General features: G+C 35.9%; 40 protein-coding genes and 2 pseudogenes. 34 read left to right on the top strand and 8 right to left on the bottom strand.

Annotated elements, in window-relative coordinates:
- The 4 genes from I7822_RS27875 to I7822_RS27860 all read left to right on the top strand — a co-directional run.
- The coding region (locus I7822_RS27875; RefSeq protein ID WP_207981230.1) for an IS3 family transposase at nt 1–85 on the top strand (85 nt) is incomplete at its 5' end.
- A 405-nt stretch (nt 86–490) separates the two neighbouring features.
- A complete protein-coding gene (locus I7822_RS27870; RefSeq protein ID WP_307847912.1) occupies nt 491–1,099 on the top strand; it encodes a YczE/YyaS/YitT family protein in 609 nt (202 codons plus the stop codon).
- A gap of 67 nt (nt 1,100–1,166) precedes the next feature.
- Complete coding sequence (locus I7822_RS27865) at nt 1,167–1,961, top strand: YfkD famly protein (protein WP_207982292.1); 795 nt, start codon at nt 1,167–1,169, stop codon at nt 1,959–1,961.
- Nucleotides 1,962–2,327: 366 nt separating this feature from the next.
- Nucleotides 2,328–3,575, top strand: coding sequence for a TolB family protein (locus I7822_RS27860; RefSeq protein WP_207982291.1), 1,248 nt, complete (start codon nt 2,328–2,330; stop codon nt 3,573–3,575).
- A gap of 57 nt (nt 3,576–3,632) precedes the next feature.
- On the opposite strand, the gene I7822_RS27855 is transcribed toward I7822_RS27860, so the two are convergent.
- Together I7822_RS27855 and yfkAB are read right to left on the bottom strand one after the other, a co-directional pair.
- The gene (locus tag I7822_RS27855) at nt 3,633–4,484 is read right to left on the bottom strand and encodes a mechanosensitive ion channel family protein (RefSeq protein ID WP_207982290.1); all 852 of its coding nucleotides are present in this window, start codon (nt 4,482–4,484) and stop codon (nt 3,633–3,635) included.
- A 9-nt stretch (nt 4,485–4,493) separates the two neighbouring features.
- Entirely contained in the window at nt 4,494–5,615 is a 1,122-nt protein-coding gene (gene yfkAB, locus I7822_RS27850; RefSeq protein WP_207982289.1) for a radical SAM/CxCxxxxC motif protein YfkAB, read from the bottom strand.
- Between the two features lie 299 nt (nt 5,616–5,914).
- Between yfkAB and I7822_RS27845 the strand changes: the two genes are divergently transcribed.
- The 7 genes and pseudogenes from I7822_RS27845 to I7822_RS27815 all read left to right on the top strand — a co-directional run.
- On the top strand, nt 5,915–6,103 hold the full coding sequence (locus I7822_RS27845; RefSeq protein ID WP_066328242.1) for an SE1561 family protein: 189 nt from the start codon (nt 5,915–5,917) through the stop codon (nt 6,101–6,103).
- A gap of 401 nt (nt 6,104–6,504) precedes the next feature.
- Nucleotides 6,505–8,043, top strand: a complete 1,539-nt coding sequence (locus I7822_RS27840) for a fumarate hydratase (protein WP_207982288.1) — start codon at nt 6,505–6,507, stop codon at nt 8,041–8,043.
- A gap of 416 nt (nt 8,044–8,459) precedes the next feature.
- Nucleotides 8,460–9,266: a delta-lactam-biosynthetic de-N-acetylase gene (gene pdaA, locus I7822_RS27835; RefSeq protein ID WP_207982287.1), complete on the top strand. Its 807-nt coding sequence runs from the start codon at nt 8,460–8,462 to the stop codon at nt 9,264–9,266.
- 94 nt (nt 9,267–9,360) lie between these two features.
- Complete coding sequence (locus I7822_RS27830) at nt 9,361–10,227, top strand: DNA-3-methyladenine glycosylase family protein (protein ID WP_207982286.1); 867 nt, start codon at nt 9,361–9,363, stop codon at nt 10,225–10,227.
- Between the two features lie 18 nt (nt 10,228–10,245).
- Nucleotides 10,246–11,655, top strand: a complete 1,410-nt coding sequence (gene rlmD, locus I7822_RS27825) for a 23S rRNA (uracil(1939)-C(5))-methyltransferase RlmD (protein WP_207982285.1) — start codon at nt 10,246–10,248, stop codon at nt 11,653–11,655.
- 302 nt (nt 11,656–11,957) lie between these two features.
- Nucleotides 11,958–12,260 (top strand): nucleotide pyrophosphohydrolase, encoded by a 303-nt coding sequence (locus I7822_RS27820; RefSeq protein ID WP_207982284.1) that lies wholly within the window; start codon nt 11,958–11,960, stop codon nt 12,258–12,260.
- A 110-nt stretch (nt 12,261–12,370) separates the two neighbouring features.
- Nucleotides 12,371–12,733 (top strand): annotated as a pseudogene (locus I7822_RS27815) (DNA/RNA helicase domain-containing protein); the annotation flags it as partial.
- A gap of 126 nt (nt 12,734–12,859) precedes the next feature.
- Here I7822_RS27815 and I7822_RS27810 read toward each other — a convergent pair.
- Together I7822_RS27810 and I7822_RS27805 are read right to left on the bottom strand one after the other, a co-directional pair.
- Nucleotides 12,860–13,444, bottom strand: a complete 585-nt coding sequence (locus tag I7822_RS27810; RefSeq protein ID WP_207982282.1) for a cysteine dioxygenase — start codon at nt 13,442–13,444, stop codon at nt 12,860–12,862.
- A gap of 12 nt (nt 13,445–13,456) precedes the next feature.
- A complete protein-coding gene (locus I7822_RS27805; RefSeq protein ID WP_207982281.1) occupies nt 13,457–14,383 on the bottom strand; it encodes a DMT family transporter in 927 nt (308 codons plus the stop codon).
- A 734-nt stretch (nt 14,384–15,117) separates the two neighbouring features.
- On the opposite strand from I7822_RS27805, the gene sstT reads away from it, so the two are divergent.
- From sstT to I7822_RS30525, 15 genes are all read left to right on the top strand, one after another.
- Nucleotides 15,118–16,356, top strand: coding sequence for a serine/threonine transporter SstT (sstT, locus tag I7822_RS27800; RefSeq protein ID WP_207982280.1), 1,239 nt, complete (start codon nt 15,118–15,120; stop codon nt 16,354–16,356).
- Between the two features lie 283 nt (nt 16,357–16,639).
- Nucleotides 16,640–17,341, top strand: coding sequence for a hypothetical protein (locus tag I7822_RS27795; RefSeq protein WP_207982279.1), 702 nt, complete (start codon nt 16,640–16,642; stop codon nt 17,339–17,341).
- Nucleotides 17,342–17,624: 283 nt separating this feature from the next.
- A complete protein-coding gene (locus tag I7822_RS27790) occupies nt 17,625–18,056 on the top strand; it encodes a DUF1257 domain-containing protein (RefSeq protein ID WP_207982278.1) in 432 nt (143 codons plus the stop codon).
- A gap of 15 nt (nt 18,057–18,071) precedes the next feature.
- Nucleotides 18,072–18,284, top strand: coding sequence for a DUF2997 domain-containing protein (locus tag I7822_RS27785; RefSeq protein WP_207982277.1), 213 nt, complete (start codon nt 18,072–18,074; stop codon nt 18,282–18,284).
- The gene (locus tag I7822_RS27780) at nt 18,285–19,019 is read left to right on the top strand and encodes a ComEA family DNA-binding protein (protein ID WP_207982276.1); all 735 of its coding nucleotides are present in this window, start codon (nt 18,285–18,287) and stop codon (nt 19,017–19,019) included.
- Nucleotides 19,019–19,642, top strand: coding sequence for a 4Fe-4S single cluster domain-containing protein (locus I7822_RS27775; RefSeq protein WP_207982275.1), 624 nt, complete (start codon nt 19,019–19,021; stop codon nt 19,640–19,642). The genes I7822_RS27780 and I7822_RS27775 overlap by 1 nt, the downstream gene beginning before the upstream one ends.
- Before the next feature lie 273 nt (nt 19,643–19,915).
- Complete coding sequence (locus tag I7822_RS27770) at nt 19,916–21,598, top strand: Ycf46 family AAA ATPase (RefSeq protein ID WP_207982274.1); 1,683 nt, start codon at nt 19,916–19,918, stop codon at nt 21,596–21,598.
- 318 nt (nt 21,599–21,916) lie between these two features.
- Nucleotides 21,917–23,248 (top strand): CoA-disulfide reductase, encoded by a 1,332-nt coding sequence (locus I7822_RS27765; protein WP_207982273.1) that lies wholly within the window; start codon nt 21,917–21,919, stop codon nt 23,246–23,248.
- A gap of 417 nt (nt 23,249–23,665) precedes the next feature.
- Nucleotides 23,666–26,425 carry a response regulator gene (locus I7822_RS27760; protein WP_207982272.1) on the top strand — a complete coding sequence of 920 codons (2,760 nt, stop codon included), beginning with the start codon at nt 23,666–23,668 and terminating at the stop codon, nt 26,423–26,425.
- Between the two features lie 21 nt (nt 26,426–26,446).
- Nucleotides 26,447–27,289, top strand: a complete 843-nt coding sequence (locus I7822_RS27755) for a CheR family methyltransferase (RefSeq protein ID WP_372442253.1) — start codon at nt 26,447–26,449, stop codon at nt 27,287–27,289.
- Nucleotides 27,255–29,285 carry a PAS domain S-box protein gene (locus tag I7822_RS27750; RefSeq protein WP_207982271.1) on the top strand — a complete coding sequence of 677 codons (2,031 nt, stop codon included), beginning with the start codon at nt 27,255–27,257 and terminating at the stop codon, nt 29,283–29,285. Before I7822_RS27755 ends, I7822_RS27750 begins: the two co-directional genes overlap by 35 nt.
- Nucleotides 29,286–29,391: 106 nt before the next feature.
- Nucleotides 29,392–30,342 carry a sugar ABC transporter substrate-binding protein gene (locus I7822_RS27745; protein ID WP_207982270.1) on the top strand — a complete coding sequence of 317 codons (951 nt, stop codon included), beginning with the start codon at nt 29,392–29,394 and terminating at the stop codon, nt 30,340–30,342.
- A 289-nt stretch (nt 30,343–30,631) separates the two neighbouring features.
- A complete protein-coding gene (locus I7822_RS27740) occupies nt 30,632–31,750 on the top strand; it encodes an NAD(P)/FAD-dependent oxidoreductase (protein WP_207982269.1) in 1,119 nt (372 codons plus the stop codon).
- Between the two features lie 111 nt (nt 31,751–31,861).
- Complete coding sequence (locus I7822_RS30530) at nt 31,862–32,773, top strand: DMT family transporter (RefSeq protein WP_307847910.1); 912 nt, start codon at nt 31,862–31,864, stop codon at nt 32,771–32,773.
- A gap of 303 nt (nt 32,774–33,076) precedes the next feature.
- A complete protein-coding gene (locus I7822_RS30525; protein WP_207982268.1) occupies nt 33,077–33,379 on the top strand; it encodes a zinc finger domain-containing protein in 303 nt (100 codons plus the stop codon).
- Nucleotides 33,380–34,082: 703 nt separating this feature from the next.
- Here the strand turns inward: I7822_RS30525 and I7822_RS27725 are convergent.
- Nucleotides 34,083–34,277: a YwbE family protein gene (locus I7822_RS27725; RefSeq protein WP_207982267.1), complete on the bottom strand. Its 195-nt coding sequence runs from the start codon at nt 34,275–34,277 to the stop codon at nt 34,083–34,085.
- Between the two features lie 188 nt (nt 34,278–34,465).
- On the opposite strand from I7822_RS27725, the gene I7822_RS27720 reads away from it, so the two are divergent.
- From I7822_RS27720 to I7822_RS27685, 8 genes are all read left to right on the top strand, one after another.
- Nucleotides 34,466–35,491, top strand: coding sequence for a LacI family DNA-binding transcriptional regulator (locus I7822_RS27720; RefSeq protein WP_207982266.1), 1,026 nt, complete (start codon nt 34,466–34,468; stop codon nt 35,489–35,491).
- A 103-nt stretch (nt 35,492–35,594) separates the two neighbouring features.
- On the top strand, nt 35,595–36,317 hold the full coding sequence (locus I7822_RS27715) for a ThuA domain-containing protein (protein WP_207982265.1): 723 nt from the start codon (nt 35,595–35,597) through the stop codon (nt 36,315–36,317).
- 99 nt (nt 36,318–36,416) lie between these two features.
- Nucleotides 36,417–37,448: a Gfo/Idh/MocA family protein gene (locus I7822_RS27710; RefSeq protein ID WP_207982264.1), complete on the top strand. Its 1,032-nt coding sequence runs from the start codon at nt 36,417–36,419 to the stop codon at nt 37,446–37,448.
- A gap of 5 nt (nt 37,449–37,453) precedes the next feature.
- A complete protein-coding gene (locus I7822_RS27705; protein WP_207982263.1) occupies nt 37,454–38,473 on the top strand; it encodes a Gfo/Idh/MocA family protein in 1,020 nt (339 codons plus the stop codon).
- Nucleotides 38,474–38,486: 13 nt separating this feature from the next.
- Complete coding sequence (locus I7822_RS27700) at nt 38,487–39,455, top strand: sugar phosphate isomerase/epimerase family protein (RefSeq protein WP_207982262.1); 969 nt, start codon at nt 38,487–38,489, stop codon at nt 39,453–39,455.
- A 116-nt stretch (nt 39,456–39,571) separates the two neighbouring features.
- Nucleotides 39,572–40,768, top strand: a complete 1,197-nt coding sequence (locus I7822_RS27695) for a class I SAM-dependent rRNA methyltransferase (RefSeq protein ID WP_207982261.1) — start codon at nt 39,572–39,574, stop codon at nt 40,766–40,768.
- Between the two features lie 644 nt (nt 40,769–41,412).
- Nucleotides 41,413–41,952 carry a histidine phosphatase family protein gene (locus I7822_RS27690; protein ID WP_207982260.1) on the top strand — a complete coding sequence of 180 codons (540 nt, stop codon included), beginning with the start codon at nt 41,413–41,415 and terminating at the stop codon, nt 41,950–41,952.
- A 271-nt stretch (nt 41,953–42,223) separates the two neighbouring features.
- A complete protein-coding gene (locus I7822_RS27685; RefSeq protein ID WP_207982259.1) occupies nt 42,224–43,357 on the top strand; it encodes a DEAD/DEAH box helicase in 1,134 nt (377 codons plus the stop codon).
- Nucleotides 43,358–43,795: 438 nt separating this feature from the next.
- Here the strand turns inward: I7822_RS27685 and I7822_RS30085 are convergent, their stop codons facing one another.
- From I7822_RS30085 to I7822_RS27675, 3 genes and pseudogenes are all read right to left on the bottom strand, one after another.
- The gene (locus I7822_RS30085) at nt 43,796–44,398 is read right to left on the bottom strand and encodes a peptidoglycan-binding domain-containing protein (RefSeq protein ID WP_243459726.1); all 603 of its coding nucleotides are present in this window, start codon (nt 44,396–44,398) and stop codon (nt 43,796–43,798) included.
- Nucleotides 44,381–44,881 (bottom strand): annotated as a pseudogene (locus I7822_RS30080) (peptidoglycan recognition protein family protein); the annotation flags it as partial. The gene I7822_RS30085 and the pseudogene I7822_RS30080, both read right to left, overlap by 18 nt.
- A gap of 320 nt (nt 44,882–45,201) precedes the next feature.
- Nucleotides 45,202–45,285, bottom strand: an 84-nt coding sequence (locus I7822_RS27675) for an IS3 family transposase (RefSeq protein WP_207981230.1), incomplete at its 5' end; no start/stop codon positions are given.

The raw sequence follows: 45,285 nt of genomic DNA, 5'->3' as shown, positions 1-45,285 counted from the left end.
GGTTTACTATAACAATTACCGTTATCAATGGAATTTAAAAAAGATGACCCCTAACCAATATAGGAATCATCTTCTAGTTGCGTGACTCTTTTTTTCTTGTGTCCTTGACACGGGTGCCAGTTTAAAAGATTCTCACTTCTTTTTATTTGTATATCTGACAAATGCGCGCGCACTTTTGTTTACACACCACTGAGAGATTTAGTTAATAAGCAATATTTACTGGGGAACAGCAGAAGTTTATGATAGTATTAGAAGATAAAAAAAGACTCTGTGCAAATGCACAGAGTTTAACAATGTGTAGGACGAAACAGATAGCTAGAGATATTGGTAACGCTTGCAAAAAACATTATCAAATTTCTAGGTGACAATCTTTCGTATGATATTATCATACATCATTTAAAAAGGTTTGTAAATATTCTGTTTATTTAAATAACATGTCTTAAAGTAAAATGCTACGCATAATGTATAGCATTTGCAAGAAAGGAAACTGATGATGAAAATAAGAATTTTATTTTACTTAATTGGCCTCTTTTTAATGGGGTTTGGTGTAACGTTAACAATTAAAGCTGATCTAGGCGCAGGAGCATGGGATGCATTGAACGTTGGACTTTCTAATAAAATAGGGCTAACAGTAGGTAGTTGGGTCATTATAATCGGAATTATCTTAATGTTTTTAAATGCATTTATTGTGAATGGGAAGCCTAAGCTACTTGCGTTAGTAACAATTTTACTAATTGGATTTTCAGTTGATTTTTGGCTTTTGGTTGTACTGGGGAATATTCAATATGAGTTACTTATACATAAAGTTTTTTCACTCATAGGCGGTATTGTCTTTATTTCAATTGGTGTCGCGATGTATCTTCAAACAAAATTCCCTGCAAATCCTATTGATCAATTAATGATTTCATTACATGAAAGGTTTCATTTAAACTTCATGTTGTCTAAAACAATAGGGGAGGTATGTGCGTTAATTCTAGCATTTTTCTTCCAAGGCCCTATTGGATTAGGGACGATTATTATTACATTCCTCATCGGACCTATTATTCAATATATTAACATTCCAGTATCAAAAAGATATGAAATGTTACTCAAACGATAAAAAAATTGGATAAACAAATTCACACTTGAAAACACTAATGGTAAGCATTTTGAAAGGAGTAGAAAGAATGAAAAAATGGTTGCTCGTTTCTCTAGTATTGCTTTTATCATTTAGTTTTTCAAGTGCTGTTCTAGCAGAAGGAAAACAACAAAAGCCAAAGATTCCAAATTCGGTTATGGAGATATCAAAGGAAAATACGTATCCGAATCCAACACAGGATTTGCCATATCTTCAACCCAGTGAGCTAACTACAAGCTTAATTGATACGTCAGATGTTCCAATTGAAAACCCAGATTTAATCAGGATCCTAAATGAATCGACGATTTCCGATGCGCCACTTGCATTTGGATATCGCGCAACGATTTTCTTAGGACAATGGGCGCTAAATTACGAATCGACTGAAACTGCAACAAATTGGGAATACCAAAAAATTAATACAAACTATCAAGATAATCGAGGTGGGAAATCACCTGTTCAGGTACATTATAAGCAGGAGGCACAGAAGTCGATTAAAGGTGGCCTAACTGCAAAAGTACCTGAGTCAGAGCATGTGAAAAAAATGATGCTCTTAAAGGCGATGCAGAAAACAAATCTGCCACTTTCATTTGAGACGATTATTGGTGCTGGAACGAAAAAGGACCAAGTATATAATATTCCATCAAAAAGGCTTGGCTATTTATATGCATACGCGCCTGCAGTTAATGAAAAAGGAAAAGTAACATATGGCGAAGTTTACTTAGTTCTAAAAGGAAACAAAAAAAGCATTGTTGTAAAAAATATTACATCACAAGGAATTGGTGCTTGGATACCACTGCAAGACCATGTATCCTTTGGCTTTGTTACATCAGACCGACCTAGATAAATACAAGAAGCGAGATCAATGCGCAGTGCGTGTTGGTCTTTTTAATAGGCTTTTTATGCTAAATTCGTGAAGTAGAGCTATATTTTGAGTAACAACATTCATTTCAAAAGGCTTTTTTTACAAATTTTGTTGCTATATAACAAGCATGGGGAATGGTTGACTTCCGCTCCAGGATGCTCGCTTTCCGCGGGGCGGGCTGGGTCTCACCTGTCCCGCTGCTCTCGCGGGAGTCTCGCATATCCGTTCCAATCAACCTAAAATTGTTTTTGTTCATGAAACTATTAAAGAACAACAATTTTTTAGAAAAAGTCTTTCGAAAACAGCTTACCTTTTAATGTCTATAGTTTCGATAAGGAGTGCAAGGGTATGTATAGAGTTATTTTCTTTGTGATTATTATGACAATACTTTCTCCAAAAATAATAATAGCTGAGGGTATGTCTGAACTAAAAGATCTTAAAATTGCGTTTATACGTGATGGTAATCTGTGGACATTGGTTAATGGTGAAGAAAAACAAATTACGAATACAGGGAGAGTTTATCCTACTCTTCAATGGTCACATGATGGAAAATGGCTAGCATATCAAATTGAAAATTCCTCTGAAGAACAAGAAAATGGACAACAGGTTGAAGTATGGGCTTATCATATTGAAACTAGGGAAAAGAAGAAAATTTTTTATGATGGATATTCTCCATCATGGTCACCAAGTAAAAATGTTATTGCTTTTAATGCAAAGGGAATTCTAAACATATCAGACCTTAAACAATTTTATAATGTTGCAACTGGTGTTGACAGTTACACCTGGTTACCTGATGGAAGTGGATTTTTACTTTCATCTGCCGGAGTACTCCGACCAGATGGATGGACAAGTGCGCTTCTTTATACTAAAAAGGTGAATAATTCTTACGATGATATTATTTTATTTGGTGGTGTAGATCCTTTCTTTACCCTGCCGAAAGAAGTTGGTGTTAATAATAGGAAAATCATTGCAGTATATGCCGATAAATTTGACTTCTCACCTAGTAACAAGTGGATTTCCTTTATAGTTTCACCAACAGCTTCCTGGTCGATGGATAGTAATATGCTTTGTGTCATTTCAAGAGAAGGGGAAAAATTTGAAGTATTAGATGAAGTGATATTTGGAGTTGGTGAACCAAAATGGGCACCAACAAAAGATAGCATCGCCTATATTGCTGGAGGCGGTAGAATTGTATTTGGTTTTAAAGATAAAGATTTGAAGATTAAAGAAATGCCAGTATCAGGCTCACTTACCCCGAAAAATTACACAGAGCTAGATTTCACATGGATTAATGACCATTCAATTGTTACTTCCAGAGTAAAAGAAAAGGAATGGTCAAATGACTTTAATGAACATCCATTACCTTCACTGTACTCAGTACATATTGATAATAACAAGCAGGAGAGAATATCCAAGCCAGCAGTAGGCTTTGGCGATTATAATCCAATGAGTATTCGAACTGCCAAAAAGCTCATTTGGTTTAGAGGGAAGTCAATAACCGATGAGAATCGCGATATATGGATTTCAGATACGAATGGTGCCAATGCTAAAAAGTGGTTGGAAAATATTGATGTGATTAAACTTTACGATGAATAGAGTAGGTAAGCAGAAAAATAGAACTGAATTTTTCGGATTCAGTTCTTATTTATACATTTATAATCTTGAGCTAGAGTCTTCATATTGATTTAGTAATATTTGCTCCTCTGCAAGACCAATTTTTTCATCATAAAGTGTTTGGGCAATTATCTTTCTTGCTTCTTTAGCAGTACTCCAATACACTTGATCATCAACAAGTCCAGTAATCGTATACTCATAACCGTGATATCCAGCATTTAATGAAGTCATACCGAATAGTTGAAAGGGCTCAATAACACAATTGTCTTGATCTCGTTTTAAACAGTGGTCATATTCTTGATTAATTTTTTCACATGCCTTCTCGAGGACTGACCATACTTTTTCTGGATTTTCTCGAAACCTTACGACCACGCGTTCAATTACCCTCATTCTGTCGATATTGTAATTTTGGATTTGTTTAATTTCCCCGTTACTAATGGTTAGAAGCTTTCCACTCCATTCACGTACCTTTAAAGAGCGAAGGCCAATTTCTTCAACTGTCCCATTAAAGGTATTATTAATTGTGATAAAGTCACCTTGGTGAATCTGTTTTTCATAGATCAAAAACATTCCGGCTAGTATATCCTTTATAAGGCTTTGTGCGCCAAAACCAATGATAATTCCAGCGACCCCAGCACCAGCAATAATTGAGCCAAAATTATCAACAAATTGAGAAACTACATACAAAATAAAACTAATTGAGGCTGTATATTTAGTTAGAGACCGGATCATACTCTCAATCGTTTTTTCTTTGCGTTCTTCAATAAAGTTTGTCTTTTGGAAAAATTTACCGATAATAATATTAATGAGAAAAACACTAATCCATAAAATAACTGCAACAAGTAAAATATGAAATACTTTCAAACCCATGAGTTCTTTTAATTGCTCCATTTGGTCACCTTATATATTTGATTTTCGTGCAGAAAAATCAACATCTTGATAATAGCTATTCTTTACAAGTATATTTGGTCCTAGACATTTTACTGCAGGGCAATGGCAATTAAGTGACTTCGCTAATTTAGACTCCATCCATTTATCGTATGCAGATTGGAGCGTATTATCTTGAATATTACCTAATGCAGGTGCATCACCAAAGTCAGTAACGATAATACTTCCATCAAAAATATTAACATTAAGACGTGAGCGGCCGTCAGGGTCATTTCGCACTGTTACGTTTTTACTTTGACGAAGGCGTTTAATTAATTCTAAATCAACATTTTCATTACTGCATGCATAAAACGGTAATGTTCCAAATAGCATCCAGACATTATCATCACGAATATTTAATAAATGATGAATTGCTTCTCTCATCTCTGATAAAGATAGCGTTTCTAAGCTACTTGCAAAATCGCTTGGATACATAGGATGGATTTCATGGCGCTGACAAAGCATCTCTTCAACGATTTGTTTATGAATCTTTTCTATATAGGGGAGTGTCCGCTTATTTAGCATTGTTTCAGCTGATACAATCACACCTGCTTTAACGAGTGCGCGGCTATTTTCGATCATTCTTTCAAATAAGGCTGCTCTTTGCTGGTAGGTTGGCTTTCGATCCATCACAGCAAATCCAACCTCTACAAATTCATCAATCGTACCCCAATTATGAGATATATGTAATACATCTAAGTAAGGAATGATTTTTTCATATCGCTTTAAATCAAGTGTTAAGTTTGAATTTATTTGTGTACGTACTCCACGTTCATGGGCATACTTTAAAAGAGGAACAACGTATTGATCAACTGATTTTAACGAAAGCATCGGTTCACCACCGGTAATGCTTATTGAACGGAGTGTAGGTACTTCGTCTAATCTTTTTAAAAGAAGCTCAAGAGGCAGAGCGTTAGGATCCTTCGGTTGTAATGTATAGCCAACAGCACAATGCTCACAACGCATATTGCATAGCGTAGTAGTTGTGAATTCAATATTTGTTAACGACATTTTTCCATATTGCTCAACATCTAAGTAAGCTTCCCATGGGTCATATGAAGTTGTAATTTGTTTTACAGATTTTATAGCATTCATGAGGTTACTCCTTTATTTAACGGATAACAAAGTATAAATTTTATTACTTAGTTTTAGTCTCTAGCTCCAGCGCCTAGCCCCTCGAGGTCATAAGCCAATCATGAATTGAAGGTAAATAACACTTTATATTCATGATCGTTTTATGCTTGTCGGGGCTGATCAAGGCGCTAGCGCTTTTATTCAAGCATAACAACCATTTTATCATGAACCTTATTCGTTATCATAGGTGGGAGATGGAAATATGGTTGTCAAAAAATTACGTTTAAGCTACGATGAAATTATCTGAAAGGAGAGATAAGATGGGTAACGCAGTTCAAGATAAAGATTCACAACTATCTTATTTAAAAAATCGCTTAAATATGTTTTTAGAAGTTCTTGACTCAATGGATCCTGAATCTACTGATGTAGATGATATAGATCGTTTATTACAAATGCTTGATGACCTTGAATTTAAGCATGATCAGTTTAAAAAGGGCTGGGAAAAGTAAGTGGGAGAGCTGGACACAATTGTGTCGGCTCTTTTTTTATTGGTCTTTAAGTCCAGATTTGGTGGAGAAATTGTTGAAAGGTGTCGTTTATTATCGAACGGTCGATATCTTAGTGTTTTCGGTTGATATAATCCTGATGTCCGACAATATAGTGTGGAAATCGGACAATATAATAGGAAAAACGGACAATAAAAAGTGATTCTTAGACAAAAAGTTATTTTTGTACTTATCTGAAAGCGCTTTGAATACATCTTTTCAACAAATATCGGAAGGAGTATAATAAAAATTGAGAGAAAAGACCGAAAGTTAACAAAACTGAAACGAAATAAAGAAGCAGTTAATCGTTCACAGACCATACATAGTGTCGTGACGCTTGCTGTTCTGTAAAGGGGAGAATCGAGATGGAGAACTTTTATGAAAGTATGTATCAACTAATTGTAGAAACATCGACTAACTTACCAAAAGACGTAAGACGAGCAATTGCAGCTGCAAAGCAACGAGAAAGCGCTGGGACTCGTTCAGCGATGTCACTTGCAACGATAACGAATAATATAAAAATGGCCGATGACAATATCTCACCTATTTGTCAGGATACAGGCCTGCCTACATTTAAATTAAAGGTTCCAGTTGGTGCTAATCAACTAGTGATGAAAAAAGAAATTAAGCGTGCAATCGAACAAGCAACCAAAGATGGAAAACTTCGACCAAACTCAGTAGATTCAATTTCAGGTGATAATAGTGGGGACAACCTTGGAGAAGGTACACCTGTCATTAAATTTGAGCAATGGGAAAATGACTATATTGATGCCCGTCTTATTTTAAAAGGCGGTGGCTGTGAAAATAAAAATATCCAGTACAGCTTACCTTGTGAGCTTGATGGTCTTGGAAAAGCAGGACGAGACCTTGATGGTATTCGCAAATGTATTATGCACTCTGTCTACCAAGCACAAGGACAAGGCTGTAGTGCAGGCTTTATTGGTGTAGGAATTGGCGGAGATCGTACTAGCGGCTATGAGCTAGCGAAAGAACAGCTCTTTAGAAGAGTAGATGATGTAAATGAACGTGAAGACTTACGTCAGCTTGAAGAATATGTGGTGGAACATGCAAATGAACTAGGAATTGGGACAATGGGCTTCGGTGGAGAAACAACATTACTTGGCTGTAAAATTGGTGTAATCAACCGTATCCCAGCAAGCTTCTTTGTATCTGTTGCCTACAATTGTTGGGCATATCGTCGACTTGGTGTATTCATTGATCCTAAAAATGGTTCAATTAATGAGTGGCTATACCAAGATGGAGAAGAGATTGATTTTGGTCATGATGAAGTGGCAGCAACTAAAGAACAAAGTCTTCAAACGAGAGAGGTTGTTCTTGAAGCACCAATTACAGAAGAGAAAATTAGAGAGCTAAAAGTTGGAGACGTTGTTCGAATTAACGGTATGATGTATACAGGACGTGACGCGATCCATAAATATCTTTCTGAAAACGACTCACCAGTTGATTTAAATGGACAGGTTATTTACCACTGTGGTCCTGTTATGATGAAGGATGAAGACGGCAACTATCATGTAAAAGCAGCTGGGCCAACAACAAGTATTCGTGAGGAACCTTATCAAGGTGACATAATGAAGCGCTTCGGAATTCGAGCAGTTATTGGTAAAGGTGGCATGGGACCAAAAACATTAAAAGCTCTAAGTGAGCACGGTGGAGTGTACTTAAATGCTATTGGTGGAGCTGCTCAATACTATGCAGATTGTATCAAATCTGTTGAAGGTGTCGACCTTATGCAATTCGGTATACCAGAAGCAATGTGGCACTTGAAAGTAGAAGGCTTTACCGCTGTTGTTACAATGGACTCTCATGGTAATAGTCTGCATGCAGATGTTGATAAATCTTCATTAGAGAAGCTTGCGCAATTCAAAGAGCCGGTATTTAAATAAATATTTGATGGAGAAGAAGACTTTGGGTGACCTAGGTCTTCTTTTTTTATGTTGTGAGTGGTTGGAAATGACATAATGAACACTAAAGAGTATGTGATGTAGGAAATACTCAACGAAGAGCGGAATTGACGCGATAAAGAAGGAAACTGACGCAACGAATACTGAAATTGACGCGACAAAGAGCAAAACAGACGCAATGAATACTGAAATTGACACAACAGCGAAGGAAAACGGACAACTAACTCCGAACATGACAAGCACCAAGTTTGAGCCACATAGTCAGAGTTGGTCATAAACTAATTCATCAAACCTCTTTAAAATACCCCAGAACAAATATCCTTGGAATTTTTTTTCAGTATGGAAATTCTCTCTAAATAAACACTATACATAATGACAATAATGAGGAGAGAACTAAGATGAAAAAATGGTCCATCGCTGTTACTGTTAGTTTATTTTGTCTCACTTTTCTTTTTATGAGCACTGTTTCCGCACAATCTAATAAACCAATTCATTGGGGATTTAAAAAGAGTCAAAATCATGAGCCTGCCTCTGCTGGTAAAGAATTAGATGACCTATTAAGTAAATATGGCTCGTTTTATTTAGGTGACCCTACAAAAAAGGAAATATATTTAACGTTTGATAATGGCTATGAAAATGGATATACAGCTAAAGTACTTGATGTATTAAAACAACGAAATGTTCCTGCTACATTTTTCATCACAGGTCATTATATAAACACTGAACCAGAATTGGTAAAACGCATGGTAAAGGAAGGGCATATCGTTGGTAATCACTCATGGCTTCATCCTGATTTAACAACACAAAGTGATCAGCAACTCAAAGAGGAACTTGAGTCAGTACGATTAAAAGTTGAGGAACTTACTGGTCAAAAGGGGATGAGCTATCTGCGTCCACCTAGGGGGATCTTTAGTGAACGTGTTCTCGCTAAATCTAAGGAGCTTGGTTACACAACTGTCTTTTGGTCTTTAGCATTTATAGATTGGAAAGTTGATGCACAAAAGGGCTGGAAATACTCTTACGATAATATAATGCGCCAAATTCATCCTGGGTCGATTCTTTTACTGCACACAGTTTCGAAAGATAATGCTGAAGCACTTGATCAAGCAATTGTTGATTTAGAGAAGCAAGGCTATATTTTTAAAAGCTTGGATGATTTGATGATCAATAAAATGATCGATCACCCTTATTTATTTTCCCTTTGATGATATGTCTCAAAGGGTTTTTTATTAGGTTGAAAGCAAACATTACATAAAATGCTATAATAGGCAGTAAAAAGAAGCAAAGGATGCGAAAGTAATGTGGAAGGAAATTGTCGCAATCGATGGTCCATATGATTTTAATCTAGCGTTAGATCGACTTTCATTAGATCCTGTTATTTTTCTTAATAAAGAAGATAAATTTATAAAGGTTCCAGTAGTCATAGACGAAAATCCTTTTGTCATAAAAGTTCAAGCGGTTGGTTCAACAATGAAACCTAGCTTTGAAATTAGTGGAAGTGATGATCGTGTGAAAGAACTTGCATTAAAGGAAATGCAAAGAATATTTCAGTGGGATTTTTCATTACATACACTTGGCTTACACTTTCAAACAACAAACATTGCAGAAATCTTTCAACAGCACACAGGGACACCAATTGTGTTAGAATTTAATCTTTATAGCTGTTTAATGAAATGTATCATCCATCAACAGTTGAATTTAGCGTTTGCTCACACATTAACAAAACGATTTGTCACTACATTTGGCTATCAAATTGACGATGTTTGGTTTTATCCAAAACCGGAAACGATAGCAGCTTTAGAGTACGAAGACTTAAAGGCTTTGCAATTCAGTGGAAGAAAAGCAGAATATGTCATTGATACATCACGTTTAATTGCAGAGGGTACGTTAAATTTAACAGAACTGGACATGCTGTCTGATGATGAGATTATGAAAAAGTTAATCAAAGTACGGGGGATTGGTCCTTGGACAGTTCAAAACCTATTATTAGCTGGATTGGGTCGACCAAACCTTTTTCCAAAAGCTGATATTGGAATTCAAAAAGCCATTCAAAAGCATTTCAACCTTGAGAAGAAGCCAACAAGTGAGGAAATGGATCAATATAGTAAGCAATGGGCGCCATATTTAAGCTACGCCACATTATATTTATGGAGAAGCATCGAGTAGAAACGGAGCGTTTTAATAATGAAAGATAAAAAGCAGGACAATCAAATAAAAATAACCCAAGGTCAAACTTTTCCGTTAACAATTAAAAGGCTAGGTATCAATGGAGAAGGGGTTGGATACTTTAAAAGGCAGGTTGTCTTCGTACCTGGTGCGCTTCCAGGTGAAGAGGTCCTTGTTGAAGCAACAAAGATTCAACCGAAATTTGCAGAAGGAATAGTAAAAAAAATTCGTAAGCAATCACCTTTCCGCGTAAAACCACCATGTCCAATCTATGAAGAGTGTGGAGGCTGTCAGCTTCAGCATTTGGCTTATGACCAACAGCTTAAGGAAAAACGGGATATTGTTGTGCAGTCGATGGAACGTCATACAAAGCTTAAGGTAGATAAGCTTGATATTCGTCCAACCATTGGAATGGAAGAGCCTTGGAATTACCGCAACAAAAGTCAATTCCAAGTCGGCCAACAAAAAAATGGGAAAGTCATTGCAGGCTTATATGGTCTTGACTCACACCGATTAATTCCGATTCAGAATTGTATGGTACAGCATCCATTAACAAATAAAGTGTCAGAGGAAGTTAAACAAATCCTCGAAGACTTCGATGTACCAATCTATGATGAACGAAAACGTAAAGGAATTGTTCGAACAATTGTGACCCGTGCAGGCTTCCAATCAGGAGAAGTTCAAGTTGTTCTAATTACAACCCAAAAGGAAGTGCCGCGTAAAAAATTAATTATGGCCGAAATTCAAAAAAGATTACCAGAAGTAAAATCACTCGTGCAAAATATCAATGGAAACAAGACCTCGCTTATCTTTGGTGAAAAAACAATTCACCTTAGTGGTGAGGAGGTAATCCAAGAAACACTTGGAGACCTTAGCTTCGAACTTTCAGCACGTGCCTTCTTCCAGCTAAATCCTGTCCAAACCGTTAAGCTATACGACGAGGTGAAAAAAGCAGCAAACCTTACTGGAAAGGAAAAAATTGCTGATGCATATTGTGGTGTAGGAACAATTGGGTTATGGCTAGCAAGTGGAGCAAGCGAAGTTCGTGGAATGGATACAATTGAAGCAGCGATTATTGATGCCCAGTATAATGCAAAAAGGCATGAAATTGAGAATGCGACCTATGTAACAGGAACTGCGGAACATTGGCTTCCAAAATGGGTTGATGAGGGATGGCGTCCCGATGTTGTTGTGGTGGATCCTCCGAGGACTGGTTGTGATCATAAGTTGTTGGATGCGATAAAGAAGGTAAAGCCGAAGAAGTTCGTTTATGTTTCATGTAATCCTTCGACACTCGCTAAAGATATTGATTATTTGTCCAAGGATTATAAGGTTGAGTATATTCAGCCGGTGGATATGTTTCCGCATACTGCGCATGTGGAGTGTGTGGCGCAGATGATTTTGAAAGAAGAAGCAGGTTCCCGATAAGGGATTACCTGCTTCTATTTATTTGGAGAAGCCAAGAACCGGTAGTGAACTCTAAGACTCCCATTAGCATTAACTTCGGCCAGGTCAATCAAACGAAGTAAAATATCAGGAGTTAATCCGTGTTTTTGATGCTCGTGTCCACAAGTCAAAGTGAAACCAAACATGCTAATTAGAGGCCTTAATGTTCATGTTTCTTCATAATTAACTATTTGACACTATGATCCTACAACTTACATTCACATTAGAACAAATGATAAAATAGTATATATTTACAAAAATGATTTTAACTAGGTGGGTTAATAATGAAAGATATTATGCAAAAAATTATTGAATTTAGAGATGAGAGGGGATGGGCCCCTTATCACAACGAAAAGGATTTAGCTATTTCTATATCATTAGAAGCGAATGAACTCTTAGAAAATTTTCAATGGAGAAATAGTGAGGAAGCGGTTGCTGAATCTATACAGAACATTAAAGAAGAGATGGCGGATGTATTTATATATCTTCTACAGTTAGCGGATAAAATGAATGTAGATTTAGAAGAGGAAGCATTTAAGAAAATGGAGAAGAATGCTTTAAAATATCCAGTTAAAAAAGAGAAGTAAGGTAGTAGGTTTATATTGGTTCATCTTCAAAATGCCATCAATCACGAGGTAGGTAGAATACGATATGAGTAAAATAGATATAAAAACAATGCCTTTTGACAAGGCATAAACTCCCTTGGAATGGTGACTACGGAAATATTACATGGGCAGAAAAAACAGAAACAGTAAGGGAAGTTGGGTCGATTTATACAATACAAGGTTTTGATTTAAATTATGTTGGTGTTATTTTGGGTCCATCGATTTCATATGATGAGGACACAGATGAATTGAAAATTATTGCAGAGAATTATAAGGACACGGAAGCTTTTAGAGGAAAAGATGAATTCCAAAATAGCGATGGTATAAAAGAAAAAATCATATTGAATTCTCTAAATGTTCTTATGAAAAGAGGAATACATGGGCTGTATATCTATGCTAGTGATCCGAAATTAAGATCCAGATTGTTGGAACTACAAAAAAATAAAAGAAATTAGTTGACTTAAAGATATTGCATGGGTGTTCAGCAGAAAGCAGTATGGTACTCGAAGCTCTTCTAATCAAAATGGACTTAAATTGTTTTATGTGGCTTGTACCCGAGCAAAAAATACACAACTTACTCTTTACTTGTTGTAGCTGCCATTTCCTTTATAAGTCTTTCTAAATCGAATCTCTTTTACCTTCTGATATTGTTCATCAGGCCACCATGCTCCGCAATCATCTGATACGACACATGCAGCACATTTTGGTAAATCATAGACGATCATTCCGGTAATGGGAGGGGAATATAGATGGAGAGTGACCAAATCTGTATGAATAGCTGCTTTCATTTTATGGATGGCCTTTTTGGGGGCATGAAAATAGGTCCCTTTTTGATAATCCACATGGAATAATTCGATAGGCAAGCCATTCCCGTTCACCTCATAAACCGAATTACGGGATGTGCCGGAGAGCACTTGTATCCAGCCGAAGGAATTGCCATGATCATGAGGAGCACATTCTAATTGGGACCAATTCATCACGAGCAGTTCCACTTCTTCATTTTTATAAAGAAGCTTTCTGTTATAGGGCTTGCCCTCAGATGGTTCTGGTAAGTGAGCAAGATTATCGAGTGTCATATCTAACTGTAATAGAGCGTCTTTTAACTCGGCTTTAGATGGATTTTTTAAGGAATCTAAAACATTCCTTATCTTGTTTGTAAATGTCATGAAGCGCTCCTCCTAAAGTCGTTTTTTCGTGAAAAGGCTCAATAACATAGGTACAATCTGTCCATTAACAATAATCACTCCTATTATAATTATGATTCCTCCAGTAAGACTTATGATGAAAACTTTTTCTTTTAAAAGTAAAACAGCTGCAACTAAAGTTGTGATGGGTTCCAAGTATAGGAACATAGAAACCTTTGAAGCCTCTAAACCTTCAAGTGCCTTACCCCAATACCAGTAGGCAATGCCAGAAACAAAGACTCCAAGAAACAACAAATGGGCCCACTCTGAATTGGTTAGCAAAGAAAGGGATTCCCACCCCCTGTTTCGGATGATAAAGGGTGTGGTCAAAATCAAGCCTAGTAAACACATGTAAAACGTCACTAAAAGAGGGGGATAAGGAATGTTTAAGCTTTTTAACAGCACCGAATAAACAGCCCAGTTCAATGTACTCAAGATCATAAGAAGAAAGCCTATATTCATTGCAAACTCAAAGGATTGTCCACTTCTTGTTGTTGTGACTAGCAGCACACCTGTTATCGCCAGTATCATTCCTACAGCTTTCGTTATACTCATCTTTTCATGTAAAAAAAGGATGGATAAGATGACAGTAAAGATAGGAGAAAACGAGATGAGCCATCCAGCAGAAGAAGCATCGATCGTTAACAATGCTGTTGCTTGAAGAACCTGATGAACAAATACACCAAGAATACCTAGTACGATTATATGTGGTATGTAGTTAATTGAGACTTTTAGGCGGTTACGCTGTATGAGTAAAAGTAATAGTAATAATAAGGATCCTATTCCAAAACGAAGAACAAGTAAAGAATAGGGATCAAGCTTTCCTAGTACTGCCTTCGTCGATACAAATGAGACTCCCCAAAAACTAATCGATATCGTCGCATAAACCGATGAAGTTAACTGCGACCTAAAATGAGTCATGATCATTCCTCCCAGCAGAAAGGCTGTTATTCCATACTATGCTTGTCTTGCTTGAAGATGAACGTTACTTTTACAATAGGTTGATGTCAGATAATAAACATGATAAACATACATCAGAGTGCTATTCGCTATTGGTAAGGAAAAATTAATAGGGATGAAGTGGCCGTTCCGAGCGCCGGGCTTTTTTATTTCTTTTATTTATAGATCATTTTATTGAATTGTTTTTAGTCATGAATTCGTGTCCTGCAGAGATGTACATGAATGGATCGATCTCTATGTTAATTAAGTTCTATTAAGATAGTTATAGTTTGCCGCGAGATTGTTTTCAAGAATTGTTTAGTTCCAATATTGGTTTGAATATTTGGATAATTACAAATATATAAAATAATATTGTAATATATCTAAAAACTGACTATAATACTACTTAACAGGAGGACAGTTGTCTTTTCACAGTGGAATTTTGTGAAAATGTCCATCCCTGGAAGAAAGGTGTCTATCTAGAAACCTATTTATTAATAAGGATCTCTATTAGATGAATCTTTGGAGAGACTCTGAGAGAGCACCGAAGGAAAGAATCAAAAGCCAAATTCCAGTTCTTGGATTGGTAGATTTTAAATGAAAGTCAGCTATTATTTGATCTTATTTATTAGTAATAGACTTATTACTATCGCAAAATTAAGAGAAATGAATACCTCGTTATAACTTTTTAACTTTAATTAAGAGGGGGAATATCTATGAAAAATATACTGAAAAAGTGGAGTCAGCTCGGTCTAGTAAAACAAATAATTATCGGTTTGATTATTGGTATTATTCTAGCAGTATCAATCCCACAAGCAGCACAACCTGTTGCCATTTTTGGATCTTTATTTGTAGGTGCTTTGAAAGCAATTGCACCTGTGTTAGTACTTTTCTTGGTTATGTCGGCCATCGCTCAACACAAGAAAGGTCATCAAACAAACATGAAGTCCATTATCTTCCTTTATCTTTTAGGGACATTTTTAGCTGCACTTATCGCAGTTATTGCAAGTTTTATTTTTCCTGTAGGTTTAACACTTACAAAGGGTGCTGAGGGTTTTACGGCTCCTGGCGGTGTTGCAGAGGTTCTCAAAACATTGCTGTTGAACGTTGTTGATAACCCTGTAAATGCAATTGCCAATGGGAACTATATCGGTATTTTAGCTTGGGCGATCCTCCTAGGTTTGGCTTTAAGAAATGCACCTGATACGACGAAAACGTTGATTTCTAATTTTTCAGAGGCTGTATCCAAAATGGTTACTTGGGTTATTAAGTTTGCTCCATTAGGAATCATGGGTTTAGTCTTTGAATCTATTACTACAAATGGATTGGAATCGTTACTAAGCTATGGAAGATTACTTGCTGTTTTGCTTGGTTGCATGTTCTTTGTGGCGCTGGTTGTCAATCCAATTATTGTGTTCGCAGCTATAAAGCAAAATCCTTACCCGCTAGTTTTTAAATGCTTAAAGGAAAGTGGGATTACAGCATTCTTTACACGTAGCTCAGCTTCAAATATTCCTGTAAATATGAGGTTATGTGAAAATCTAGGTTTGAATAAGGATAATTACTCAGTATCCATCCCATTAGGTGCAACAATCAATATGGCTGGTGCTGCTGTTACGATTTCTGTATTGACGCTCGCAGCGGTTCATACTCTAGGTATTCAAGTAGACATCCCTACAGCAATCCTTCTCAGTGTACTGTCAGCTATAAGTGCTTGTGGTGCTTCAGGGGTTGCTGGCGGTTCCTTATTACTGATTCCTCTAGCATGTAGCTTATTTGGAATCCCTGCTGATGTTGCTATGCAGGTAGTTGGGGTAGGCTTTATTATAGGGGTTCTACAAGACTCTTGTGAGACGGCGCTTAACTCATCGACGGACGTACTTTTCACAGCAACGGCTGAATATAAAGAATGGCGTAAAGAAGGAAAGAAAATAGATATCCAGAAAACAGCATAAAGAAGAAATCTTCTTATCTACGGTTAAACTGCACCCAAATTGTTAGACTCGACTAACAATTTGAGGTGCAGTTTTTTTTATGGAGAAATTTACTTAGGCTTTACCCAGAACGGGGGAGAGTGACAGGCACCGAGACTCACAATCGCTATCTATAAAACTGTTTTCACTTAAACAAATGTTATAGGAGGCTAATAATTGTAAAATTAGACATTATACGATTAAAATTAGGTATAAAGTCTTATGAAATAATACTATATTTAATTAGTGAGAAAAGGGTGGAAACATGCAGAATGGTTTAAAATTTATTCTTTTAGTTTTACTTTTAACAATTTTAGCTGGCTGTCAAGCACCAAGGCAAGAAGAAATTGATTCTTATCGTGCAAAACAAATTATTTCATCTTCATTTATAAATTTTAATAATGAAGAGTCTGTGAAAAATCAAACTACTGATTTTGAATTAATTCTACAAGAGGTTGAAAATTTTGGAAAGTTAAGGAGAACTGAACTAATTTATGGAGCTCAAACAGCTTCTAGAAAAACTCTTGTTTCTTCTCCAAAGGAAATGAGAGAACTAGCATATGCATGGGGAGAAGGTGATTTAAAATACCACATTTTGCTCCCGGGTGATGAAGGTCGTTTATTAACTGAAACTTTTAGTGCAACTACGATGTCTACATACAACTTCTCGTACATTATTAATACTCCAGCAAAACTAGTATCAAATATTAGAACAGATTTATATATAGGTGAAATGGAAACAGGTTTTCAATTAGGTAACTTAGTGATTCAGGGAGCTAGCGTTTGGTTTATTGTTTTGGATATCTTTTATGCTCTAATTGGTCTAATACTGGCAATTATTATGCTTCCAATCGGATTTATTGTTGGTTTTATTACAAGTCCACTTCAAACTTTATATGATATCTTTCCTTCACTAATTGGGTTATTAAAAACCATGTATTATGCGGTACGTAATTTCTTTTATTAATTGATTTTGGTTTTGGTTTTGGCTTAAGTTTATATCTTATCAACATCTATAAGAATTCAATGTAACTAAAGAGAAGGACAATATTACCGATATAATTAAAGACATAAAAGACTATGTAGTACAGAAATGTTTTTTTCTTACATACAATCATTCCAATTTTTTACTAAAATACATAGTCTTTATTGTATAATATTATAAGAACTAATTGTATAGTCATATTAGTTTTTAATAAAGATTGTAAAGCATTGTTCTGCACTTTTTTGTTATAGATGGAGGGTTCGCTGTGAGTATTGAACTAGTATTAATTCCTGTTGCAATTTCAGTTACTCAGCTTGCGAGTAATCGCTTTGAAAAGAAATTTGAAAATAGAAGTAGTTATAAACTTCAATCTTTCATGAATGATGAAATACTCGTAAAAAAAGCTTTAGAACAATATGGTTGTTCATATCGAACAGAGGATCATGCGCTAAGTATAGAAGATTTTAATATTGGTCTCTTAAAAAATGACGATTCTGTTTTTGAAGCAATATTTGATTCTACGATAAAACTAGAGGATGCTCAGCAGTTTTTATCAAATCTTGAGGAAGAATATACTCATCTCGTTCAACAGGAAACATATAAAAAATTAATTCAAAGAGCAAAGGAACAAGGAATGGTTTTAGAAACAGAAATGGTGAATGAACAAAACTCAATTGTTTTAACGTTTAAAGTGTGAGATAGGAGAATAGAGATGGAGAAAAGAGTGAGGATTGAAATAGGAATTGATGGGAAAATCAAGGCTGAAACTCTTGGTATTAAAGGGAAGAAATGTTTGGAATTCATTCAAATATTAGAACAAATGTTAGATGCTGAGACAATCGATTCTGAGTATACATCAGAATACTTAGAAACGAATGTAAACATAAGTGAAACAGTTATACAAAAGCTAAAGGAGGAAAGGTAATTGGCTAAAAAAATTACTTCTAAGGGTAGGACATGGGAGTTAATGAATTCTATATGGATGCTTTGGACAATAGCAACATTAGGTTTTTTTAACTATATATCGTTTTTCTATATTGCATATCGAGTTAAACAAAGGAAATGGACAATTTGGGGAATAATTTACGCGATACCTTTTATCGTCTACATTATTAGCACTGAAACAGTGAGTCAGGAAAGTGGATTATCTGATGCGGCATTTGGCGCCCTTATGATTTCATGGATCGGATCTATTTTTCATGCTATTAAAGTAAGACCGGAGTATTTAATACGTCTGGAGCAATATAAGAAAATTGATAATAATCATATTGATCAATTACGACAATCTATTCAGAAAGAATATGAAACTGAGGGACAAAATAGTTCCAATAATGATCAAACATTCAAAACTGTTCTCAAAAAAGACAATCAAGTAGTTAAAAATAATACCGTACAGGAAACGATTACACCAGTTGATATTAATACTAGTAGTGAAGAGGAAATTGCTTCGATTCCTTCTATAGGTGCTATCCTTGCTAAAAAAGTAATGACGATCAGGGAGCAAAAAGGGGGATTTTCCTCTATAGATGATTTTGCTGAATTACTTCAATTAAAACCCCACGTTAGAGAACGCATAAAACCTTATGTAGAATTTTCAAAATTGGAAAATCAGGTTTCTAAAAATTCTGAAGAAAAAAGTGGAAGGATTGTTGACTTCTAATGAAAGTAAGAATTCACCGTTTTCTACCTTTCACAGCTGTTGAAGGTCCAGGAAATAGAGCATGTCTATGGGTTCAAGGATGTTCTATACATTGTAAAGGTTGTGGGGTCCCATGGACATGGAGAAAAGATGGCGGAGAAAATACACCGATTGATGAGCTATTTGAAGAAATTAAATCTAGTATGATAAAGAATCAAATAGAGGGTGTAACTTTCTTAGGGGGTGAGCCTTTCGACCAAGCAGAAGCTTTAGCGACTTTAGGAAGAAGGCTTAAAGAAATTGGACTATCTATTATGACCTTTAGTGGCTATACGTATGGATTTTTAATAGAAAATAAGAGTAATAGATCAGGTTGGCAGGAACTATTATCTATTACGGATTTATTAATTGATGGCCCCTTTGTAGAAGAACAACTTGATTTAAGTAGACCTTGGATTGGTTCGGCTAATCAAAATTATCGATTTTTAACTGACAGATATAAACATTTGGAAAAAGCTCTAAATAAAGCATCAAATAAAATCGAAGTTCGTATTGGTGAAGACGGTAAAGTATCAATTAATGGAATGGCTACTCAAGAACAATTGAAAAATTTAACACATGGAATTGCAAGAAGAGAAGTATAGTGCAAAACTGGGATTAACCAGCATGAGAATGGAGAAAATATAGTATATCTAATAGTAGTAGGAGGGCTTATCCTTTTAATTATATGTGCAAAACTTGATATGAACTTTTTAGGATGCTTGTCAATAATGACTATTGGATTTTTTTGGGATTTATTATTATGATGAAAAGTATTTTGGTTCAGAGGAAATATAGAATTAATTATATTTAGATTCTTATAGGGGCCTTCTTTCCTTTTATAAAAGTTGAAAAATACGTAGCAAAGGAAGAAAAGTATGATTGCAACTGGAACTCAAAAAAAAGCAAAAACGTTATTAGCAAATTTATTGAAAGCACGCTTCCCTTTTTTATATATCCAAACTTGGGAAGAGGACCGTGTATTATCGGTTATACGCTCTGTTGCCCAGGATGTGGAATTAATTAAAACTCCCAGAGAAGTTTTAACATGGAGAATGACAACAGGTATTATTGATGGACAAGGCAGTTCAAAGGATGAATGTAAGGCACCATTAAAAGCGTTAGAGTTTATTGAAAAATACGATAAACCGTGTATTGTTGTGTTACAGGATTTCCATGTGTATTTTGGTGGTCAAGGGAAACTACCTGATTTTCAAGTCATTCGTAAATTACGAGATATGTTAATCAATATTAAACAAAGTCGAAATCCGAAAAATATTATTTTTACATCACCGTTTTTAAACTTACCAGGGGACTTACAAAAGGATATTACAATCGTTGATTTTGATTTACCCACGTTTGATGAAATAAGATCTGTGCTCGATGAAATGATTAATGTAAATGAACAAAGTGGTCGAATCCAGATTTCTTTAACTGGTGAAGAAAAAGAACGTCTTGCGAAAGCTGCGATGGGGTTAACACTATCAGAAGCGGAAAATGCATTTGCACGTGCAATGGTTGAGGATGGTCGACTGGATATTCATGACGTAGATGTTATTTTAGAAGAAAAAGAGCAAATTATTAAAAAAACTGGAATTCTAGAATTTATTACTAGTGAGTTAAAGATGGAAGATGTCGGTGGTTTAGAGAACCTAAAGCGTTGGCTTGCTAAGAGAAATAACTCGTGGCTTGACTCAGCAAGAAAATATGGCTTACCTGCACCAAAAGGGGTACTTATTACTGGTGTTCCTGGGTGTGGGAAAAGTATGATAAGTAAATCTATTAGCTCAATGTGGCAACTACCACTTTTACGATTGGATATGGGAAAAATTTTTAGCGGTATTGTTGGTAGTAGTGAAGAAAACATGAGAAAAGCTATTAAAACAGCTGAAGCTATTTCTCCTTCTATTTTATGGATTGATGAAATTGAAAAAGGGTTTAGTGGCATTTCAAATGGTGGGGATAGTGGAACATCCTCGCGTATTTTCGGCCAATTTTTAACATGGATGCAAGAAAAAACAAGTCCTGTATTTGTTATTGCAACGGCAAATAATATTTCAGGATTACCACCTGAGCTAATGCGAAAAGGGCGTTTTGATGAAATCTTCTTTGTTGATCTACCAACAAAACGTGAAAGAAAAGAAATATTAAAGGTTCATATTAAAAAACGTCTAAAGGATCCTGAAGTGGTTGGTGGGTTCCAGTTAACTGAAGAAGTATTAGAAAACTTAGCTGCAAAATGTGAAGGATTTGTTGGGGCAGAGATCGAACAGCTTGTGATTGATGGCCTGTTTGAAGCATATGCAGAAAGTCGTTCTATTCGTTTGGACGATTTTGAAAAGGCAATAATTAACACAGTTCCATTATCTGTAACCCAAGCAGAACAGATAAGAAGCGTTAGAGATTGGGCAAATGTTCGTGCTGTGACTGCGACTCCACAGGAAGACCGTGAAGACTACGCAAAGGACAGTGTGGCTATAACAATAGGTCCGGGTTCTGAAAGCAATGATATTGGTGAAGATGTTCGTTTTAATCGTGGTGGTAGAACGATAGATTTTTAAGGAGTTTCTTCTAGATAAAGACAGAAAATATTTAGGGTGTAAAGTTAGTATCAAGTAAAGATGACTCTATTAGCCAAATAGTTTTAAAGATTAAGCAGAGCCAATTTAGGTTTCTGCTTTTATGTATTGGCTAGTCAATCTTATAGTTGGAAAATGAAAGTAAATAAAAAATAGCTTTAATGAGTGACAGGGGAGTGTGTTTTGCATATTCTCCGCCCCAAAAATAGTGTCTTAAACCTTATCGGCAAAAGAGGAAGAGGCACTTTTCTATGTTTAAAAAACCATTTTAAATGGAAAATAGTGATAGGAGGGTTGCAGATGAAAATTTTAATTATCGGCGGTGATGCAGCAGGAATGAGTGCTGCTATGCAAATTGTACGGAATAGCAAAGGACACGAAATTACAGTTCTTGAAAAAGGTGGAGTATATTCCTATGGACAATGTGGTCTTCCTTATGTGATCAGTGGGAAGATTGATTCAACTGAAAGGCTCATTGCCCGTACGCAAGAGACTTTTCGTGACAAATACGGAATCGATGCACGTATTTTTCATGAGGTGCTTCAGGTTGATTCGGAAAATAAAATGGTGAGTGGGTTAGATCATTCAAATGGACAATCATTTAGCTTGTCTTATGACCGTCTTCTTATTGCTACTGGAGTAAGTCCGGTGGTCCCGGATTGGGAGGGGGCTAGTCTTTCGGGTATTTTCTCGTTGAAGACCATCCCTGATGCAAAGAAAATAATCGATTATATGCAGAGAGACATTAAGAACGTTACGGTTATTGGTGGTGGATACATAGGTCTCGAAATGGCTGAGAGTTTTGCGGAATTAGGTAAAAAGGTGACAATGATTGAAAGGAATGAGCAATTAGCAAAAATTTTTGATCATGATATGGCTAAGCTTATCCATGGAGAAGCTGAGAAACAAAACATTATTCTCAAAATGGGGGAATCTGTTGAAGCATTCGCTGGGAATGACCATGTTGAATTTATTAAAACCGACAAAGGAGAGTATGAAACAGACCTTGTACTGATTGCTATTGGAGTTAGACCAAATACTACTTTTTTAGAAGGTACTGGAATCATAAAAAATGTAAATGGTGCTATTCAAGTAAATGCCTATATGCAAACAAGTATAAAAGATATTTATGCTGCTGGAGATTGTGCAACACAATATCATCGTATTAAAGAAAAGGATGATCATATTCCTTTAGGTACACACGCAAATAAACAGGGTCAGATAGCTGGATTAAACATAGTCAATATTCATAAAACATTTAAAGGTGTAGTAGGAACGTCGATTATTAAATTTTTCAATTTAACACTTGGTCGGACAGGCTTGTCAGAAACGGAGGCAAAGCTGTTAAACATCCCTTGTCAATCAGTAACAATTCAATCTTCTGATATTGCTGGCTATTATCCAAATAATAAAAAGTTGACCTTAAAATTAATTTATCATAAAGAAACTTATAAGATTCTAGGTGGACAAATTATTGGTGGGAATGGAGTAGATAAACGCATTGATGTGTTAGCAACTGCTCTATTTAACTCAATGACTACCGACCAATTGCTTGACTTAGATTTGGCTTATGCCCCACCATATAATGGCGTATGGGATCCGATTCAACAAGCTGCTAGAAGGGTAAAATAGTATAGGTTATCATAAAATAATGAACAGGAGAGTTCAAAAGCCCTTTCAAATTTGATTAGAAGGATCGATCAATCGAATTAGTTGTTCAGCTAATGAATTCATTCTTTATAACCCCTAATATTTCGACAGGTATCTACAAATTTCGAGCATTTGCAGCCACTTTTTAAATAGTACTGGAACCAGTAATACAAAGCCTTTCCATTTGGAGAGGCATTTTTTATTTTAAAATTAAATAAGAAATAGGAATAATTTCAAAAATTTACAGAAAAAAATTCGACAGTTATCTACAAAATACGGGTGGTGACAGGCACAGCACTTTAAAGTATTATTATAAGAAAAATATTAATTTGAATATTAAAATTTTATATAAATCGAATAAGTATTGAAACAAAACTGATAGGTAAAGACGGAGGTCATATGAAATTTAAAACAAAGCTCTATGCGAGCATAGGATCATTACTTTTATTAATTTCAATTATCGTTGTCATTTTAATGAATTTGCTTCAACAATCAACAGTGAATATGCAAGTGGTTGTTAATGAATTGTATGACAGAATTGATATGGCCTCTGATATTAAGTACGAGACCTCTAATATTGGTAGGGAATTAAGAGAGATTACGAGTAATCAATCAGCTGAAAACAAGCAAGCTGCAACAAATGCATGGGAAGAGTCGCATATAAATATGCAGTTGGCAATTGAGTCACTTGAAAAGAAGGACACTCAAGAAAAGTCTCAGGAACTAATTGCTAAGTTTAAAACATTGCATAAGTCCTATCAAAATATGGCACAACAAGTCATGACAACTCAAAATATAGATAGTGAAGTTGATATTCAACCTTCACTGTGGAATGAAGCTGAGCTTACTAGACAAAGAATGCTGCAAATTGCAGACCTTCTCCATGGCTTACAGGAACAAGAAATGAAAAATGAGCTCCTAAGGTCGAGAGAAACCTACAATTGGGCGGTCACCATTATTTATATATATTTAGCCATTTCCTTGACTATTGGAATTGGATTCACAATATGGATTATTAGTCGTATGACAAAAAATCTTAACAATGTAACATCGGTCATGAAACGTGTTTCTACTAGTGATTTCGGTCGGTTGCCACGAATTGAGATTTTTTCTAAAGATGAAATAGGTGAAATCGCTATCGCGTTTAACAAAATGGCAAAGGCACTAGAAGAGCATAGCAAGCTTGAGAAGCAATTAATAGACCAAGCAGAAGAACATAGCTGGCTAAAAACAAAGATTGCTGAAATAGCGACAATGTATCCAGAAGTTGAAAATATTCAAATGCTAGCGGAATTGTTAATTGCTAAGCTTGTCCCGATGGTGGGTGCTAGTTTCGGAGTTTTCTATATAAAGGAAGTCGAAGAGAGTGAGCAATATTTAAAGAAGCTATCAGCATATGCCTTTTCTGATGAAAATAAAGAATTTGAGCGTTTTAGAATTGGAGAAGGACTAATTGGGCAATGTGCGGCTGAAAAACGTCCAATCTTACTTAACCAGATCCCTGATAATTACATAAAAGTCCGTTCAGGTATGGGAGTAGGCTCACCAAAAAATATCATTATTTTACCTGTTCAATTCGAAGATGATGTACTTGCAGTAATTGAAATTGCATCCTTTGAACCATTTAATCCTTCTCAAGTAAAGCTTCTTGAGGAAGTGAATAGCAATATTGGTATTACAATCAATAGTATTTCAAACCGTATGAAGGCAGAAAGATTATTACAAGAGTCCCAAGCTTTAACGGAAGAACTTCAAGCACAATCTGAAGAGTTACAGCTGCAGCAAGAGGAATTAAGGACAACAAACGAAAAACTAGAAGAGCAATATGAGACCTCAGAACAAAAGAAAAAAGAGGTAGAAAAGGTGAGAGAGGCACTTGAAGAAAAAGCTCAGCAACTAGAGCTAAGCTCTCAATATAAATCTGAGTTTCTAGCAAATATGTCCCATGAGCTTAGAACACCACTTAATAGTTTATTAATATTGGCGCAAATCCTCTCTGAGAATGGACAAGGCAATCTTACAGCAAAACAAGAAGAATATATCCGTACGATTTACTCCTCTGGAAATGATTTGCTCCATTTAATAAACGATATATTAGATTTGGCGAAAGTGGAGTCAGGTAAATTAGAGGTTATCCCTAAAGAAGTAGAGTTTCAAAATGTGAGAGATTTTATTACTAGTCAATTCACTCCAATTGCTCGTCAAAAAAATGTTCAGTTTTCTGTTGAATTGGAGGCAGGTTTGCCAGAGAGTTTCTATACAGATGAACAACGGTTACAGCAAGTGTTAAAAAATCTCCTTTCAAATGCCTTTAAATTTACTGAAAGTGGAAGTGTGTCCCTAGTTATTAATAAAGTAGTAAAAGAAGGCAATGGAAAACACCTATTAGAGGGAGATAAACAGGTGAAACCTATGCTAGCCTTCTCTGTTATCGATACAGGAATTGGTATAGATAATGATAAACAAGAAACAATATTCGATGCCTTTAAGCAGGCAGATGGAACGACAAGTCGTCAATATGGTGGTACTGGATTAGGTCTCTCTATTAGTAGAGAATACGCTCAATTATTAGGTGGGTTTATAGAGGTAACGAGTAAGAAAGGAACAGGAAGTACCTTTACATTATATTTGCCCCACTTCGAACAAAGCGGCAAAATTGATGAGGAAGTTACTTTAAAAGAAGCAGCAGTAGGACTTGAAATTGAGAATTATCAACTAAACTTAGCTACCAAAGTTAATGCAGAAGTTACGATGAAGCAACATGGCAAGTCTTTGTTAAAAGATAAGAAAATTCTTATCGTTGATGATGATATTCGAAATGTTTATGCCTTAACAATTGCCCTTGAGAAGTATGAAATGGATATTATTGTTGCAGAAAATGGTCGTGAAGGCATTGATGTGCTGCAGGCCAATCCTGATACCGATTTGGTCCTAATGGACATTATGATGCCTGAGATAGATGGGTTTGAAGCAATGAGAAGAATTCGCAAAATCCCAGAATTTGAAACAATTCCAATCATAGCTCTTACAGCAAAAGCAATGAAGCATAGTCGAGAAGAATGCCTAAATGCTGGTGCAACAGACTATATTAGTAAGCCGATTAATTTAGATCAGTTATTCTCTCTCATGCAAGTATGGTTGTATAGTAAGGAGGGGTAGAAAATTACAAACGAATTTAAAATACACAATCATAATAAAGCAGAAGTAGAAGAGGTTGAGAAAATTGAAATAGATTTACTTCTAGAGGCCGTTTTTCGCTACTATGGATATGACTTTAGAAATTATGCTACTCCTTTCATTCAACGAAGAATCTGTCATCGTGTTAATAAGGAGAATTTAACTAGTATATCTGCTTTACAGGAAAAGGTTTTACGCGAGCCTATCGTTATGGAAAGCCTAATTTCTGATTTTTCAATAAACGTTACCGAGATGTTCCGAGATCCCGAATTTTTTAAATCTTTTCGGACAAAAGTTATCCCATTAGTAAAAGACTTTCCAGATATCCGTATTTGGCATGTTGGCTGCTCTTCTGGAGAGGAAGTTTATTCAATGGCTATTCTTTTGCATGAAGAAGGGATTTACGAAAAAACGAGAATTTTTGCCACTGATATAAATGCAAGTATTTTAGAAAAGGCAAAGAAAGGTACGTTTCCATTAGATGGAATGCAACGTTATACCAAAAATTATTTTGAAGCAGGCGGGAATAGGTCCTTTTCAGAATATTATAAGGCAGTGGATGATAAGGTATTTTTTCATCCCTTTCTTCAAAAAAATGTTGTATTTGCACAGCATAATTTAGTAACAGATCATTCATTTAACGAGTTTGATATTATTATTTGTCGCAATGTCCTAATCTATTTTAATAAGTGTCTTCAAAATGATGTCCATAAGCTATTTTACGATAGCCTAAGCTTATCTGGTTTTCTTGGACTAGGTAAAAGAGAGGGGATAAAGTTTACAAGTTATGAAAACTGTTACGGAGAATTTGATGCATCGGAAAAACTCTATCGCAAAATTAAATAATACACCTGCAAAAAAGGTTAATATTTTAATGGTGGATGATCATCCAGAAAATCTATTAGCATTGGAAGCTGTACTCATATCTCCAAACTATCACTTAGTCAGTGCCAACTCAGGAAAAGACGCTTTAAAGTGTATGCTTAAACATGATTTTGCTGTTATTTTACTTGACGTACAAATGCCTGGGCTAAATGGTTTTGAAACAGCTAAACTTATTAAAGCTAGAGAAAAAACCAGACATATCCCGATTATTTTTATAACGGCGATTAGTCAAGATATGGAAAATGTTCATCAAGGCTATTCTGTAGGTGCGATTGATTATATTTTTAAGCCATTTCATCCAGAAACGCTTAAACAGAAAATTGAACAATTTGTGAAAATTCACCAAAAGCATGAGGAGAATATTATTCAAAGTGACTTAGAACGTAATGTCGAACTTAATGAAGTTAATAAAAAACTTGATCGAACAACTTTGAATTTACGTCGCACGGAAGCATTAGCAAAGGTTATTGGTGAAACCTTAATGGACACCATTGTGACCTTTGATGAACAAGGCTTTATTTTATCGGTTAACCCAGCTGTAAAAACCATGTTCGGCTATGAAGCTGAGGAAATAATCGGTAAACATATTGTGATGCTATTTCTAAAGATGAAGGATGACAATGAAAATAAATCAACATTCTCTATCTTTTCCTCCATAAAAAAAGCTGTAGGAAAGGTGATTGAGTCAGTTTCATTGCGAAAGGATGAAAGTTACTTTCCTGCCGATATTCAAATTGGAGAAACGACAGTAGAAGATCAACAGATTTTTGTTTGTACAATTCGTGATGTCACCGAAAGAAAGCAAATAGAGGAAGTTAAAAAGCAAAAGCTACATAATATGGAGCATATAGTCGAAGAACGAACCTTTGAGCTTTTAAAGGCTAACGAGAAGCTTCAAAAAGAGATAGAAGAACGAAATAAGATAGCGGATCATCTATATCTTTCTCAAGAAAGGTTTAGAAAAATCTTTGAATCTAGTCCTTGTTTAATGGCGATTTTTTCACTTAAAGATAGAATGTTTATTGACATAAATACAAGCTGGGTGAACATTATAGGATACAGTTATGATGAGTTGGTAAACAAAAGTATTAATATACAACATTTCACCGATGAATCAGATGGCAGCTATATCGATCTCAACCAGACCATTCGTAATAAGAAAATTAGCTACAAAACGAAAAATGGTGAGATTCGGGCAGGATTATTGTCAACAGAAATGATAGACATTCACCCAGAGCCATGCACCCTTATTGTTTTGACAGATATTACGGAAAGGGTTCATTTGGAGAAGGAAATGTATCGATTAGATCGTTTGAATTTAATTGGTGAGATGGCAGCAGGAATTGCCCATGAAATTCGAAATCCTATGACAACGGTTCACGGTTTTTTACAAGTTACTAGGAATGACCGTGATAATTTACCTGTAGAAATTGTTGATTTAATGCTAGAAGAATTAAATAGAGCGAACTCAATCATTACCGAATTCCTTAATTTAGCTAAGAATAAGGTTAGCGTTAAGATGAAGCATAATTTAAATAACATCATTGAAGCTTTATCACCATTGATCCAAGCAGAAGCATTGCGTTCAAGTAAGCATATATTTCTTGATTTAGGTAAATGCCCTGATATTTACCTTGACCAAAAGGAGATTCGTCAGCTTATTTTAAATATTGCACTAAATGGGCTTGATGCAATGTCATCAGGTGGGAAACTTACGATAAAAACGTATGTAGAAGAACAAGCAGTCATTTTGGAAATAAAAGATCAAGGAGCAGGTATCAGCCCTGAGGTGCTAGAGAAAATCGGAACACCTTTCTTTACTACGAAGGAGAAGGGAACTGGATTGGGGCTAGCTATCTGCTATAGTGTAGCGGAACGTCACCATGCTGACATTGATATCGAAACTGGAAACAAGGGAACAATTTTCTCGATTCGTTTTAACATAAATCATTATTAAAATAACTTATTGAGTAGTTGTAAGAAGGTGAATAGACTGAACCTTCGCAAATTTATTAGACTTACTTATCTTTCGACTTGAATCTATACAGAGAGGGGAGGATGTTGTGTTAAAAAAAAGCAAATTACTTTTGCTTATTGTCTTTGTCTTTTCTGCCATTATTATAGGATTTATCACGAAATCATTTGCAGACGAAAAGCCAAAAGTAGTCGTTGTTTTAAAGGATTTAAATTCTCAGTATTGGGAAATTGTTAATGCTGGGGTTAATAAAGGGTTTCAAGACTTTGGTATGGATGGTAAAGTACTTGCACCTCGAGTCGGGACAGTTGAGGAACAGAACGAAATATTAGAACAGGTACTTAAAGAAAAGCCAGATGTATTAGTTGTTTCGCCAATTATACCATCCGAGACCATACCAATATTAGAAAAATTTGTAAAAATTAACATTCCTGTATTACTGTTAGATACAGATGATCCGTGGGCACAAAAAACAACTTATGTTGGTACTAATAACTTTGAACTAGGTGAAAAAGCAGGATCATTATTAGCATCCCACCTCCAGCCTGGAGATGAAGTGGCGCTTATTGGTGGCGATCTAACCAGCCCTGTATCAGGTGATCGAATGATGGGAGCTAAACGTACTTTAGAAGATGCTGGGATTATAGTTGCGGGACAAGTTACTGAATTATCCAATGATTCTGAACCAATTAGAAATGCAATGACAACAATTTTAAAGAATCACCCTAACATTAAAGGTGTGATGGCTTCAAATGACGTGATGGCACTAGAGGTTATAGATGTTATAAAAGAGCATGGGATTAACATGCCGGTTACAGGAGCAGATGGAATTACCGAAATGCTTGAATTAATTGAAGAAGGAACAATACCAGGTACGGTAGCGCAAAATCCATATGATATGGGTTACTTAAGTATTGAAAATGCATTAAAAGTGTCAGAGGGAGAAAAAGTTGAGAAAAATATTGATAGTGGTGTAGATATCATTATTAAAGGGAATGCGGAAGGTAGACTGGAATTTCTTAATAAGTTGTTGAAGTGATATACCTTAAGTAACAATGCAAAATTAAAGAATCCTTGCCCGATGGCAAGGATTCTTACTTTTTATAAAAAGGTATGACTCATCAAGCAAAGGGTCAGACCCTTTTAAGTCATTCTCCTACTGTCTAACGACGATGTTGAACAAGGTCAATGGCTCCTAATACAACGTGAGCTAAACCAAAAACAGAGAATCTATCCCTCATTCCACTAAACCCAAGATCTAAATTGAGTACAGAATAAATGTACTGTAAAATTAAAACAAATGACATTATAAAATGAAGGTGTTTTAAATGAAAAAATTAATCGTAGTAGGGGCAGGGATTCTCGGTGCATCTACCGCTTATCACCTTGCAAAGGCAGGGGCTGATGTTACATTGGTTGATCGTCATGATCAAGGTCAGGCTACAGATGCAGCAGCAGGGATTGTTTGTCCATGGCTTTCACAACGTCGCAATAAAGCATGGTATCAGCTAGTGAAGGGTGGAGCAAGGTATTATCCTGAATTGATTAAACAATTAGAAGAAGATGGTGAAAAAGAAACAGGGTATAAGCGTGTTGGTGCTATTAGCCTCCATACGGATGAGGAAAAGCTAAAAAAGATGGCTGAACGTGCACAAAAACGACGTGAGGATGCACCAGAGATTGGTGAAATTACGATATTATCGCCAGCTGAGACAAAAAAGCTATTTCCTCCACTTTCTGAGGAATATGGGTCTGTTCATGTGAGTGGAGGAGCACGTGTAAACGGACGAGCTATCCGTAAAGCTTTAGTAAATGCTGCTATAAAAAACGGTGCTGAATTTCTCCAAGGGGATGCGAGCCTTACACATAAAGGTCATCGCGTCAGTGGAATCAAACTGAATGAAAAGGTTTTAAAGGCTGACCAGGTTATAGTAACTGCTGGAGCATGGTCAAAGGAATTAATCGAGCCACTAGGTATCCAATTTTTAGTGACCGCTCAGAAAGCGCAGATTGTTCACCTTGAAATTCAGGGTATGGATACGAGTCATTGGCCAGTTGTAATGCCACCAAATGACCAATATATTTTATCGTTTGAAGATGGTCGAGTTGTTGTCGGTGCAACACATGAGGATGAGGTTGGACTAGACTACAGAGTAACAGCTAGTGGACTAAATGAAATCTTTGGAAAGGCCTTAGCAGTTGCACCAGGTTTAGCGAATTGTACGATGCTTGAAACAAGAGTAGGTTTTCGGCCGTTTACTCCTGGTTTCCTTCCTGTCATAGGTGCTTTACCGAATTACGAAGGGCTCTTATTGGCCAATGGTTTAGGTGCCTCGGGGTTAACAAGTGGTCCATATTTAGGATCAGAGCTTGCAAAACTTGCACTAAGGGAGAAGACAGAGATTGATGTTTCTCTCTATGATGTAGCTGGATCTCTTGGAAATTAGTGTTAGGTAAATATGCCTGGCACTTATTTTTTGAAATATTGAGTTAATTATAGCAAATATTGCTATAATTAACTCAAATTCAGCTAGATTAATAGAATAGGATGGACGAATGTGAAAAATACTCAATTTTATTATGTAGGCCTTATCCTCGTGGCCATAATCTGGGGTGTTAATTTCGGAATATCTAGATTTGCAATGGAAGTGTTTTCTCCTGAGGTGTTTGTTTTTCTTAGATTTGGTTTAGCGCTACCGATTTTGTTTGGAGTATTGAAATGGATAGAGGGGAGTGTGAAAGTAGAAAAAAGCGATCTGCTAAAGTTGGCAATTATCGGTTTCTTTGGGGTAACTGTTTTAGAAATATTAGTGATGTACTCAATAAAGTTTACGACACTTGCAAACGCTTCATTATTAAATGTTGCACCATGGCCAATCTTTGCGGCTCTTTTTGCACCACTTTTTACAAAGGAAGTGATGACACCTAGATTAGCGATTGGTGGATTTGTAGCATTAATCGGGGTGTTTCTTATTATTTTAGGTGGTAAGGATGGATTTGATTTTAGCTCTCAATATATGTTGGGGAATATACTTGCACTGTTGATTAGCTTAATAGGAGCAGTGTTTAATTTAGCATGTATGCCTTTAATGAAAAAGTATTCACCTTTACGTGTATCGGCATGGTATATATTATTTGGTTCATTACTCTTATTTCCAGTAACTTTGGGAGGGTGGCAAACCATTCAGTGGAATGATTTTACAATAGGTGTTTGGGGGGCAATTGCCTACAACGTCATACTATGTACTGTCGCAGCATTTGTTATTTGGAATCTATCAATGAATAAGGTAGGTGCAGCAAAATCAAATTTTTACAGATATTTTGTACCTGCTGCAGCGGCGGTAACTGGTGCACTCTTTTTTAATGAAGAAATATTGATTACACAATTAATTGGTGGCATTGTCATCATTTTCGGTCTTGCATGGATTGCGTTGGAGAGAAAGCAAATTACAACAGAGGTAAGTGGCTAGAATGAAGGGAAGCGGCATTTGAATGCTGCTTCCCTTCATTCGTTAATCACTAGTTGCATAATCCCGATGTTCTAACTAGATATTGATTCTAGCCATATGCTTGTAAATCTCTATAGGGCAAAAACCATAACTTTAACAGTAAATATACTAAGTTGATAAAGAAAATACAAACAAAATCCAACAAGTGTAAAAAACACTAAAAAAGTAACAGGTAATATATTTTTCATTTTAGTAACCTCACAATCTCTTAAGTATAAAAAACATTATTACCATTTTTATAGAGTATATACATTGAAAAAGTGAGTGAGAAAGATAATAGTTCATTCTTCAGCGAGATTATTGCCAACAAGACAAGCGAATGTACTTAATCAAGATGAAAAGGCAAACCTTTATTATGGGATAAAATCGATTCTGGATAGAGGGAATAAGCTTGGAGGATACATGGATGTACCTTTATATCATGGTGATCAGTTAACAGGTCAATACAGAGATAATTGCCATGTCTATGATAGGGAGGGGAAGTCGTGTCATCGCTGTGGAGCTCTGATTATAAAAGATGAAATTTCATCTCGAAAATCTTTTTACTGTCAGCAGTGTCAAAAGTAAACTACAGAATGCTGATGTCAGTATTTATTACATAGGTATCAGACAAGAAGTGCGGTTGGATAAAAAAACATGTTACATAACCTGACGTGAATGCTTACAAGTACTTTTGGATGCTGTATTGTAAAAGTATCAAAAGTAAAGGGGCTGTCAAAATGAAAAATTCAAAGGTAGGATTCCTAACATTTATTGTTTTAACAGTGAAAATTGCATTTACTTACTAAGGGAATCATTTATTAGAAATTCGCTATTAGGGCTTTAACGATTTTTAGCTTTATTATAAAAGGTATGCTATAGAAAAAATCACACTCTTTAAAAATTAGAGTGTGATTTTTTAGTTTCTTATGAATAGTCTCTGTTAAACTTAGTTGTTGATTTCCGCTGCAGGCGTTCGCTTTCTGCAGGCGGTTCGGGAGCCTCCTCGGTGCTTTGCACCTGTGTGAGTCTCCCTTGGACTCGCACTCCAGCAGGAGTCTCACGTATACGTTGCAATCAACAAAGTGCCAAAATCAACAGTGAGCTTTAACAGAGCATATCAATAAAAACCTTTCATTGATGTGCAAAGTTGTAAAATGGATTAATATCTGAGAGGTGCTTAGGATGAATTCAAATGCTGTGTATGGTGTTCAAAAGCTATAAGTATGTCAGAAAGTAGAAGTTGTAACATCATAAAAGGAATGCGGAGAAAATGCAAAAAGTATCCTTCCTACTTTAAAATTTCCTTCACCCTTCCAACCTGTCCATCTTCTAGCCTTACCTTAATACCATGAGGATGAAAACTCGAATTAGTAAGAATATCTTTTACAATGCCCTCAGTTAAAGTACCAGTTCTTTGATTTTGTTTTAAAACAATTTTGACAGGTATTCCCGCTGAGATATTTTTTCGTTCTTGACCGTTCAATGATCTGCCTCTTTTCCTGTTTTACTTTTGTGAATTGTATCTTTATAGAGTAGCCTAAACTCTCATAGGTGTAAACTAGATGAATCAATTTCTTTTATTTGATGGAAATCAAAAATTATTTATTGAACTTCTATGCTGCCTATTATATAATCATCTTAAAGTTAGTTAACCGCTTAACTGGAGGCAATATGAACCAAAAAATAACGATACGAGATGTAGCAAAACATGCTGGAGTTTCATCTGCAACAGTATCCTATGTGCTAAATGGAGTAAATAAGGTATCTGAAGAGACAAAAGAAAGAGTTCTTTTAGCTATAGAAGAGCTAAACTATCAACCTGATTTTACTGCAATTAGCTTATCCAAAAGAAAGTCAAAGATGCTAGGCGTCATTATGCCCTTGGTAAATGATTCATTATCACCAATTTTCAAAGAAAATCACTACTTTAGTGAACTGCTCAGCGGGGTAGAATATGTATGTCGTAAAAACGGCTATGATTTTCTAATCTCTGGTATCTCAAAGCCAGAGGAATGCAAAAACTGGGTTATGAAACGAAATTTAGATGCACTTCTTGTATTTGGAAGGTTTCCTCTTAAAGTATATGAAGAAATGAAAACGCTATCCACACCTCTAGTGTTTGTCGATTCGTTTGAAAAATATGCAAATTTTTATCATAATATCCGAATAGACGACGAGCATGGAGGATATTTAGGAACGAAGCATTTAATAGAATTAGGGCATAGGGATATTAGTTTTGTTCCGAATGGGAGACTGGATAATAATGTCGATGGACAGCGCTTCCAAGGATATAAACGAGCATTGTCTGAGGCAAATATTGAATTTAAATCAAGCATGATCATCGAAGGAAAAGCCAATTCTTTTGAAAATGGCTATAGAATAGGAACAGAAATTGCCAAAAACCAACAGATGACGGCAATATTTACGTCATCAGATATTACTGCACTAGGAATAATGAAATCGCTTAATGATTTTGGTAAAAGAATACCAAAGGATATTTCGATTGTCGGTTTTGATGACTTGATGATTAGTAGATATTCATCGCCAAGTTTAACGACCATACGTCAAGATGTTTTTCGAAAAGGAGCGGTTTCAGCAGAAACTGCAATTGATGCTATTGAAAATAAGGATATTCAACCAACACAGATTATGCTGCCTGTTGAACTTGTTGTTCGAGACTCTACGACAAATATTTAAGGAGGTGAGTTCATCTAATCACGTTGTAAAATTATCAGTTGTTAACCGGTTCACTTATGAATGTAAACACGATATATAAAAATAATAGATTAGGGTGAAAACTATGACAAGAGTAACAGTATGGAATGAAAATAGACATGAACAGAAAAATCCTGTAGTAAGTGAGATTTATCCAAACGGAATTCATGGAGCGATTGCGGAATTTTTACAGACAGATAACGTTGAAGTAAGAACAGCTACACTTGATGAACCAGAACATGGACTTACAGAAGAAGTGCTACAAAATACAGATGTACTAGTTTGGTGGGGACATCTTGCACACCATGAAGTTCAAGATGAAATTGTAAAAAAAGTACAGCAACGCGTACTTGAGGGAATGGGTCTTATTGTTCTTCATTCAGGCCATTTTTCAAAAATCTTCAAAGTGTTAATGGGAACAAGCTGTGATTTAAAATGGCGTGAAGCAGATGAAAAAGAACGCCTATGGGTTGTTGACCCAAGTCACCCAATTGCAGAAGGTATTGGGGAATACATTGAGCTTGAAAAAGAAGAAATGTATGGAGAACACTTTGATATCCCAGCACCAGACGAGTTGGTTTTTACTAGCTGGTTTGAAGGTGGAGAAATTTTCCGTAGTGGATGTACGTTCAAACGTGGAAACGGTAAGATATTTTATTTCCGACCAGGTCATGAAACATATCCAACCTATCACAATGAACAAGTACAACAGGTAATCAAAAATGCGGTGAAATATGTAAAACCAGCAGATCGTAAACGCCCTGTTTATGGAAATGCACAGCCATTAGAAACAATTTCAGCAAAATAAAGAATTGAACAGGATTTTTAAAATTTATATAGAAAATGGAAGGGGAGGAATGGAGCAAAGGGCTCCATCTACTCTCCACAAAAACGGGAGGAAAATAAAATGGCTAAATTAAAAATCGGTGTTATTGGATGTGGAAGTATTGCGCAATATCGTCATTTACCTGAGTATGCTTTCAATAATGAGGTTGAGCTAGTTGCGGTATGTGATATTGTTGAGGATCGTGTGAAGGAAGTTGCTGAAAAATATAATGCAAAAGCATTTACAGACTATAAAGAACTAATACAAAGTGGAGAAGTCGATGCCATAAGTGTGTGTACACCAAACTATTTACATGCGCCGATCTCAATTGAAGGGTTAAATAATGGCCTCCATGTTTTATGTGAGAAGCCAATGGCTACTTCTCAAGAAGAAGCAGATGCGATGATTGAAGCGGCGAACAAAAGTGGTAAAAAACTAATGATTGCTCACAATCAACGTTTTGTACGTTCACACCAGCTTGCTCGTCAATTAATTGAAAGCGGTACAATTGGGAAAATTTATAGCTTCAGAACAGCATTTGGACACCCTGGACCAGAAGGTTGGAGCATTGATGGGAAAGAAAGCTGGTTCTTCGAAAAAGAAAAAGCATATATCGGTGCAATGGGTGACTTAGGTGTCCATAAAACAGATTTACTCCGCTATTTACTTGGAGAAGAGATTGTTGAGGTTGGTGCATTTATTGAAACAACTGCAAAGGACTTTGCTGATGTAGATGATACTGCGGTATGTGCATTAAAAACAGAAAGCGGGATCATCGGTACACTCGCTGCTAGCTGGTCATATACAGCAAAAGAAGATAATTCAACAATTATTTACGGTGAAAAGGCAATTATCCGTTTAGAAGATAACCCAGCATATTCACTTGTTGTTCAATATACTAATGGTGAAGTTGTTAACTATGAGCTTGGCAAAATTCAATCAAATGCTGAAGGCGGTCAAAACACAACACATGTGATTGATAACTTTGTGGCATCTATTGTTGATAACACAGAGCCATTAATTAATGGTGAAGAAGGTATGAAATCATTAGCAGTTATTCTTGCAGCAATTAAATCGAACGAAACGAAAACAATCGCAAAAGTATTTGAGTGATTACGATGAGTAAATTACGAATTGGAATCATTGGGGTTGGAGGCATTGCACAGGGACGTCACATACCAGCCTTTCAAACACTTAATGAAGACTGTGAAATTACAGCAGTCAGTGATGTAAATAAAGAAAGAGCACAGGAAGTTGCTGCTAAGTATAATATTGAAAACGTGTATGAAGATTATCGTGATATGTTTCAAAAAGTAGACGCTGTTTGTATTTGCACACCGAATAAGTTTCATGCAGAGATTACGATTGCTGCATTAGAAGCTGGTGTGAACGTTCTTTGTGAAAAACCGATGGCGCTTACTTCAGAAGAATGTGAGGAAATGCTAGAGGCATCAAAGCGTTCAAATAAAGTCCTAGCGATTGCCTATCACTACCGATTTATGAAGAACTCTCAAGCGGCAAAACAAATGATGCAAGAGGTAGGAACACCACTTGTAACAAGAGTACAAGCATTGAGACGTCGAAAGGTACCGGGCTGGGGTGTGTTTACGAATAAATCCCTTCAAGGTGGAGGTAGCTTAATTGATTACGGCTGTCATTTGCTAGACTTAGCTATTTGGTTAATGGGTAGTCCGAAACATATTTCTGTAAATGGTAGTACCTATAATGTATTAAGTAAAACTCCTAATAGTGTTAATCAATGGGGAACATTTGACCATGAAACATTTGATGTAGACGACCATGTTACCGCCTATATTAAGTTTGAAAATGGAGCATCACTTTTACTCGAAACCTCTTGGGCAGCTAATATTTTAGATGACCAAGAGCACGTGAGTATTTCTGGTGTTGAAGGTGGATTGAGTGTGTTTCCACTGGAACTTTATACAGCAAAAAATGGCATGCTTATGAATAGTCAAGCAGCCTGGGTACCTGGTGAAGAAGATCCTGGTCTTGCCCAAGCTAAAAACTTCATTGATACTTGTCTTGGAAAAGCTGAACTTGTGGTCAAGCCAGAGGAAGCGTTACAGGTATCACAAATTATCGATCAAATTTATAAATCTGCTGAAGTGACAAAATAAAGGAGGAAATACCATGAAATTAGGTGTATTTACAGTTCTTTTTAATGATAAATCTTTTGAAGACATGCTAGATAGAGTGAAGGCTTCTGGACTACATGCAGTAGAGATCGGCACAGGCGGATATCCAGGGAATACACATTGTGATTTAGATACTCTATTAGAGAGTGAAGAAAAGCGTAATGAATATTTAGCAAAGATACAAGAACGCGACTTAATCATTAGTGCATTTAGCTGTCATGGAAATCCTGTTTCTCCGGATAAAGAATTAGCACAAGATCACCATGAAACATTATTAAAAACAATTAAACTAGCTTCTTTATTAAATGTTCCTGTTGTTAACACATTCTCAGGTACACCTGGAGACAATGAAGATGCGAAATATCCGAACTGGCCTGTTACACCATGGCCAAATGAATATGGCGATGTATTAAAATGGCAATGGGAAGAAAAATTAATCCCTTATTGGAAAGAAGTTGGCCAATATGCACAGGAGCATAATGTGAAAATTGGTTTAGAATTACACGGTGGATTTTTAGTTCACACTCCATATACATTGCTTAAACTCCGCGCTGAAACATGTGATGCGATCGGAGCTAACTTAGACCCAAGTCATCTTTGGTGGCAAGGAATTGACCCAGTTGCAGCGATTAAAATTTTAGGCAAAGAAAATGCAATTCACCACTTCCATGCAAAAGATACATATATCGATCAAGACAATGTGAATATGTATGGATTGACAGATATGCAGCCATATGGAGAAGTTCAAACAAGAGCTTGGACATTTAGATCTGTTGGATGTGGCCATAGCCTAACTGAGTGGAATGATATCATGAGTGCACTTCGCACATATAACTATGATTATGTTGTGAGCATTGAGCACGAAGATCCAATCATGTCAATTGATGAAGGCTTTGAACGTGCTGTTACAAATCTTAAAACTGTATTAATTAATGAAACGCCATCACAAATGTGGTGGGTGTAAGCTAAAACTACCCCTCTTGATAACAAGAGGGGTTTTATTTTTCTAGCAAAAATGGGTATGATGGAATAGTTGGAAAGGGGTCATATCCCTAAATAAAAGAATGATTGGGTGAATAAATGGCTAAGGCAATAAACTTACAGGTGAAATCAGATTTTGTAAAGTATTTCAAATCAGGTTATCCACTTATAAATAAGGATGCAATTAAAAATGGTGAAGCATTAAAAGTAGAAGGAATAATTGTAGATCTTTTTGATGAGAAAAATCAATTTCTTGCAAAAGGATATTATGGAAAGCAAAACAAAGGAAGAGGTTGGGTTCTAACAAGAAATAAGCAGGAAGAAATAAATCAAGTTTTTTTTCAAGGGAAAATAAAACAGGCTCTGGATTATAGAGAAACTCTTTTTGAAGATCCTGAAACAACTGCATTTCGAGTTTTTAATGGTGAAGGCGATGGAATTGGTGGCTTAACCATTGATTATTATGATGGCTATTTTGTAATGAGCTGGTATAGTGAGGGGATTTATCGTTTTAAAGACTATGTGATTGAGGCGCTGACAAACCTAGTGAGCTTTAAGGGGTTATATGAAAAGAAACGATTTGATGATAAAGGTACATATATAGAAGATGATGATTTTGTAGCAGGAGAGAGGGCTAATTTTCCCCTTATTGTGAAGCAAAATGGAATTCATTTTGCGACTTATTTAAATGATGGTGCGATGGTTGGGGTCTTTCTTGATCAAAGAGATGTGCGTAAAACGATTCGAGATAAATATTCAGAGGGTAAGCATGTGCTAAATACATTCTCATATACAGGTGCTTTTTCTGTTGCAGCAGCGTTAGGTGGGGCATCAAAATCAACGAGTGTTGATCTAGCAAATCGCAGCAAACCTAAGACGATTGAACAGTTTAGTGTAAATGGAATAGACCATGAGGCACACGATATTATTGTTGAAGATGTCTTTAATTACTTTAAATATGCCGTAAGAAAGCAATTAACATTTGATATGGTCATTCTCGATCCACCAAGCTTTGCGCGTTCAAAAAAACATACGTTTAGTGCAGGTAAGGATTATCCGGATTTATTAAAGCAAGCGATAGCTATTACAGAAAAAAATGGAATCATTGTTGCTTCCTCCAACTGTAGCACATTTGGAATGAGTAAATTTAAAGGATTTATTGAAAAGGCTTTTAAAGCGTCTGGGGAGACATACAAAATCCTTGAGGAATTTAGCCTTCCTAATGACTTTAAGACAATAAAGGAATTTAAAGAGGGTAACTATCTCAAAGTGGCGATTATTAAAAAACAGTCATAAAAAAGTAATGCCTCTGTCGGGTTTCAAACCCGTACTCACATATATTAAGGATAGGCTAGGGGAGTAAACGCGCTTTCCTAAGAAATTATATCTGCCTTAGATAATACAAAGATTGCTGTCACATTTCACATCCTAGAGTATTAGGTATAAATGTGTCAGCTATTTTTTTCAAATCCAACAAGAGTAAATCTTTTTATTTATGGCTGTTTTCGCAAACTTTGTTGCTATTAACCAAGTAAAGCGGTGTGGTTGATTTCCGCTCCAATCAACCTGAATTAGTTTTTGTTTTAAAAGCAACAATCTCTTAGAAAAGAGCCTTATTTATTTACTCAGTTAAAGCTCACTGTTGATTCTGGCACTTTGTTGATTGGAACATACGTGAGACACCTAAAGGGAGTGAAAGTCCAAGGGAGAACCCACAGGTGCAAAGCGCCAAGAAGCCTAGAAAGATAGAATACTAGTAAAAGCAGAAGTGAATGGTGAAAAAATCGGGTGTAGGTTTCAGGGGAAATATCAAAAATTTTGGATATTGAGGTCTATTTTCTAAAAAAACTAGTAAATAATTTGTCAGTGTTTTCTGTTTATTTGCAGAATGATAATTATTTCTGGGGAAATATGCCGAAATATTGTTTTGAGGTGAATAAATGAAAATTGGTTTAGTTCGACATTTAAAGGTTATGAAAGGTTATCCAAGCGCTAGTTTAACTCAAGAAATGCTATTTCAATGGATACAGGAATATGATTCTTCAGATATAGAAGGTAAAGAAGTCAATTTGAAAGGGCCGACATGGGATAGATGTTTTTCAAGTGACTTGTATAGAGCCGAGAAAACAGCAAGGCAGATCTTTAAAGGTGACATAGAAATAATGAAGGAATTGAGAGAAATACCTATTTATCCATTATTTAAACGAAATGTGAAAATGCCATTTCCTTTATGGATGCTTTTAATAAGACTCGCATGGATGGTGAATCATAAATCGCAACAGGAAAAGAAAGTTGATGTATTAAGTCGAATTGAATATGTTGTAAAAAAGGCAATAGAAAATGAAGATGAGAATATCCTAATTGTTAGTCATGGTGCATTAATGATATATATTCAGAAATACCTTGTTAAAAATGGTTTTAGAGGTCCTAAAATTACTAGGGCAAAAAATGGCGTTCTTTATCTTTTTGAGAAATCGTGAGGTTCTAAAATCATACATAGATTTTGTTGCGTTATAGAATCCCTTTGCTTTTATTGCTATTTAGCTGTACTATAATGGTTGACTTTTATTCTGTTTATCCCATCCTTAACGGGCAGTGAAGCTCCCAGCACCTAAAAGGGTGACCAATAGTTAAAAATCGGTTTTGCTAGAGCAAGCAAATTATAAAATAACGAGAAGACTACATGATTTTTATTAGTAGTTTATCATCGTGAAGATAACGAATTTTGTTAGGTAAAGGAGATAGCTTTTCATGACACAAGCGAATTTTTTAACGGATATAAAACCATTCCTTCAAACGAATTGGGACAAGGCAAATTTTCAAGAGCCAACTGCGGTTCAAATAAAAACAATTCCCCTCATTTTAGAAGGGAAGGATGTTATTGCTGAATCTCCAACTGGGACAGGAAAAACACTAGCATATGTATTACCATTGTTAAATAATATTGATGCAAAAAAGAAGAATGCGCAAATCGTGATTCTTGCCCCATCAAGAGAACTTGTTATGCAAATCTTTGATGAAATTAAAAAGTGGTCTGAAGGTAGCGGATTAACAAGTGCTTCTTTTATTGGTGGTGCAAATATTAAACGACAAGTTGAGAAGCTAAAGAAAAGCCCCCAAGTAGTTGTCGGAACGCCAGGAAGAATTCATGAATTGATTAAATTGAAAAAGTTAAAAATGCATGAAGTGAAAACAATTGTATTAGATGAGGGGGATCAGCTACTCACTCCTGAACATAAAAATACAATGAAAGATATTATTAAAACAACGTTGAATGAACGGCAAGTAGTCTTGTTTTCAGCTACCTTAAATGAAAGCACAGAATCAAAGGCAAGAGATCTTATGAAAAGTAATCCTGAGATCATAAAAGTTGGCTTAGAAGAAGTGCCTGTAGGTGATGTTGAGCATGTGTATCTTGTATGTGAGCAGAGAGAAAAGATAACCATTTTAGAAAGATTAGCCAAAACAGTTCGAATGAAAGCATTAGGTTTTGTAAAAGATATTGGCAGTCTAGATGTTCTCGCTGAAAAATTAGAATTTAAGGGAGTTGACTTACACCTCCTGCATAGTGATACGAAAAAAGAAGAGAGAGAAGCGGCTTTAAAAAGCTTAAGAACAGATACACAAGGACTTCTTCTTGCAACAGATGTAGCTGCAAGAGGCTTAGATATCGTTGGCCTTTCTCATGTAATCCATTTTGATCTTCCAACTAGTGCATCACAGTATGTTCATCGTTCAGGAAGAACAGGGAGACAAGGTGCTTCCGGAACAGTTGTATCAATTGTAACAGAACGAGAAGTAAGAGAATTGAAGAAATTGGCAAATGAGCTAAGTATAACGCTTAAAAAGAACAGATTATATAAAGGTGAATTAGTTGAAGCATAGGCTTGAGGGGTCTGATACATTTTGTCAGACCTTCAAGCTTTTTTATCGTCTAGGAAATTATAAAATTCTTGTACTGTGGATAAGCGCTTGGCATCCAGCTCCAGCGCCTAGCCCCTCGAGGTCATAAGCCACTTAAGAATTGAAGGTAAAGAACACCTTCTATGCTTAAGCGTCTTATTTGCCCGAGGCTGTTCAAGGCGCTTGTGCTTTTGTTCTTGTTAAAAATTCATGAACTGTGGAAAATGCTTCGGGGTCCCGCTCCAGCGCCATGAGACTAGTGTTCTTTACTAAACAAAGGCTTGTGCTTTAGTTTGGGTAATGAAGTAAAACACGCCACTCTATATGAGTAGCGTGCTTTCTTGTAACATGGTGTAAGTTCTAAGTTGTAATAATACTTTATGTCGCTTTGATGATAGTTATACATGATATTTTTAAGAACTAATCATCTAATTCCATTCTTATATATTTTCGTGTATTCGGTCCATAAATACCATCGTCAGCTAGTGCTTTATACATAGATTGAAATCTTTTTACGGCATCTTCCGTATTTGGTCCATAGATGCCATCGATTGATCCGGGATTAAAATTTATTTGTTTTAAAGCTCTTTGAATTTGTTTGACTGCGTTTCCTTGATCTCCACGGCGATAAACACCTGATGGTAATGGGAAATCTGAGGCAGATACTCTTTGATGATTAACTTCTTGTAGTCGATTTAAAGTAACAGGTCCAACCAAACCATCCACAGACAAATTATTATCTTTTTGAAATTTCATAACAGCATTCTCAGTTTCTTCTCCGAATTTTCCATCTGCTCCAAATCGGGGAAGTCTGTATCCAGCTTTAATTAATTCTTGTTGAATATCACGAACAAAGGGACCAGAATCTCCTTCGCTAATTGGTAATGAAACAGTTGTACCTTTAACTACTGAAGCAGGTGGCTTAGATGTCTGTGGTTTTGAAGGTGCTGATGGTGCAGCAGGAGCTAATGGAGTTGCTCCGTTGAAGTTCCGAAGAGCTTCAGCAACATCATCGATAAACATAGACCAGGAAATTCCGTGTGTTCTTAATATATTTATTGGATCTGTTCTTCTTGAGGGATCTAAAGTTGCGTGTGCAACAATATCAGAGTTCGGATTTAGATTAAATCTGTCACATAGATATGCGTGATACCAAACATAGCGATTGTAGGCTTGTTGAAAATTAATTTTTCCACCGTGACACAATTCTACTCCAATGGCAGCATCGTTTGAATTAGCACCATATCGACTATTGTCACCTGTTACATTTGAACGAACATGCCAAGCTTTCTCGCTTAAAGGAATTATTTCAAGTATATATTTATCATCTATAAAGGTGTGTGCTGATGCGGAAGGTTGCTGATTATCGAAATAGTTGCGATTACCATAGGCTGTAGAGCCTGGATTTCCAGTATCATGACTGACAATAAAGCGTACAGTCCCAATGCGTTGTCCAGACCGAGAATTACCAGTACGAATATAATCTCGAGTGATCTCGTATGCCAACTAATAAACACCCCTGTCATTTAATGATAGTACAAACCAATACGTTATAGTTTATGAAAAAGGAGTATTAATTGTGAAAAAAGTAAACAATGTGAAAAGTTATTAACACTATCCACAGCCTATTAGGTTAGGATGATTATGCAAAGGGGATAAAAGTGTGGATAAAGTGAAAACGATTACTGGAGATATTAACAAGTTATTAACAATATTCACAATTTTTAAATAAACTTATCCACATTTCTCGAAATGGTTATCCACATAATAAAAAGGAGTGGGTTATTTAAACTGGCACCCGTGTCAAGGACACAAGAAAAAAAGAGTCACGCAACTAGAAGATGATTCCTATATTGGTTAGGGGTCATCTTTTTTAAATTCCATTGATAACGGTAATTGTTATAGTAAAC

It is taken from the genome of Metabacillus bambusae (assembly GCF_017497975.1).
GTDB lineage: Bacteria > Bacillota > Bacilli > Bacillales > Bacillaceae > Metabacillus > Metabacillus bambusae.
This window is presented reverse-complemented; position numbering and strand designations above follow the sequence as displayed.

Bases quoted from the DNA above. Each gene is read 5' to 3' on its own strand.
- I7822_RS27840 (WP_207982288.1), top strand. From the start codon at position 6,505: ATGGAGAACTTTTATGAAAGTATGTATCAACTAATTGTAGAAACATCG.
- I7822_RS27700 (WP_207982262.1), top strand. From the start codon at position 38,487: ATGAAATTAGGTGTATTTACAGTTCTTTTTAATGATAAATCTTTTGAA.
- I7822_RS27785 (WP_207982277.1), top strand. From the start codon at position 18,072: ATGGAGAAAAGAGTGAGGATTGAAATAGGAATTGATGGGAAAATCAAG.
- I7822_RS27810 (WP_207982282.1), bottom strand. From the start codon at position 13,444: ATGACATTTACAAACAAGATAAGGAATGTTTTAGATTCCTTAAAAAAT.
- I7822_RS27820 (WP_207982284.1), top strand. From the start codon at position 11,958: ATGAAAGATATTATGCAAAAAATTATTGAATTTAGAGATGAGAGGGGA.
- I7822_RS27770 (WP_207982274.1), top strand. From the start codon at position 19,916: ATGATTGCAACTGGAACTCAAAAAAAAGCAAAAACGTTATTAGCAAAT.
- I7822_RS27710 (WP_207982264.1), top strand. From the start codon at position 36,417: ATGGCTAAATTAAAAATCGGTGTTATTGGATGTGGAAGTATTGCGCAA.
- yfkAB (WP_207982289.1), bottom strand. From the start codon at position 5,615: ATGAATGCTATAAAATCTGTAAAACAAATTACAACTTCATATGACCCA.
- I7822_RS27690 (WP_207982260.1), top strand. From the start codon at position 41,413: ATGAAAATTGGTTTAGTTCGACATTTAAAGGTTATGAAAGGTTATCCA.
- I7822_RS27720 (WP_207982266.1), top strand. From the start codon at position 34,466: ATGAACCAAAAAATAACGATACGAGATGTAGCAAAACATGCTGGAGTT.
- I7822_RS27865 (WP_207982292.1), top strand. From the start codon at position 1,167: ATGAAAAAATGGTTGCTCGTTTCTCTAGTATTGCTTTTATCATTTAGT.
- I7822_RS27765 (WP_207982273.1), top strand. From the start codon at position 21,917: ATGAAAATTTTAATTATCGGCGGTGATGCAGCAGGAATGAGTGCTGCT.
- pdaA (WP_207982287.1), top strand. From the start codon at position 8,460: ATGAAAAAATGGTCCATCGCTGTTACTGTTAGTTTATTTTGTCTCACT.
- I7822_RS27760 (WP_207982272.1), top strand. From the start codon at position 23,666: ATGAAATTTAAAACAAAGCTCTATGCGAGCATAGGATCATTACTTTTA.
- rlmD (WP_207982285.1), top strand. From the start codon at position 10,246: ATGAAAGATAAAAAGCAGGACAATCAAATAAAAATAACCCAAGGTCAA.
- I7822_RS27845 (WP_066328242.1), top strand. From the start codon at position 5,915: ATGGGTAACGCAGTTCAAGATAAAGATTCACAACTATCTTATTTAAAA.
- I7822_RS27795 (WP_207982279.1), top strand. From the start codon at position 16,640: ATGCAGAATGGTTTAAAATTTATTCTTTTAGTTTTACTTTTAACAATT.
- I7822_RS27775 (WP_207982275.1), top strand. From the start codon at position 19,019: ATGAAAGTAAGAATTCACCGTTTTCTACCTTTCACAGCTGTTGAAGGT.
- I7822_RS27740 (WP_207982269.1), top strand. From the start codon at position 30,632: ATGAAAAAATTAATCGTAGTAGGGGCAGGGATTCTCGGTGCATCTACC.
- I7822_RS27695 (WP_207982261.1), top strand. From the start codon at position 39,572: ATGGCTAAGGCAATAAACTTACAGGTGAAATCAGATTTTGTAAAGTAT.
- I7822_RS27685 (WP_207982259.1), top strand. From the start codon at position 42,224: ATGACACAAGCGAATTTTTTAACGGATATAAAACCATTCCTTCAAACG.
- I7822_RS27830 (WP_207982286.1), top strand. From the start codon at position 9,361: ATGTGGAAGGAAATTGTCGCAATCGATGGTCCATATGATTTTAATCTA.
- I7822_RS27860 (WP_207982291.1), top strand. From the start codon at position 2,328: ATGTATAGAGTTATTTTCTTTGTGATTATTATGACAATACTTTCTCCA.
- I7822_RS27870 (WP_307847912.1), top strand. From the start codon at position 491: ATGATGAAAATAAGAATTTTATTTTACTTAATTGGCCTCTTTTTAATG.
- sstT (WP_207982280.1), top strand. From the start codon at position 15,118: ATGAAAAATATACTGAAAAAGTGGAGTCAGCTCGGTCTAGTAAAACAA.
- I7822_RS27705 (WP_207982263.1), top strand. From the start codon at position 37,454: ATGAGTAAATTACGAATTGGAATCATTGGGGTTGGAGGCATTGCACAG.
- I7822_RS27855 (WP_207982290.1), bottom strand. From the start codon at position 4,484: ATGGAGCAATTAAAAGAACTCATGGGTTTGAAAGTATTTCATATTTTA.
- I7822_RS27750 (WP_207982271.1), top strand. From the start codon at position 27,255: ATGCATCGGAAAAACTCTATCGCAAAATTAAATAATACACCTGCAAAA.
- I7822_RS30085 (WP_243459726.1), bottom strand. From the start codon at position 44,398: ATGTTTATCGATGATGTTGCTGAAGCTCTTCGGAACTTCAACGGAGCA.
- I7822_RS27715 (WP_207982265.1), top strand. From the start codon at position 35,595: ATGACAAGAGTAACAGTATGGAATGAAAATAGACATGAACAGAAAAAT.
- I7822_RS27805 (WP_207982281.1), bottom strand. From the start codon at position 14,383: ATGACTCATTTTAGGTCGCAGTTAACTTCATCGGTTTATGCGACGATA.